The 57671-nt window shown below is 58.0% G+C and carries 48 protein-coding genes and 1 riboswitch (1 of these 49 running past the window's edge); of the genes, 18 read left to right on the top strand and 30 right to left on the bottom strand.

The window, feature by feature from the left end:
- The 7 genes from ROO76_04240 to ROO76_04210 form a co-directional block, all read right to left on the bottom strand.
- Positions 1-533: the 5' portion of a radical SAM protein gene (locus ROO76_04240; GenBank protein MDT8067356.1), read on the bottom strand. The gene continues 1054 nt to the left of window position 1, outside the view; the window shows 533 of its 1587 coding nt (coding positions 1-533); its start codon is at positions 531-533; its stop codon lies off the left edge, out of view.
- A gap of 292 nt (positions 534-825) precedes the next feature.
- On the bottom strand, positions 826-2511 hold the full coding sequence (locus ROO76_04235) for a dynamin family protein (GenBank protein ID MDT8067355.1): 1686 nt from the start codon (positions 2509-2511) through the stop codon (positions 826-828).
- Between the two features lie 82 nt (positions 2512-2593).
- Positions 2594-3298, bottom strand: a complete 705-nt coding sequence (locus ROO76_04230; protein MDT8067354.1) for an NB-ARC domain-containing protein — start codon at positions 3296-3298, stop codon at positions 2594-2596.
- A 56-nt stretch (positions 3299-3354) separates the two neighbouring features.
- Positions 3355-3702: a DUF190 domain-containing protein gene (locus ROO76_04225; protein ID MDT8067353.1), complete on the bottom strand. Its 348-nt coding sequence runs from the start codon at positions 3700-3702 to the stop codon at positions 3355-3357.
- Positions 3699-4397 (bottom strand): DUF190 domain-containing protein, encoded by a 699-nt coding sequence (locus tag ROO76_04220; GenBank protein ID MDT8067352.1) that lies wholly within the window; start codon positions 4395-4397, stop codon positions 3699-3701. The genes ROO76_04225 and ROO76_04220 overlap by 4 nt, the downstream gene beginning before the upstream one ends.
- A 145-nt stretch (positions 4398-4542) precedes the next feature.
- Positions 4543-4920, bottom strand: a complete 378-nt coding sequence (gene crcB / locus ROO76_04215) for a fluoride efflux transporter CrcB (protein MDT8067351.1) — start codon at positions 4918-4920, stop codon at positions 4543-4545.
- A 265-nt stretch (positions 4921-5185) separates the two neighbouring features.
- A riboswitch (Fluoride riboswitch) is annotated at positions 5186-5267 on the bottom strand.
- A gap of 150 nt (positions 5268-5417) precedes the next feature.
- Positions 5418-7613 carry a winged helix-turn-helix domain-containing protein gene (locus tag ROO76_04210; protein ID MDT8067350.1) on the bottom strand — a complete coding sequence of 732 codons (2196 nt, stop codon included), beginning with the start codon at positions 7611-7613 and terminating at the stop codon, positions 5418-5420.
- Positions 7614-8045: 432 nt separating this feature from the next.
- Here ROO76_04210 and ROO76_04205 point away from each other — a divergent pair, with 432 nt between their 5' ends.
- The 3 genes from ROO76_04205 (at position 8046) to ROO76_04195 (ending at position 14671) form a co-directional block, all read left to right on the top strand.
- Entirely contained in the window at positions 8046-11627 is a 3582-nt protein-coding gene (locus tag ROO76_04205) for a carboxypeptidase regulatory-like domain-containing protein (GenBank protein MDT8067349.1), read from the top strand.
- A 295-nt stretch (positions 11628-11922) separates the two neighbouring features.
- Complete coding sequence (locus tag ROO76_04200; GenBank protein MDT8067348.1) at positions 11923-13164, top strand: glycoside hydrolase family 30 beta sandwich domain-containing protein; 1242 nt, start codon at positions 11923-11925, stop codon at positions 13162-13164.
- Between the two features lie 4 nt (positions 13165-13168).
- Positions 13169-14671, top strand: coding sequence for a glycoside hydrolase family 30 beta sandwich domain-containing protein (locus ROO76_04195; protein MDT8067347.1), 1503 nt, complete (start codon positions 13169-13171; stop codon positions 14669-14671).
- Positions 14672-14700: 29 nt separating this feature from the next.
- Here ROO76_04195 and ROO76_04190 read toward each other — a convergent pair whose 3' ends face one another.
- Positions 14701-15306 (bottom strand): TetR/AcrR family transcriptional regulator, encoded by a 606-nt coding sequence (locus ROO76_04190; protein MDT8067346.1) that lies wholly within the window; start codon positions 15304-15306, stop codon positions 14701-14703.
- A gap of 110 nt (positions 15307-15416) precedes the next feature.
- On the opposite strand from ROO76_04190, the gene ROO76_04185 reads away from it, so the two are divergent.
- The 3 genes from ROO76_04185 to ROO76_04175 are packed head-to-tail and all read left to right on the top strand — an operon-like array spanning position 15417 to position 21300.
- Positions 15417-18572: an efflux RND transporter permease subunit gene (locus tag ROO76_04185; protein ID MDT8067345.1), complete on the top strand. Its 3156-nt coding sequence runs from the start codon at positions 15417-15419 to the stop codon at positions 18570-18572.
- 2 nt (positions 18573-18574) lie between these two features.
- Positions 18575-19825 (top strand): efflux RND transporter periplasmic adaptor subunit, encoded by a 1251-nt coding sequence (locus ROO76_04180; GenBank protein MDT8067344.1) that lies wholly within the window; start codon positions 18575-18577, stop codon positions 19823-19825.
- The gene (locus ROO76_04175) at positions 19822-21300 is read left to right on the top strand and encodes an efflux transporter outer membrane subunit (GenBank protein ID MDT8067343.1); all 1479 of its coding nucleotides are present in this window, start codon (positions 19822-19824) and stop codon (positions 21298-21300) included. The genes ROO76_04180 and ROO76_04175 overlap by 4 nt, the downstream gene beginning before the upstream one ends.
- A gap of 12 nt (positions 21301-21312) precedes the next feature.
- Here ROO76_04175 and ROO76_04170 read toward each other — a convergent pair whose 3' ends face one another.
- On the bottom strand, positions 21313-21702 hold the full coding sequence (locus ROO76_04170) for a YciI family protein (GenBank protein MDT8067342.1): 390 nt from the start codon (positions 21700-21702) through the stop codon (positions 21313-21315).
- A gap of 122 nt (positions 21703-21824) precedes the next feature.
- Between ROO76_04170 and ROO76_04165 the strand changes: the two genes are divergently transcribed.
- Both ROO76_04165 and ROO76_04160 read left to right on the top strand, forming a co-directional pair.
- Positions 21825-22046: a hypothetical protein gene (locus ROO76_04165; protein ID MDT8067341.1), complete on the top strand. Its 222-nt coding sequence runs from the start codon at positions 21825-21827 to the stop codon at positions 22044-22046.
- A 95-nt stretch (positions 22047-22141) separates the two neighbouring features.
- Positions 22142-22846: an SOS response-associated peptidase gene (locus ROO76_04160; GenBank protein ID MDT8067340.1), complete on the top strand. Its 705-nt coding sequence runs from the start codon at positions 22142-22144 to the stop codon at positions 22844-22846.
- A 125-nt stretch (positions 22847-22971) separates the two neighbouring features.
- Here the strand turns inward: ROO76_04160 and ROO76_04155 are convergent, their stop codons facing one another.
- Positions 22972-24402, bottom strand: a complete 1431-nt coding sequence (locus ROO76_04155) for a glutamine synthetase family protein (GenBank protein ID MDT8067339.1) — start codon at positions 24400-24402, stop codon at positions 22972-22974.
- 205 nt (positions 24403-24607) lie between these two features.
- On the opposite strand from ROO76_04155, the gene ROO76_04150 reads away from it, so the two are divergent.
- Entirely contained in the window at positions 24608-25084 is a 477-nt protein-coding gene (locus ROO76_04150) for a protein kinase (protein ID MDT8067338.1), read from the top strand.
- A 448-nt stretch (positions 25085-25532) separates the two neighbouring features.
- Here the strand turns inward: ROO76_04150 and ROO76_04145 are convergent, their stop codons facing one another.
- The 5 genes from ROO76_04145 to ROO76_04125 all read right to left on the bottom strand — a co-directional run bounded on the left by ROO76_04145 (position 25533) and on the right by ROO76_04125 (position 28760).
- The gene (locus ROO76_04145; protein MDT8067337.1) at positions 25533-26030 is read right to left on the bottom strand and encodes a DUF2062 domain-containing protein; all 498 of its coding nucleotides are present in this window, start codon (positions 26028-26030) and stop codon (positions 25533-25535) included.
- Positions 26027-26353, bottom strand: a complete 327-nt coding sequence (locus ROO76_04140) for a contact-dependent growth inhibition system immunity protein (protein ID MDT8067336.1) — start codon at positions 26351-26353, stop codon at positions 26027-26029. The genes ROO76_04145 and ROO76_04140 overlap by 4 nt, the downstream gene beginning before the upstream one ends.
- Positions 26350-26730: an RNase A-like domain-containing protein gene (locus ROO76_04135; GenBank protein MDT8067335.1), complete on the bottom strand. Its 381-nt coding sequence runs from the start codon at positions 26728-26730 to the stop codon at positions 26350-26352. The genes ROO76_04140 and ROO76_04135 overlap by 4 nt, the downstream gene beginning before the upstream one ends.
- Before the next feature lie 208 nt (positions 26731-26938).
- Positions 26939-27358, bottom strand: a complete 420-nt coding sequence (locus tag ROO76_04130) for a helix-hairpin-helix domain-containing protein (protein ID MDT8067334.1) — start codon at positions 27356-27358, stop codon at positions 26939-26941.
- Between the two features lie 121 nt (positions 27359-27479).
- On the bottom strand, positions 27480-28760 hold the full coding sequence (locus tag ROO76_04125) for an LssY C-terminal domain-containing protein (GenBank protein ID MDT8067333.1): 1281 nt from the start codon (positions 28758-28760) through the stop codon (positions 27480-27482).
- A gap of 78 nt (positions 28761-28838) precedes the next feature.
- On the opposite strand from ROO76_04125, the gene ROO76_04120 reads away from it, so the two are divergent.
- Positions 28839-30239, top strand: a complete 1401-nt coding sequence (locus tag ROO76_04120) for an amidase (GenBank protein MDT8067332.1) — start codon at positions 28839-28841, stop codon at positions 30237-30239.
- 41 nt (positions 30240-30280) lie between these two features.
- Here ROO76_04120 and ROO76_04115 read toward each other — a convergent pair whose 3' ends face one another.
- From ROO76_04115 to ROO76_04100, 4 genes are all read right to left on the bottom strand, one after another.
- A complete protein-coding gene (locus ROO76_04115; protein ID MDT8067331.1) occupies positions 30281-33727 on the bottom strand; it encodes a carboxypeptidase regulatory-like domain-containing protein in 3447 nt (1148 codons plus the stop codon).
- Positions 33728-33880: 153 nt separating this feature from the next.
- Entirely contained in the window at positions 33881-36646 is a 2766-nt protein-coding gene (gene ppc / locus ROO76_04110) for a phosphoenolpyruvate carboxylase (GenBank protein ID MDT8067330.1), read from the bottom strand.
- Between the two features lie 53 nt (positions 36647-36699).
- The gene (locus tag ROO76_04105) at positions 36700-36888 is read right to left on the bottom strand and encodes a hypothetical protein (protein ID MDT8067329.1); all 189 of its coding nucleotides are present in this window, start codon (positions 36886-36888) and stop codon (positions 36700-36702) included.
- Positions 36889-37022: 134 nt separating this feature from the next.
- Complete coding sequence (locus ROO76_04100; GenBank protein ID MDT8067328.1) at positions 37023-38684, bottom strand: ChaN family lipoprotein; 1662 nt, start codon at positions 38682-38684, stop codon at positions 37023-37025.
- A 124-nt stretch (positions 38685-38808) separates the two neighbouring features.
- On the opposite strand from ROO76_04100, the gene ROO76_04095 reads away from it, so the two are divergent.
- Complete coding sequence (locus ROO76_04095; GenBank protein ID MDT8067327.1) at positions 38809-39420, top strand: UbiX family flavin prenyltransferase; 612 nt, start codon at positions 38809-38811, stop codon at positions 39418-39420.
- Between the two features lie 82 nt (positions 39421-39502).
- On the opposite strand, the gene ROO76_04090 is transcribed toward ROO76_04095, so the two are convergent.
- The 3 genes from ROO76_04090 to ROO76_04080 form a co-directional block, all read right to left on the bottom strand.
- Entirely contained in the window at positions 39503-39919 is a 417-nt protein-coding gene (locus tag ROO76_04090; protein ID MDT8067326.1) for a DUF3788 family protein, read from the bottom strand.
- A gap of 559 nt (positions 39920-40478) precedes the next feature.
- Entirely contained in the window at positions 40479-41891 is a 1413-nt protein-coding gene (locus ROO76_04085; GenBank protein ID MDT8067325.1) for a DUF4147 domain-containing protein, read from the bottom strand.
- 239 nt (positions 41892-42130) lie between these two features.
- Positions 42131-42739: an alpha/beta fold hydrolase gene (locus tag ROO76_04080; GenBank protein ID MDT8067324.1), complete on the bottom strand. Its 609-nt coding sequence runs from the start codon at positions 42737-42739 to the stop codon at positions 42131-42133.
- Between the two features lie 167 nt (positions 42740-42906).
- On the opposite strand from ROO76_04080, the gene ROO76_04075 reads away from it, so the two are divergent.
- Entirely contained in the window at positions 42907-43902 is a 996-nt protein-coding gene (locus ROO76_04075; GenBank protein MDT8067323.1) for a M20/M25/M40 family metallo-hydrolase, read from the top strand.
- On the opposite strand, the gene ROO76_04070 is transcribed toward ROO76_04075, so the two are convergent.
- Positions 43895-44491, bottom strand: coding sequence for an FkbM family methyltransferase (locus ROO76_04070; protein ID MDT8067322.1), 597 nt, complete (start codon positions 44489-44491; stop codon positions 43895-43897). The two genes, ROO76_04075 and ROO76_04070, sit on opposite strands and share 8 nt — an antisense overlap.
- A 373-nt stretch (positions 44492-44864) precedes the next feature.
- Between ROO76_04070 and dps the strand changes: the two genes are divergently transcribed.
- The 4 genes from dps (at position 44865) to ROO76_04050 (ending at position 50151) form a co-directional block, all read left to right on the top strand.
- Positions 44865-45365 carry a DNA starvation/stationary phase protection protein Dps gene (dps, locus tag ROO76_04065; protein ID MDT8067321.1) on the top strand — a complete coding sequence of 167 codons (501 nt, stop codon included), beginning with the start codon at positions 44865-44867 and terminating at the stop codon, positions 45363-45365.
- Positions 45366-45526: 161 nt separating this feature from the next.
- Positions 45527-47695, top strand: a complete 2169-nt coding sequence (locus ROO76_04060) for a thioredoxin domain-containing protein (GenBank protein MDT8067320.1) — start codon at positions 45527-45529, stop codon at positions 47693-47695.
- A gap of 159 nt (positions 47696-47854) precedes the next feature.
- Positions 47855-49477: an alpha/beta fold hydrolase gene (locus ROO76_04055; GenBank protein ID MDT8067319.1), complete on the top strand. Its 1623-nt coding sequence runs from the start codon at positions 47855-47857 to the stop codon at positions 49475-49477.
- 179 nt (positions 49478-49656) lie between these two features.
- Positions 49657-50151: a hypothetical protein gene (locus tag ROO76_04050; GenBank protein MDT8067318.1), complete on the top strand. Its 495-nt coding sequence runs from the start codon at positions 49657-49659 to the stop codon at positions 50149-50151.
- 82 nt (positions 50152-50233) lie between these two features.
- On the opposite strand, the gene ROO76_04045 is transcribed toward ROO76_04050, so the two are convergent.
- The 4 genes from ROO76_04045 to ROO76_04030 all read right to left on the bottom strand — a co-directional run bounded on the left by ROO76_04045 (position 50234) and on the right by ROO76_04030 (position 53686).
- Complete coding sequence (locus ROO76_04045; protein ID MDT8067317.1) at positions 50234-50665, bottom strand: CBS domain-containing protein; 432 nt, start codon at positions 50663-50665, stop codon at positions 50234-50236.
- 233 nt (positions 50666-50898) lie between these two features.
- Complete coding sequence (locus ROO76_04040) at positions 50899-51903, bottom strand: YpdA family putative bacillithiol disulfide reductase (GenBank protein MDT8067316.1); 1005 nt, start codon at positions 51901-51903, stop codon at positions 50899-50901.
- A gap of 39 nt (positions 51904-51942) precedes the next feature.
- Entirely contained in the window at positions 51943-53061 is a 1119-nt protein-coding gene (locus tag ROO76_04035; GenBank protein ID MDT8067315.1) for a hypothetical protein, read from the bottom strand.
- A gap of 37 nt (positions 53062-53098) precedes the next feature.
- On the bottom strand, positions 53099-53686 hold the full coding sequence (locus ROO76_04030; GenBank protein ID MDT8067314.1) for a cysteine dioxygenase family protein: 588 nt from the start codon (positions 53684-53686) through the stop codon (positions 53099-53101).
- Between the two features lie 288 nt (positions 53687-53974).
- Here ROO76_04030 and fumC point away from each other — a divergent pair, with 288 nt between their 5' ends.
- Together fumC and ROO76_04020 are read left to right on the top strand one after the other, a co-directional pair.
- Complete coding sequence (gene fumC / locus ROO76_04025; protein ID MDT8067313.1) at positions 53975-55387, top strand: class II fumarate hydratase; 1413 nt, start codon at positions 53975-53977, stop codon at positions 55385-55387.
- 103 nt (positions 55388-55490) lie between these two features.
- A complete protein-coding gene (locus ROO76_04020; protein MDT8067312.1) occupies positions 55491-56039 on the top strand; it encodes a dihydrofolate reductase family protein in 549 nt (182 codons plus the stop codon).
- Positions 56040-56130: 91 nt separating this feature from the next.
- On the opposite strand, the gene ROO76_04015 is transcribed toward ROO76_04020, so the two are convergent.
- The 3 genes from ROO76_04015 to ROO76_04005 all read right to left on the bottom strand — a co-directional run.
- Complete coding sequence (locus ROO76_04015) at positions 56131-56523, bottom strand: hypothetical protein (protein MDT8067311.1); 393 nt, start codon at positions 56521-56523, stop codon at positions 56131-56133.
- Between the two features lie 185 nt (positions 56524-56708).
- Positions 56709-57344 carry a response regulator gene (locus tag ROO76_04010; protein ID MDT8067310.1) on the bottom strand — a complete coding sequence of 212 codons (636 nt, stop codon included), beginning with the start codon at positions 57342-57344 and terminating at the stop codon, positions 56709-56711.
- 48 nt (positions 57345-57392) lie between these two features.
- Positions 57393-57671 (bottom strand): hypothetical protein (locus ROO76_04005; protein ID MDT8067309.1); only part of this gene is annotated, 279 nt, incomplete at its 5' end.

The raw sequence follows: 57671 nt of genomic DNA, 5'->3' as shown, positions 1-57671 counted from the left end.
GTGCGCCATACGGAACAGAAGGAACAATGTTTAGGGCAACCCCGAATCGTCTGCACCGATGCCCACATGTACTTCTCGGGAGATAAGAGATCCCAGCGTGCGGCGACGAACTGATCACCCTCGATCTTGCCGCCATCATAAAACCGTTCGGGAGTTCCGGCAGCGCAATCTCTCACGGCGCCAGCCCAGGCTATATCGCCATCTCCAGTTACAACACTGTGGGCACCGCCGAGTTCAAACGGCTCCTCGGGAAAAAGAGTTGCGTGAATCCCACCGTAAATTACCCATGCTCCCCGAGCCCTCGCCATATTCCCTACTGCATAACCGCGCAGGGCATTGCCGGTGTGGACGCTCACCCCGACTATGTCTCCGGCATGAATCGTGGAAGGATCTAGCGGCTCCAGAGTTTCGTCCACCAGCTTCGGATCTCCATATTCTCGGGGGGTAGCCGCGGCCAAAACGAAGAGCCAGCGCGGTGTAATCACCGCGGTGCCAAAAGAATTATCGCTAGGATTAATCAGATGTACGGTCACCGAGTGTACCTTTCAAATACGAGATGTTCTGCGCGCAAGTCATGCTTCGATCGGCCGCCGGGGACCAAAGCATCGGAGGCTCGGATCGAGTCGCCGCAACGCCCAGGAAGGTTGGCTAATTATACATACCCGCCACTCTGTGGTTGAGCATTAAGATGCTCCACGATGTGCATGACGTTGCACTCGTCGACCAGATGATCCGGAGACCATCGTCAACCTGGGCGCAGACAGCCGAAGACATGAAGATGTGCTTTCAATACAAAGCGCCTCGGTGTGACCCGACAACAAGGGACTAATTCCTGAAGTTTGAAGATTGCATAACTGCTTCCAGTTGAAGCCGCAGTTCATTCAACCGCTCCAGTTCAGCTTCCACAGCTGACGATCCGGTTGCAAGAATATTTCTGGCATTCGTAAGTGCACGTTCCGCAACCCCACTCACGTCTTGCAGGGTCTTTCTGATCCGTGATTCGAGCCTTCTTCGGCCCTCTGCTACACGCTCGTCGACATCGCTCTGCACGCGTGAACTGTTGGTCACGAGGAGCTTATCAAGGAATTCGTGTGCATTCTCCACAATCGGCTTATAGAACCTGACCAGGCCAATAACGACGTCTCCGAGATAAAGAACCGGCGAAGCCGATCGTGCCACGGTAACAAATTCATGGAATACGAACGACGTTTTCGTTTCGAATCCGCGAACATCTTCGATGCGCTCCGGCAATCCGGCCATCTCTGCCGTTCCAGATTCTGCGAGTTTCTCCAAAAAATCATTTGCGAGTTCGACGAACCGTGCAGTCGCCCGCCTGTAGGCTCCTTCCGCGTGGCGCTGTTGCTCTTCGAGCCATGGCAAGACATTTCGACGGGCGACAGCCTGAGCCGCCGTCATCGCCGAGATTCTGAATGAAGGACCATACCCATGTCGAAGTGCCGAAAACTCCCGTTCCAGTTCCGCATGGGCATGACGTTTCACATCTCCCAGAAACTTCTCGCGGTTTTCTTCAAACTTTCGTGCCAGACGATTCTGTTCTGCGGAGAATAGGTGCCCGAGATCCAGCAGTGAGCGTTCCGCTTGCGAAACGGTCTCCCTTAGAAATGCGATCCTCGTCTCAGAAACCTCGAGAGGCTGAATAAGTGCCTGACGTTGCTCTTCGATCACCCGAAACAGTGCCTCCGAGAGACGCCTGGTTCCGCGCTCTTGCGCAGATTTCGCCAGCATATCGCCCGATTGCGAGGACAGGCGTTCGAGCGAGCCCACGAACTCGCTCCAGTCACGATGCGCGCCCGAGCGCTCCAGGCGTTCCAGCGCGCTCACTTCGTAAATGCGATCAACCGGGCGGGCCAGTCGAGACTCGATCATCCGTTTCGTAAATTCAGCAGCATCAATTCTCTCTTTTTCGGTAACGCGATCCGCCTTGTTCAAGACGACCAGCAGGTCTCTCACTTGTGACCCCAGCGCGTCAATCAGACTCAGTTCGTCGGCGGTGATCGGCGGATCTGCGCCGACCACAATGATGACGGCATCAATGTGGGGAATAAATGCGCGAGTCGCTTCTGTGTTGCCGAGAAATACAGAACCGATTCCCGGGGTATCGACAAGGCACATCCCGCCGGAAAGAAGTTCCGAATGCAGAAATACCTCTACGCCTTCTACCGACTTCCGGTTCTCAGGGTTTTGTTCTTCGGAAACGTATTCAGCCAGTTCATACGGGGCAATAGCTCGCCACTCGCCCTCGATTCGAACCCGGGCAGTCTTACTCTTTCCATAACGGATTACGGTCGGGACAGACGTGACGGGGGTCACCCCCGTCGGGAGAATCGAATCACCAACTAATGCACTCAACAGTGTCGATTTCCCACGTTTGAACTGGCCAACGCAGGCAACGTAAAACCGGCCTTCTGAAATACGCTCCGCCAGGACGGCGGCTTCCGATGCCGCCCTATCTTCGCCCAAAGCCGCCGCGATCTCACCGATCTGAAGCATCGCATTGAAACCGCTGGGCTCCCGTTCACTCTCCTCCGAGTTTGTTATTGCCAAAGGACCTGAATCACTCATGGTTCGATTGCTAGTTGGCGTTCGCCGTAGCCCACTCCATCCTGAAATCGATATAAAGCGGCGACCACTTGATGTGGTCTTTGCTCCGATACTTCGTCTGGCCAGCCATCTCGATCATGTGCACAATAGCTCCGGGATTGCCGTCACTGCATTCAACGATGTTGTCAACAACCGCCTTGAGATTTGTCGCAACCAGATGTTTCTGCGAAACGACACGCTCGGCAAAGCCTGCTGCGCTCTCCGCACCAAAGTTCCTGATCGCAAGTCTTTCGCTCCGGTCAGAAAGCAGCGGGGCCACAAATCCTGCGTCCTCCATGTGCGCGGATCGTGCCACCGCTATCACAGGGGTCGAGCACAGCCAAACGACTTCTCTCACCATGGTCGCAAACGATTGTGAAGGCTGGTTGAGGTGATCGAGTACCAGCACGTACTTCCCCGCCCGAAGAGCGTCCGTGACTATCCCTTTTAGGGAAATGGACGACTTTGAAAGTAGAGTGTCTGTCCGACCTCTGCAGATCTTCGCGACGGTAGGATCTTTCCTGGCGGCGAGCAGTTCCGCCAATCGTTTGAACACAACCTGCGAACTTGGCGTGGACGGGCAATAGAGGGCTTGCGGGAATTCCGGCAGCACATAAACCAGGAGAAGGGTTTTCCCTACTCCCGATGGTCCGTGTACGAGCACGGACTTACGCGCCGCCAGTCTTGCGCGGAGCAAACCAATCTCTTCTGTTCTATCGAAAATCTCCATCATCACCCGGTCGCCTCTGCCAACTACATTGAACGCTTGCCCTCCTCGTGAACGTAACGGATTACTTCAACATCCGACATCGCGATCAGTCCCTCGGAAACCATCCCATCCAGTAAGGGCAGAAGCTTGTTGATGTTCTCCTCGGTGTCTATCACCTGCACCATGATGGGAGCATCCTTGGAGAAGAACGCCTGCGACCGATGAATCAACGTGCTCGCGCCGTATCCCTGGATCCCGCGATACACGGTGGCGCCAGCGATGTCGAGTTCCCTGCACTTCTCCACGATCGCGCGATAAAGCGGCTGATTCTGCCACTTGTCATCCTCGCCGAAATGAATGCGAAGCATTTTCGCCCGACCCTCCAGTTTCATTTGCGTTCCTCCTTCCGGCGCTCAACCTGGGTGTAATCGTGGGTGTACTTGATGATCTCGACGTCAGACAGCGCAACAAGTCCCTGTTGGATCATCTGATCGAGAACGGGAATGAACGCCCGGAGCTTTTCCTCGGTGTCAACGACCGACAGCAGGATAGGCGCATCGTGCGAAAGATTCAGCGCCGAGTCCTTATGTATCCGACGGTTTGCACCATACCCGAGAATGCCTCGAAACACGGTGACGCCGGCAATGTCATTTGCCCGCAAGCTGTGAACAACCGCTTCATGAAGCGGCTTTCCATTCCATTTATCGTTCTCCCCGACAAGGATGCGCATCATCTTGGCTTTGCCCTCGCGCTTCAGAGGAGGTGGCGCAGGCTCTTGCTGATTGATGCCGGGCGGCCGAACGACATTCGTGTCGTGAATCTCGAAGAAGCCGTTGCCAACAATATCGGAAAGCTTCGGAAGAATTTCCGCAACCTTCTCCGCGCTCTCGATGAATTCGATCTTTATCGGCATCTTGTCCGCAAGGTCTACCAGGCGGGACGTATGGAGTTTATGGTCCGTGCCGAAGCCTGCGATGCCCCGTGTGACAGTGGCACCGGAAATTCCCCGGTAGAAGAGAAAATCGAGGATCGCCGAATACACCGGCGCCCCGTGATAGCTCTCTCCTTCCATGACGTACACAGCCACTTTTTTTGCTGGCCCACTCGTTAACAAGTTTCCTCCTATCGGGTAAGGCCCCCGCTGCGCCATGAGAGATTCAGCAGCACGTCCCAGGATGCCACTGCTACTGTGCTCGCCAGAGAGGCTTCCAAACTCACTGCTGCCGAATCTCTCACGAGAATGTCCGCCCGACTACAACTCCGGCCCAAACCGCGCCAAATCCGGCGATCACACTCAGCGCCACATTCGCAAAGCCCATCAGCATTTGGCCGTCCTGGACCGTTCGGAGCGTTTCATACTCAAACGTTGAAAACGTTGTATACGCGCCGATGAACCCGATCGGCACGAGATAATGCCAGTTCGGACTCGCATCCGTCTTCTGTACCAACACGGTCATGACAATTCCAAGCAGGAATGTCCCCGTAATGTTGATCACAAAAGTTCCGTATGGGAAGCGCGTTCCGAATCGATTTCCTATATAGCTGCCTAGAACAAACCGGGCAATCGCACCGATAAACCCGCCGATTCCCACCATCACATACTTAAGCAAGCCTGGTCTTCCTCCGATCCTTGACATCTCCGAAATTCACTGCCGACTGCCCACTTCCATCCCACAACCAAGCACAGCCGAATCGCTGGTCCCATTGCGCGGTCAGTGCTCCACCGTGTCAGGACTGCAAAATCCAAAGTCAATTCCCTTTTTACATGCGTCTTCCGGCGCATGCTGCAAGCACACCGACCAACATACCCAAACAGTTCAAACCCTCTTGTTCTCGGGATTCCAGCAGCAGACAGACATGGCTCCGCAACAAGAACCCTTGTTAGGAGTCATCATCTGTCCCGCTCTAACAGTAGGTGGGACAGCGGTTAGGGGTGAACTCCTTCACCCGTAGCTGACTAATATCTCATGATGCTGGGCAAAGTCAACCACAAGATAGTGCATCCTGAGGCATCAAACTCCACCGCACCCCTACCCTCGGTGGTTCACCCGAAAGTGACCCAAACCCGAAATGTGGGATTTGAAATTCCCGTTCTCACCCCAAGTATTTAACGGAAGTTTTCGACCAGCGTCAGGTGGCTTCCGGCCTCGGTTAGGTCGGTATAGAGCAACGATTGGCCATCCGGCGAGACCGTGATTCCGGCAAACGGTGGTGGGGTACCTTGCAGCTTTCGCACATGCAGAACCCTGCCGTCGGGAGTGGCGAGATCGATGCTGTCGGGCTTTGTAGTCGAATCCAGGTAATAGAGCCCTTGTTTCGCTACTGTCCAATAACCCCAGTAGCCGATGCGCGGCTGCGGTGCGACTTGAACGTCCGCTCCGCCATTGACCGGAATGCGCCAAATCCCCGCCGCGTCGGCTCGCGCAAAGTAAACGTACTTACCATCCAGCGAAGGAATCGCAACGAACCCGCCATCGCGGGTCACCTGCTGCGCCTGCCCGCCGCCCGATGGCACCTTCCATATCTGCCAAGCACCACTGCGATTCGAGCCGAAGTAGATCCAACGCCCATCCGGCGACCACGATGGCACAATGTCATTCGATTCCCCATCCGTGATCTGTTTCGGAATGCCACCGTCGGCGGCGATCACGAACACGTGCGAGTGTCCCTGCGGCCGCGAATCGAACGCGATCTGCTTTCCATCCGGCGACCATGCAGGGCTCCCGGTCAACGATCGCTCGAACGATGTGAGCTTCGCCAGTTCGGAGCCGTTGCTGGATGCGACCCAAATTTCCTGCGTTCCACTCCGCCACGATTGAAAGGCTATATGTGTACCGTCGGGAGAAATCTGCGGTGCCGAGTCCTGCTGCGTCGAGGAAAGCACTGGCGCGGGAGGTTCCTTCGCGCCGCCCGGGGTCAACTTCATCCGCATGATGCTCCACTTCGACGAGCTTTGGGCGTAAACCATCCGGTCGCCACGCGGCGCAATGTTCGGGCTGAAGGCGTCTTCACCACCAACGGGCAGGCGCACGGGCTTGCCACCGGAAACAGCGATGCGCCACAACGAGAATTTGCCACCTCGATCGGACGAGAACACCAGGGATTGTCCATCGCGGCTCCATGCGATGGCGTTCACAAACCGATTGTCGTGGGTAATGCGCTGGGGTTCCCCGCCATTTGCGCCCATGATGTAGATGTCGCGCACTGCGGCATCAACCGCACGCAAGAAGGCGATCCTGGTGCCATCCGGAGAGAACGCGGGTCCTACGTCTCCGTCCCAGTACTTTGGTGGCGTCGTAATTGGAACGGCCTGCAGCGAATCCAGCGAGAGCGAATAAATAGATGACGGTGTGCTTGCAGACTTGCCGTCCGGGAACAAAAGTCGCTTGCCATCCGGAGACCACGAAAGGGTTCCGCGATCCCATTCGATGGTCCCTTTCGGCGTATACACCTTCCGCGCGGGACCACCAATTGCGGGAATGATGTAAATACCGCGGTCGGCTGCGGAGTCTCGCATAAACGCAATCGAGCGGCCGTCCGGCGACCATACCGGACTATAGTTGTCCGACCCGTCCGAGGTCAGGCGTAACGGGTTCTCGCTGTCCAGCAATTTCAAGTAGATATCGCGTTTACTGCCCCTCAATCCGCTCCACGCGTACGCGACCTGGTTGCCGTCTGGAGAGAATGCAGGCTGGACTTGTGCACCTTCGTCTGAGGTGAATGGAACTGTTCTATAACCGCCTTCAGGGACAACAATCAGCTTTCGTTGTCGTTCCCACCGGTAAGCCACAAAGGACGCAATCGAAAGTAGAGTAACCGCACCCAAAACCGTAATCCAACGAAGCCTTGATGCTTTTATCGCGGCTACTGAAGTACTCTCCTCTGGTTCTACCGCGGGCTCAAGAACGGCGACACCGCTGCGGGACGACCCAGGGCTTCGTCCCGCCTCCGCTGGCCAGGGCGTCCGCGTCGCTGACGTTGGCGGGTCCGGAGGAATAACCTGAGCTATCAATCGGTATCCAGTTTTTGGAATCGTCTGAATGAACCGCGGCGCCCGGGCGTCATCTTCGAATACTCGGCGCAATTCCGATATGCAGCGGGTAAGGACGTCCTCGCCCACGAAGGTATCCGGCCAGACCGCGTGCATCAACTGGTCCTTGGAGAGCACCTCGTTGGAGTGCGAAGCCAGTTGAATGAGCACCTGCATGATCTTCGGTTCTATATGAACCGCACGATCCTGCTTTCTGAGACAGTTGATCTCCGGCTCGACTTCCCAATCGGCGATGCGAAAATGACCCTTCAAGAACTATCCCCGCGGTGATGCGCACCTCAAATTATAGTCGCATAATCCCAGTAGAATGAAACGGTTGGAATCCCTCAGAATTCCCTCAGGAAAGAATCTGAATTAACTCACTTTTATTCCTCTTGCAAAGCTACTACGTTCACAGGCGTTTGTAGCGCGTTTTCACGACTTGAGTACTCGTGGGGTGGGAGTAGGTCTTTCCCTCGGTACCCAAAAGTCCACGAATACCCGAGGATGTTCTGAGTAGAACCTGGATAGGGGTGAGCCCCGATCCACTCCAGCGCGTTTGCCGACCGGACCCATTCCCGGCATCCCAGACCGCCCACTTGGGAGAGAAAGATCATGATTTGCTGCAGTTCGCCGAGAACTTCGCATCCCCCACGAAACAACTCATTCACACTCCAGGCGAGCAGGCTGTCGTCCCAGGTAATATTGCTGATCCTCCTGGGTACATTGGCGTGCGTTGCCGCTTTCGGCCAGGCAACGTCGGGAACCATGTTTGGAACGGTTCAGGATCCGACGGGCGCTGTTGTCGCCGATGCAACCGTCACTGCTACCGCACCCAACATCGGTCTGACGCGAACCACGACGTCCAATCAATCTGGTGATTTCGCTTTTCCCAACCTGCCACCGGCAACCTACAACGTCGAGGTTACTGCGAAGGGTTTCAAAACACATGTGACCACCGGGGTGGTGGTGGGAGCCACGGATCGTGTCAGTGCCGGCGCACAGGTGCTTGAGGTGGGCGGCACCGGAACCTCGGTCACGGTCACGGCCGAAGGCGCTCAGATCCAGTTGCAAAGCAATTCCGGGGAGCGCTCTGACACCATTACCAGCAAGCAACTCAACAATGTTGCCTTAAACGGACGGATGGTGCTGGATTATATGAAGCTCGTTCCGGGAGTCATCAGTAGCTTTGACGGCCACCAATCCGGTACGGGTGGGATCGACGCATTCAACATCAACGGGACCCGTGCCAATGAACACGAGTTCACCATCGATGGCGCTTCGAATGTCGATACCGGGAACAACGGTGGCACTCACGTCACCATCAACACCGATGCCATCCAGGAAGTCAAGATCTTAACTTCCAATTACCAAGCGGAATACGGCAAGGCCGCAGGGGGCCAGGTTATCGTCACAACCAAGAGCGGAACCAGCCAGTTCCACGGTGATGCCCGGATCTTTCACCGCCACGAAGGGTTGAACGCAAACGAATGGTTCAACAAGCGGGACCAGATTCAGAACAACCAGCCGAATCAACCTGGCAAGTATCGATATAACTATTTCGGTTACCAGATCGGTGGCCCAGTGATTGTCCCCGGCACGGATTTCAACAAGAACAAGGACAAGGTGTTCTTCTTCTGGGGCCAGGAATACTATCGCCAGTTGCTGCCCGTGAACGGCGACCGCGTCACGTTCTATACTCCGACCGCTTTGGAACGCGTCGGCGATTTTTCTCAGTCAGTGGACGGAAATGGTCTACCCGTTCAGATCTCCGGACCAGGAATCGTCCCGGGCACGAACAAGATCGATCGTTCCCTGCTGAATCCTGCCCAGCAGGCCGTGTTTGATCAGGTCTCGAAGATACTCTCCCTTTATCCCCTGCCCAACGTTGCCTCCGCTTATGGCAATGGCACCAACAATTACAATTACCTGACCACCTTCTCGCCCGCGAATCCGCGACGGGAAGACATATTCCGCCTCGATTATCAGATCAACGCAGCCAATCGGTTTTTTGGTCGTTATATCGGCAACTCCGATACGACCAGCGGCCCTGTGCTTCCCTGGCCTGGCTACGGAACATTTGCCTGCACTGGCGGTATCGTATTCAGTGGTGGCTGCACTTCCAAGCATCCTGGCTGGAACTTATCCATCAATCTCATCAGCACCATCACTCCCAACCTTCTCAATGAGTTCTCGTTCGGACCCAGTGTGAGTTCTACTTATTCATCGGGAAAAGGTGGGAACCTCTCCGTCGGAGCAAATGGCATCGACATGCCGCTGCTCTACCCGGTTTCGCCGGACCAGTCGATCCCCGATCTCGGATTTGGCGGCCTTAATAACACAAACTTCGGATGGACCTACCTTGGCGCTACGCCGTGGCATCAGGCCAATACCACCATCAACCTGAACGATAACGTCAGCTGGGTGAAGAGCGGCCATACCTTCAAGTTCGGCGTCTTTTATCAGCGGAACCGTAAGGACCAGATCGCCTGGGGCAATGTCAACGGTCAGTTCAGCTTCGGTGTGGGACCCACTTCGCCGTCGGGATGTGACAGCAACGTAAGCGCATGCGGCGATCCGCTAGCCAGTGCGTTGCTCGGCTCTTTCGATTCGTTCAGTCAATCCGCCTCGCGTCCAGTCGGGTACTTCCGGTACAACCAACTTGAGTTCTACGCGCAAGATACCTGGAAGGTCACGCCGCGCTTCACACTCGACTACGGAATGCGCTTTGCTTGGGTTCCACCGCAGACCGATGCGAGAAACCAGGTCGCAATCTTCGATCCCGCCGCGTATGACCCGGCAAAAGCGGTTGCAATTGATCCGAACAGTGGAAACATCATTCTCAATGACCAACCCGGTGGGAATCCAAACGGCGATCCTCTCAACGGGATGGTGTTCACAGCCAACCACCAGATTCCAGCTGGTGGCTGGAATGACCGTGGCGTAATGCCGGAGCCGCGTATTGGCTTCGCCTATGACTTGTCGGACGACCACAAGACGGTCCTTCGCGGTGGCTTCGGTATGATGCACGACCGCACACAAGGCAACCTCATCTTCAACGAAGTCTTCAACAACCCAGTCCTCGACGCAAAACCAGCGATCTACAACAACAACATTGCCAACCTCGGTTCCGTGTCAGTTGCGGCTAACACTTCACCGCTGGGGGCCATTTATGGAGCATCGCGAGACGGCAAGGTGCCGACGGTGTACAGCTTCAGTCTCGGCATCCAGCACGAACTCACCAATTCAACCACGTTGGATTTGGCCTATGTTGGAACGCTGTCGCGTCACCTAACCACGGCACGGGATATCAACGCAATCCCGTACGGAACGGAGTTCACCGCGGCGGCACAGAACCCGAACGCGACTTTCGCCTGGTGGAGCCCGAATTCCGGTCAGACCTGCTTCCCTGGCGGCGTGGTCGGTCCTGAGCCGGGATTGCCGACGCAGTACTCCGACGCAGGTTACAGCTACAGTTCCGCCTGTGCGTACCCCACATCGTATCTCGTGCCCTATAAAGGTTACGGACAGATGGAGTACCTGGAGTTCAATGGCAACGGCAACTACAACTCGCTGCAGGCTTCATTGCAGCGACGGTTTGCCCAGGGCCTCACCTTTGGTGTGGTGTATACCTGGTCAAAAGCGATGACCACCGCGAACTCGGATGAGGACTTCCTGGATCCGTTCATCAACAGCATCATGTATCGCCGCGCATCGTTCGACCGAACCCATGTTTTTGCGGCAAACTACGTCTACAACCTGCCCAATGTGACAAAACACTTTGGCGGACCCAAATGGTTGTCTTTTATCACGGACGACTTCCAACTCAGCGGAATCACCCAGTTCATGTCAGGCAACCCGCTGTATCCAACCTCTTACTGGTGGAACACAACCGAGAACCAGGTTACGGGCAGCAACGACTGGGGCAAGATGCCGATCTTTATGTACGTTAATAATGACGGCACTTTCCAGACCCCGAAGCTTGGAGCGCCAACAAAACCCAACTGGGATTTGTATCGGAGCGGCGGGATGCAGGACTGGGATATGTCGCTCTTCAAGAACATCAAGTTCACTGAAGCTCGCTATATACAACTCCGCCTGGAGGCCTTCAACGTCTTCAACCATCCGAACTTCTACGGGAAGGAACTCGGATATGGCCTGAATTCCGCCAGCGGATCTACTCCGATGTCCTACAGTACGGCCGGAAATTTTGGCCAGTACACCTCAACCTATTCCGGAACTGGCGGACCACGCGTGGTCCAACTCGGCGCGAAGTTCTACTTCTAACCTCCCAACCAGCGGGGAGGACTTGCGGATCTCTTCGATCGCAGGCCTCCCCGCTGGCATTCCCACGCGTACTGTAAACGACGTCTCGCGCACCGTGAAAAGAGGGACCAATTTGAAATCCATCAGCCGTCGTGATTTCGTTCGTCTGTCCGCCGTCGGAGCGGCAGCCGCTGCCGCACCCCTTCCCTTAAACGCACTTATAGAAAATTCTCCAAACGGAAATATTTCCGTTTGGACGACCGCCGGTGATCGACGTCATGCTGCATCCGATCCGTTACGCTGGAGACCCGCCTCAGTGGCGTCGAACAGCAATATCACCCTCTACCCGTCGAAGCAGTTTCAGGAGATACTCGGCTTCGGCGCGGCATTCACCGATGCCGCCTGTTTCACGCTTACCCGCTTGAGCAGCGATGCTCGCCGCCAACTCTTTCATACTCTCTTTGGTGGTTCGCAGATGGGCCTCTCGGTCAGCCGCATTTGTGTAGGCGCCAGCGATTATTCGCAAAACCTCTACAGCTACGACGACGGCCCTGGGCCCGATCCTGACCTGAAGCGTTTTTCGATCGATCACGATCGCGCCTACATCCTTCCCATTATTCGGGAAGCCCGCGCCGTGAATCCCGACTTGTGGCTGCTCGCCTCCCCCTGGAGCCCGCCGGGCTGGATGAAAGCCAATGATTCCATGCTCGGCGGTTCCATGCGCAAGACCTGGTACGCGGCTTACGCGGAATACCTGGAACGCTTCCTCGATGCCTACGCAGCCGCAGGCGTACCCATCAACTCGCTGACCACGCAAAACGAGGTGGACACCGACCAGGATGGCAGAATGCCTGCCTGTCTCTGGGGGCAGGAATACGAAATCGAATTCGTGCGCGACCATCTAGGTCCACGGCTGGCAAAGTCCGGAAACAAAACAGACATCTGGATCCTCGACCACAATTACAACCTCTGGGGCCGAGTTCTTTGTGAACTCGAAGACGAGCAGGCGCGAAAGTTCATCAAAGGCGTGGCCTGGCATGGTTACGCTGGCACTCCAGATGCCATGACGCGCGTTCAAAAAGCGTACCCGCAGGTACCGCAGTTCTGGACCGAGGGCGGCCCTGATTTCGTGAAGCCGGGTTACGCTACCGAGTGGTCCAAGTGGAGCACAGAGTTCACCGGCATCCTGCGCAATTATGCGCGCTGCATCATCGCATGGAACTACGCCCTCGATGAGCACGGAAAGCCCAACATCGGCCCGTTTGACTGCGCGGGACTGATCACGGTTGATTCGAAATCTGCGGCGATTTCCTACAGCGGTCAGTACTGGGCAATGGCGCACTTTTCAAGCCACATGCATCGCGGTGCAAAGATCATCGAGAGTTCCTGCGATCTCAGCGATGTGGCCCACGTTGCGGCGCTGAATCCGTCCGGCCAGCATGTACTCGTCCTGACGAATAGCGGCACGGAGAAGCGCACCGTCAGCATCCGATCTGGCAACTCTCTCGCCGAAGCGCTTCTCCCTGCGGATTCAGTGTCGACCTTGGTCTGGAGCTAGTACCATGAAGCTCTGGATAGGCTCTGCACTCGCAGGGTACGGTTCAGGAAACACTCTCATGGGTTCATTCGTAATTTCATTGCAGGTCGCGCTCCTTGCTTTCTCGTTGCACGGCTGTGGTGGAAACTCCTCCACCCCACCATCGCCGCCGGTCACCGGGGCCAGCGTCACGGTCTATGTAACGACCGGCGATCAATCAAAGCTTTTACACCACGAGGCCGACGTTCAGTTCTCTGCGACTCCAGCCAGCGGCAGCATCATCATTTTCGACGGTACCAGGCGCTACCAGACCATGGACGGCTTTGGTGCCTCGCTCACCGATTCCTCGGCCACGGTAATCACCCAGGACCTCACCACTGCACAACGTACACAATTAATGTCCGACTTGTTCGATCCCTCCTCGGGAATCGGACTCAGTTTCCTGCGCCAGCCCATGGGCGCCTCCGATTTCTCGGCATCTGGCAATTACTCTTACGATGAAATGCCAGCCGGCCAGAGCGATCCCACGCTGGCGAATTTCTCCATCGCGCATGATTCGGTTGCGATCATTCCGCTGCTCAAACAGGCAATCTCGCTCAACCCGAACCTGAAGGTCGTAGCCGTGCCGTGGAGTCCACCGGCGTGGATGAAAACATCATCCACCATGAATGGCGGGAGCGTGGACCCCGCGCAATTCGCGCCGCTTGCCCAATACTTTGTGAAGTTTGTTCAGGCGTACCAGGCACAGAACATTCCCATCTACGCGATCCTGCCGCAGAACGAACCGCTCTACAGCACCTCCTCCTACCCCAGTACGGAAATGTCCGCAACTGACGAGGCGAACTTCATTGGCAATTTTCTCGGTCCATCCATGACTGCGGCTGGCCTCAACCAGGTCAAAATCATTGCCTACGACCACAATTGGGACCATCCGGAGTACCCGCAAGCGGTGCTCGCGGACGCGACGGCATCCGCTTACGTTGCAGGCACCGCATTCCACTGCTATGCGGGAGATCCCAGTGGACAAGTCACGGTCCACAGCGCCTACCCCACGAAGGACATCTGGTTCACCGAGTGCTCCGGAACCGTCGGGAGCAGTTTCGCAGGAGATCTCAAGTGGAACGCCGATAAGCTCCTGATCGGTGCCGTCCGCAACTACGCGCGCAGCGTGAGTCTTTGGAACCTCGTGCTCGACCAGGACTCAGGGCCCAAGAACGGTGGATGCTCAAACTGTCGTGCACTCGTCACCGTGGATAACACTGCCAGCCCGTCCCGGGTGACTTACAACGTCGAGTACTACGTTCTGGGACATCTGGCAAAGTTCGTCAAGCCAGGTGCCTGCCGTGTCGACACGACAAGCAATCCGGGGGGAATCGAAACTGTCGGTTTTGTGAACCCCGACGGTTCGAAAGTACTGCTCGCACTCAACCAGGGCGCCAGTGCTGACTCTTTCACCGCCCAACAGGGAACCCTGCGCTTCAGTTACACGCTTCCTGCAGGCGCTCTAGCTACCTTCTCCTGGAAGTAGACGACATACCCCTTGTGACCGAATTCGCATCACGCGCCGAGTCCGCGTTCCGACATATCGAAGATAGCGTCCACGAGTTGGCAATCGATGCGCGTATGACCAACCAGCAGGCGGAAATACAGGGGTCCATAAAGGATATCGAGAATCGTGTCCGCGGCGATGTCCGAGCGGATCTCACCATCTTTCTGCGCCCTGCAGACGAGTTCGCGCGCCTCTCTGCGCCGCGGCTCAATCCAGTACCGCCGTATGGCCTCCACCATCTCCGGCTGTGATTGCCCGGCGCCGATGATCACCGCCAGTATGTCGCCGAATTCACCACGCATCAACCGGGTCACTCGGCGCATCTGCTGGTGAATCGCTTCGCGAACAGGTGCATCTTTAGGAAAGTGCAATTCGGGACCAAGGCTTTCCACGAAGGCGTCGATCACCAGCGCGGCCTTGTTCGGCCACCACCGATAAACTGTGGCCTTTCCGACTCCGGCGTGCGTGGCGATGCCTTCGATCGAAAGCGCGTTGAATCCCTGATCCTTCAGGAGGGTCAGCGTACTGGCAAGAATTGCCTGGCGCGCTTCATCGCTGCGGGGACGTCCAGGGCCACGCCTTTCTGGGGGCGCGGAAGTGGGCTTGCTCACCATCGTGAGCCCAGTCTACCATGATTTGAATCCGATACGGCTCGTATTGAATCTGAATCACTTTATATCCAGCGCCCTTCCTTGCTGAAGTCGCTGTCGGTGAAGGCCCTCTAATGTGGATTGTCCAACTGGCGTTGCGCAGGCCGTACACATTCATCGTCCTCGCGCTCATCATCATCCTGCTGACGCCTCTCGTCATCCTCCGCACCCCGGTCGATATTTTTCCCGATATCGATATTCCCGTCATCAGCGTTATCTGGAACTACAACGGGCTGTCGCCACAAGAAATGGCCGACCGCATCGTCAGCAACTCTGAGCGCGGCGTTACCATTACCGTAAATGACATCGAGCATATCGAGTCGACTTCTCTCAGCGGCGTCGCTGTAATAAAGATCTTCTTCCGCCCTGGCGCCAACATTCAGACTGCCCTCTCCCAGGTGACCGCGATCAACCAGACCGTCGTTCGTGGCCTGCCTCCCGGAACCACGCCGCCGTTGGTCGTCACTTACACCGCCTCGTCCATTCCTGTTATTCAGCTCGGCCTTTCCAGCAAAACCCTCCCCGAGCAGCGTCTCTACGATTTGGGCAACAACTTCCTTCGAACCCAGTTAGCTACCGTGCAGGGCGCTTCTTTGCCGTTTCCCTACGGCGGCAAGCAACGCCAGATCATGGTGGATCTTGACGAGCAGAAGTTGCAGGAATTCGGTCTCACTCCAACCGACATCGTCAATGCCGTAAATGCAGAGAACCTCGTCACGCCTTCGGGCTCCGCAAAGATCGGTTCGCTCGAGTATGCCGTGGAGATGAACGGCACCCCGAAGACAATCCAGGCTTTGAACGATCTTCCGGTCCGGACCCTCAACGGTTCAACGCTCTACTTGCGCGACGTTGCACATGTGCGCGACGGGTTCTCGCCGCAAACCAACATCGTTCGGCAGGATGGCGTCCGTGGCGCGCTCATGTCGGTCTTCAAAATAGGCCGCGCCTCGACCCTCGACATTGTCAAAGCCGTAAAATCGGTCGTCCCTGTTGCCGCCCAGACGCTGCCGCCGGCATTGAAGATTACTTCATTTTTCGACCAGTCTCTGTTCGTGCGCGCGGCGATCTCCGGCGTCATCCGCGAAGCGATCATCGCGGCTGCGCTGACGGCTTTGATGATCCTCATCTTCATCGGCGACTGGCGCCCGACGCTGATCATCTCCATTTCCATTCCGCTCTCGATCTTTGTCTCCGTCATTTTGCTTGGAGCCATCGGCGAGACGATCAACATCATGACCCTCGGCGGCTTGGCGCTCGCAGTCGGCATTCTCGTCGACGACGCGACCGTCACAATCGAGAACATCGAGCGCAATATCTCGATGGGCAAGGACATGCAACAAGCCATCCTCGACGGTGCCCAGCAGATTGCCGTTCCGGCCTTCGTCTCGACTCTGTGCATCTGCATCGTCTTCGTACCGATGTTCTTCCTGACCGGAGTCGCTCGCTTCCTCTTTGTACCCATGGCCGAAGCCGTCGTCTTCGCGATGCTCGCTTCGTACCTGCTCTCGCGAACCTTGATTCCCACGCTGGTCATGTACATCATGCGCGGGCACGAGCATAAAGCCGCCGAACCCAAGACCTTCCTCGGACGCTGGCAACGAGGTTTCGAGCGGTGGTTCGAGAACTTCCGCTGCTCCTACGAAAGTCTGCTGGAAGCGGCCCTGAATTACAGGAAGGTTTTCGCCATCGGATTCGCCCTGTTTTGCTTTGCATCGCTCGGACTCGTCTTCTTTCTCGGCGAGGACTTCTTCCCCCAAGTCGATGCCGGGCTCATCCGCTTACATATGCGCGCCCGCCCAGGCCTGCGCGTGGAGGAGACCGCACGGCTCACCGACCAGGTCGAGCAGGTCATCCGCCAGCGCATTCCGAAACAGGAACTCACCACCATCATCGACAACATCGGCGTCCCCTATTCAGGATTGAACCTGTCCTACAGCACGTCCGGAGTGATCGGGTCCAGCGATGCGGACATCCAGGTTGCACTTAACAGCAACCATCATCCAACCGAGGAATACATTCGCGAGCTTCGCGCCGAGCTTCCCGCGAAGTTCCCGGGAGTCGAATTCTTCTTCCAGCCCGCCGACATCGTTTCGCAGATTTTGAATTTCGGACTTCCTTCCCCCATCGACGTCCAACTGGTTGGGCCCGACATGAACGCCAACTACGCACTCGCGCAGAAGATTGCGAACCGCATGCGCCTCATCCCCGGCGCGGCAGATGTACACGTTCAACAAATGATGGGCCTGCCAACGCTGTACATGGATATCGACCGCTCGCGCGTGAACCAGGTGGGAATGAGCGCTCGCGACGTCGCGCAGAGCGTCCTGGTTTCCCTGAGTGGAAGCTTCCAGACCGCGCCCAACTTCTGGTTGAATCCACGCAACGGTGTCACCTACCAAATCGCCGTCCAATCGCCTCAATACCGCATCACTTCCCTGCAAGACCTGATGAATATCCCGGTGAACCGATCTCAAGGCCAGGGACAACAGCAGGTCCTCGGAAATCTCGTGCAAGTACATCCCACCGCCCGCGCCGCCGTTGTAAACCATTACAACGTCATGCCCGTCATCGACGTCTTCGCGAGCACGGACGGGCGTGACCTCGGCGCGGTCTCAGGCGACATCAATAACGTGCTGAAGGATTTCCAGCACCAACTCCCACGCGGATCGCGCATCGTTGTTCGTGGTCAGGTGGAGACGATGCGCTCTTCGTTCTTCGGCCTTGGCGTCGGACTCCTCATGGCGATCGTTCTTATTTACCTGCTGATCGTGATCAACTTCCAGTCATGGCTGGACCCATTCATCATCATCACTGCCCTCCCTGGAGCTCTCGCAGGAATCTGCTGGTTCCTGCTGCTCACGCATACGCGCCTGAGCGTTCCCGCGCTGACCGGAGCCGTGATGTGTATGGGCGTAGCCACCGCCAACTCGATTCTTCTGGTTTCATTCGCGCGTGAGCAACTCGACGCCGGCTTGCCGGCCTTCAAGGCGGCTGTCTCTGCCGGATATACGCGTATTCGCCCAGTGCTGATGACCGCCCTCGCCATGATCATCGGCATGCTCCCCATGGCGCTTGGCCTCGGCGAAGGCGGCGAGCAGAATGCTCCCCTGGGCCGTGCCGTTATTGGCGGATTAATCTTTGCCACAATTGCAACCCTGTTCTTTGTCCCGGCCGTGTTTACGATCGTCCACGGACGTAGCGAACACGCCGGGCAACGGAGTGATTCATAAGTATGGAACGCAATACATACGAACATGCATCCCAACCCGAGTCTCCGGTTCAGCAACACGGGACGCACAGACCGGAAATCGAGAAGTGTCCTGATGTTCCTGCGGCGCCTCCACGTCGAGCCCTGGCCGTCATCGGCATTTTTCTCAGCGTGCTCATCCTGGGGGGCGTCGTGACTTTCATTTTGCGCGCCCACGATGAACGCGTTCTCGCGAACACCACGGATCGTGAAGCCATTCCGTATGTTGCGGTCGTCTCTCCAACTCCGGAGGAGGCAGACCAGGACCTCGCCCTCCCATCCACGCTCCAGGCTTTCAAGGAGTCTCCGATCTACGCCCGTACCAGTGGATACCTGATCAACTGGACGAAGGACATCGGCAGCAAGGTCCGCGCTGGACAACTGCTTGCCCGCATCGACACTCCGGAGGTTGATCAGGAACTCATGCAGGCCCGAGCCGCGCGCCAGCAGGTCACCGCCCAGTTGCAGCTCGCCAAGACGTCTGCCGAGCGCTGGCAGAACCTGCGCCAGAGCGATGCTGTCTCGCAACAGGAAGCCGACACGCAGGTGAGCGGCTACAAGCAGGCACAGGCAAACGTCGCCGCTGCCGACGCCAATGTCCGCCGCCTCGAGCAACTCGAGTCCTTCAAAAACGTCTATGCACCGTTCAGCGGAGTCATCACCCGTCGCAACGTCGACCCCGGAGCGCTGATCAACGCAGGCTCATCCGCAGGTCACGAGCTCTTCGACATCGCGCAGGTCGATCCCATTCGCGTATTCGTGAACGTTCCCCAGGCCTACGCCGAACTCATGAAGGTCGGCACTCCCGCCGACGTCGAATTGCAGGAAATACCCGGTCAGAAATTCAAGGGCAAGATCGCCCGAACTTCGGACGCAATCGATCCCAACACGCGCACCCTTCTAACCGAGGTAGATGTTCCCAACAAAGACGGCCGCCTTCTTCCCGGCTCTTACGCCCAGGTGCACTTCCAGATCGACAACCATGTCCAGCGATTTACGGTTCCCGTGAACTCGATGCTCTTTCGCGCAGAAGGCGCGCAAGTGGCGGTCGTCGACAAGAACGGTACCGTGCAGCTGCGCAAGATCACAATCGGCCGCGACTACGGAACCAGTCTCGAAGTCATAGAAGGTATCGCGCCCACAGACAAGATCGTCATCAATCCTTCTGACTCGCTTGAAAGCGGTGAGAAAGTCAACATCGCGCCGAACTCGAATCAGACGGGACAGCAGCCGTGAAGCCCCATTATTATGTGATCGTAGCGCTCCTCGTCGCTGCTTTAACTGCCAGAGCCTCTGAGAAGCACGAATCGAAGCAGAAGAAGCCCGACGTGTCTGTCCCCGTTTCCTGGCAGACGCAAGCTCCCTTCCACATCGCCGATCCGAAGGACGCCTTTCCAAAGGGGACGTGGTGGACCATTTTCGGCGACGCGGAGCTGGATCAGTACGAACAACGGGCCCTGGCCGCGAATCAGACGCTCAAGGCAGCCACTGCCCGACTGGATGAAGCTCGCGCGGCGGCAAGGATCACGCAAGCCGGACTCTTCCCGGAACTCGACGCTGGCCCATCCATCGCTCGCCAGCGCGTCAGTGGAAACCGCCCCAACCTTCCTGCGTCGTCATTGGGTGTTCCCATCACGCAGAGCGTCTACACGATTCCCTTCAACCTCAATTACGAACTCGATCTTTTCGGAGAAGTGCGTAATAACGTCCGCTCGGCGGAAGCCGCGTTGCAGGCCACGGCGGCCGACACGCAAAACGCTCAGCTCATCGTGACCAGCGAACTCGCAGCGGATTACTTCCAGATGCGATCACTTGATGCTGAACTCGCGGACGTTCAGGAGGCGATTAACTACGAAGAGAAGGGCATGCGGTTGGTCGATCAGCGCCACGAGCAGGGCATCGCCTCTGGCCTCGACGTCGCGCAGCAGGCGGCCGTGCTCGATGCCGCCAGAACACAACTCTCCTTGCTGGAGCAGCAACGCGCCCAATTCCAGCACGCGATCGCTACGTTACAGGGTATTCCGGCGTCCCAATTCACGGCTCCAATTCGTGCTCTTAACACTCCTCTTCCCGAGGTCCCCGTTGCCTTGCCTTCGCTGCTCCTCGAACGCAGGCCCGATATCGCGTCAGCCGAACGTCAGGTCGCCGCCGCCAATGCTCAGATCGGCGTCGCCCGTGCTGCCTTCTTTCCAAGAATCATCCTCGGCCTAACCGGCGGTCTCCAGAGCACCAGCGTCTCCAGCCTCTTTTCACTTCCAAGTGCTCTCTGGTCTCTTGGCGCGTCTGCCTTCGAACCCATCATCGCCGGAGGACGCGTACATGCCCGCTACCAGCAGTCAAAAAGTGTCTATGATGAGTCCGTCGCCAACTATCGCGAGACCGTTCTAGTCAGCTTTCAGCAGGTTGAAGATGCGCTTTCATCTCTGAACGCGCTTGCCGCCGCGGCACAGTCCCAGGATCGTGCCGTCGCCGACTCCCGCCGCGCTCTAGACCTCGCCACCGTCCGATACACCGGTGGCCTGGTAAATTATCTTGATGTGATTACGGCGCAGGAACAATTGCTCTCAAATCAACGTCTCGCAACGCAACTGATGGGACAGCGCATGGTCACCGAGGTCCTGCTGGTCAAGGCGCTGGGCGGAGGCTGGGATGCCTCCACTCTGCAGACTTTGCCCACAAAACCGACGCTGAAGCAGGCTGTTCAGCAGTAGCACAAAACTGCCTCAACCCGTTACACCTTTTGACGTTTCTGCCAGCGCTTCTTCCGGGAGCCCCTCCAACTCCAGCACGGGCCGAACTTCAACGGCTCCCTTGCGCGCTCCCGGAATTTTCCCTGCAATTTCAATCGCTTCGTTTACATCCTTCGCCTCGATAAGAAAGAAGCCGCCAAGGTGTTCGCGAGTTTCGGCGAATGGCCCGTCGGTGACGGTTCGCTTGCCCGAACGCACTCGTACACTCGCGGCGGTCGCCGCCGGCTGTAATGGTGACGCCAGCAGATAATGGCCGCTCGCCTTCAGTTCGTGAGCCAGTTTAGTCGAGTCAACGTAGCACTGTTCGCGCTCCGATTCTGTCCAGGCGTCTTCCGCCGCATAAATCAGCAACATGAATTTCATGCGATTCACCCCAACCCAGTATAAAACGGGTCCAAAGCTCACTTACCGACTGCGCCACCGATTCTGTAAAACACCGCAACCTTTCTCCGCCAAACTCATCACAGCTAACCAGGGGGAATGCGATGAAGGTACGTGAAGGCGGTTTCGCCTACGACATCGAACCCGTGAAAGATCCCTCAACCATGTTATTCAAGCACTTCAAAGTAACTATCGAACGTCTACATATGCAGGGCGACGAGAAAGTCTTTGAAGGCACTGCTAAGACCATCGAGGACGCCAAGGCGCTGGCCGAACGAGAATTACATAAGCTGCAACCCGAGAAACAGTTTCGACAGGCGGGTTGAAAGCGAATTCTCGGTTACCGATTGGCTCCCAGTATTACCGATTGGCTCCCAGTAAAAGAACCGAGAGATCGGCTCCGCGGTACACTATTGGCAGCATGTGTGGGCGATACCGGCTGTCCAGCACCGAACGTTTCCTCGAGCGCTTCGAGATCGAGAATGAGATTGAGTTGGCGCCGCGTTACAACATCGCGCCATGCCAGCAGGTCCCCGTCGTCCGCCAGCATCGCGAGCGCCCCGTCCGAACCGCTTCCATGATGCGCTGGGGGCTGATTCCCCACTGGTCCAAAGATGACAAAAGCGCGGCGAAGATGATCAACGCCCGCTCCGAAACCGTCGCCGAGCGCCCCGCTTTCCGTGAGCCTATCCAGCGCCATCGCTGCCTCATCCCCGCCAATGGCTTCTACGAGTGGGCACGGAGCGGCCCCGGCAAGCAGCCGTATCACTTCGGTATGGCCGACGATTCTCTCTTCGCCTTCGCCGGAATTTGGGATCGCTGGAAATCGCCGAGCGGCGAATTAGTCGAATCCTGCTCCATCCTGACCACCTCCGCCAACGCGCTCCTCGCTGACATTCACGATCGCATGCCCGTCATCCTGCGGGACGAAGATTATGACTTGTGGCTGGATCCCGGTTATCAGCATGGCGAAGGAATATTGGAGATGCTGCGCCCATATGATGCTTCGGCCATGAAGCGCTACCCGGTCAGCAAGCGCGTGAATTCGGTCAATAATGAAGACGCCGAGTGCGCCGCCGAGGTGAATCTGCAAGGCGCACCCGCCACAACCCTGTTTCCCATGTGATCGCCCGAAAGCAGAAACCCCACCAGGCGGAAGAAGCCGGGTGGGGTATCTAAGCAATTTGTCATCCTGAGCGCGGCGAGGAATCTGCTTTTTGCCCGCTGCGCCACAGCACCTATGGAATTACTCTAAAACCTGTTCCACAGGAACTGGTTGTAGACGTCGTGATGGTACTGCACCTCTGACGTCTTCACGAAGGTTCCCAGCAACCGTGGGCAACGGTCCGCCGAAGCCTGCTTGAGTTCGGCATAGCGTTCCTTGACGTCGGCTCCCAACAATTTTGTCGTCCACTCCGATTTTCGGAAGTTCTCCAGCGCCGTGTAGATATTGTCCGGCAGGTAGCGTTCCGCCTGCCGCAAATTCTTCAGTTTCGATGTTTCGCCTTCCAGCCCCGTCTTGAACACCGAGTACATAACCATGTACGGGCTCGCATCCGGACTGACCGAGCGCACTTCCACTCGCATGCTGCGGTTATTCCCAATTGGAACTCTGATCATTGAACCGCGATCCACTGCCGACGCCTTGATCTGGTTCGGAGCCTCAAAGTGCGGATCGAGTCTCCGATATGCATTCACACTGGCATTCAACAGCAGGCAGATGTCGTTTCCGTGCGTGAGCACGCGATCCACGAACGCCCACCCGAACTTGCTCAGCTTCTCTTCGCCCTTCGGATCCCAGAACAGGTTCGTGCCGTTCTCGCTGATTGAAACGTTCGTATGCATGCCGCTGCCATTTACGCCGACAACGGGCTTCGGCAGGAACGAGGCCGTCAATCCCAACCGATTCGCAATCTGCCTGCAAACCAGCTTGTATAGCTGTATTTGATCGGCCGCAGTGACAACGTCCGAGTAGCTGTAGTTGATTTCGAACTGCGACGGTGCGACTTCAGGATGGTCCTTTTCGTTCTGGAAGCCCATCGCGCGCTGCACTTCAGCCGTCGTGTCGATGAACGTGCGCAAAGGATCGCCCGGAAGCGAGTGATAGTACCCGCCCGTATTCACGTATTCGAAGTGACGCGTTTCGTGATAAGTGCGCTCCGCGTTCTCGCCCTTGAACAGGAAGCCTTCGATTTCATTGGCGGCGTTCAGCGTGTACTTGTTCTTTTTATACTGTTCAACCGCATAGCGCTTCAGCACCGAACGAATATCGGCGTTGTAGGGCCCACCGTCCTTGTCGATGACTTCGCCGAAAACCAGGACCTTCCCGGGGCCAAAAATATCCGCGGGCGCCCAATAAAATGCTGGCCAGTCAATCCCGAGCCGAAGGTCGCTCTCACGCTGCGCGGTAAAACCGCGAATCGACGAGCCATCGAACGTCAGGTTGTCATAACTTTTCAAAAGGAATTTCTTGTCATAGTCGAGCATCTGCAGTCGGCCTTCGAGGTCGCTGAAGAGCACTGTCACAGCCTTAATGCGTTTTTCGTCGGTCAGATACTTGAGCCGATCTTCCTGCACCTTGTCGAACGCAACGCGCTTCGCACGCTGCTCTTTAGCTTTCAAATTCATTTCTTCAAGTTCGTCATATGGAATGGCGAGGAAGTTGCGAAGTTCTGTGGACATGAATCTCCTCAAGAATGGGCTGAACCAGTCCAGATTTTGTTGACTGGATACGTTAGCGTAACAGCCGCATTCCCGAGCGGCTAATAGAATCTCCTGATAAGGCCTATATAGAAGATTTATGACCTCGCCGGCGCTATTCGCACACACCAAGGTGCAGCTCTCGCGAATCTTGTAAGATAGGGCGCAACTCCGTGGGGATCTCCTGATGTCAAAATGTCGCTCCTGCGGTACCGTCACCGAGCAATCGACCCCTTTCTGCGCCAATTGCGGCCAGCCTATGACGGCGCTGGCAGCAAGTATGACTGCCGACATCGGTGCCGACATCGGTGCCACCATCGACTCGCCTTCGCCGCTCCCATCCCCACGTCCATCCTCTTCTTCGCGCCCACCCTCGTCCATCAGTTCGCATACCACCTGGTCCCAGGGACGCTTCCTCCCCGGCACCCTCGTCGCTGGCCGCTATCGCATCATCGCCATCCTCGGCAAAGGCGGCATGGGAGAGGTCTACCGCGCCGACGACCTCTCGCTTGAACAGCAGGTAGCACTAAAGTTCCTGCCCGAAACCGCCACCGACGAAGCCACCCTCGAGCGTTTCCGCAACGAAGTCCGCATTGCGCGCCGCATCTCTCACCCCAACGTCTGCCGCGTCTACGACATCGGCGAAGCCGAGCACCAGAGATAGGTCCGGAAGGCGATGTCCGGGTCAACGATCTCCCCAACGACGAAGTGATCGAGAGAGTAGCCCCGGACGTGAGTCCGGGGAAGCTGCGCGCATTGTCACCCCCAAGTCGCGCGAATGCGCGACGCCAGAAGCAACTCCCGATAGGTTACGGCTGGGGATTAATGAGAGGGTCCGCCGCCGAGTACGATTCTACGGCTCGGCAGTTTTCAACGGGAGGATCATCGCATGCATGTCGCATCCATCGGCATCGATCTGGGCAAGACTGTATTTCACATGAGCAGTTTACGCCCGATTTCAGCTACTCCCGATAGATTACGGGCAGCAGGCGATCCCATGATCTATTCCCGCTACTCTGAATTGATTATCGTAAGGCAATGTACTCCACAAATATGTTCCGCGATCACGATCCACAATCCACGTCTCAGCAGATGTGGGTTCATCTCCCCAGTTAGACCGACTCCATCTCTGTACGTCTCCTGTGCAGACGCATGGCCGAGTGCCTCAGTATCGGCGCAAGGATCGCATACACGATCAAAACTGCGACCGGTGCGACAAACAGCCAAACCGTAAGCGCGTGCCAAATGGCAGTCCACAGTATCCGTAGCGCCAGTCCAATGCTGGTATGAAACAGTTGTTCGATCTGTGCCGCAGAGATGCGCAGATGCCGGGCATGAAACAACAATTCCCCCGCCCGTATAAACGGAATCAGCAAAAGTATTTGCACCGGATACATCAAGTAGTTTGTGAGCTGCATCGCGACCGGGTTCAACTCCGTCACGTAGCAAATGCCGAAGGCCAGGATCGTCGTGACTCCCAGTATCGGCGCGCATCCCAGCGCCATCCCTATCGCCAGGCTTAGCGCCAGTTTCTCGGGAGTTACTCCCTGCCGCAGCAGCTCGAGAACGGGAACGATGACGCGCCGGCGGAACCAGTGATGCCGAATCAAGAAGCCCTCGACGCGCCGCTGCGTTCGACGGCTTCCGTGAATCGCGCAATCTCGCGAACGCTGGCGACGTGCCAGCTCCCGCCAAGATCCACGGAGAGAATGCGGTCGATTTCCCCTGCCCCGACTTCCCGCGTCTCGTCGAGAAAGCCGTTCCACTCGGCGGCAAAGCGTCCGAACTCCTCCGCCCCGGCATCTTCACGGTACTGCCGCAGCGCTCCCGCAACCGAACCATACTCTTCCGGGAAGTCCTCGTGCAGGTATCCGCGGAAGAACTGGTGCAGCAGAGGATAGCGGCTTCGCCACGGGTTGCTTTCTTTCGTCATCGGCAGTCGGGATACGACGTCAAAACGTAATATTGGTGTGGTGGCTTCCACTTCAGCACAACCGTCGCCTGCGAGCACGGCTCTACTTCTGTCTGGCCGCGCCGCAGCGTTCTTCCAATCGGCCACGCAGGATCGCCAACACAGTCCAGCACCAGGTTAGGATGCCGCTCTCGCGCCATCCATTGCCCAATTCGCCCCTCATTATCGGACAGGCAGTCGCCGATGAACTCCTCGGCCGTATGCCGATCCGTGTAGCTCGACGCCGCCGAGATACCGCGCTCTCGCCGCAGCCGCTCTCGCAGGTCACGGTCCGTCCGTCCGACATGCTTCTTTAGAGTATGCCCCCCTTGCTCTTCATCCATCGCAAGATTCCGCATCCCCGCATGTCTGCTGGGTCGATCGTTTGCCTCCGCCTTGCCCCTGGAGTTTCCGGGTGGCCTGGAACATCCCGCAACCAGACAGAGCAGGAGCACCGCTACGAATAGATGAAGTGAAGGGAGTCGCAAGTGATTCTCTGATAGTTATAAACGAAAAAAGGCGGGGAGCGAATCCCCGCCTTCTTCTCTAAGACTCGCTGAAACCACCTCAGCTCTTGGTGCTCTTCTTTTTCGTTGTCGTCGCCGGCTCTTTCTTTTCTTTCGCCGCACCCTTCGTCTGTTTTGCAATCACCATGCCTTCGAATTTCTTGTATGTCGCCTCAGGCACGATTCCTTTCGAAACCAACTGATGCTTGTTCGAATACGGACGTCCGTCGATGATTTTCTGCGAGTAAGCTTCACCAACCCCGGGCAGATTCATCAACTCTTCTTTCGACGCCGTATTCAAATCGACTTTCTCCTTGGATTCAGCCTTCTTGGTCTCATTCTGCGCTGCGGCCGTGTGGGTCTTGGTCTTTCCGGTTTCCGTTTTTTCGGTCGAAGTTGTCGCCTGCGCGAACGCTATGGAAGCCGCGAGTACCGAAGCGCACACTAAGACCACCAGACGACGAAACTTGAGTCCAGACATGTCTTCCTCCATTGTTTTCCCGGTGAGGGGGATATCCATAGGGCCCATACTTTGCGGTCGATAACGCTATTGCTCGTGCGAAGTACAGTCAAGGAGCCAAACGGGCCATCCGCGACCGGCACTATTGCGTTACGAGCCGGAGGACTAAGATGCGACCATCGCTACGGAAGGTGCCACCCGTCGCTGTGCGGGCCTCGGTGATCGGGTTCGGCGGGGTGACATACTCGGAATGCGCGACCAGCCCTGAAGCATTGAGCGTTCCGGCCAGGAAGTCGCGCTCCTTGTCGATATCGGGATCGATCTTGTGAGTCACGCCGTTGTTGCGCTGGTCGCGCTCAAAACCAATGTCGTGCGTGCAGGCGCCAACCCACAGCGGCTGCCCATCCACCTCGTACGGCGATTTCCAGATCCGCAGATGATTCCGGGACGCCACGACCTGAATCGTCTCCGCGCGCACGTACCCGTAATCCTGCGGCCGGCTGAACATGTAGAGTTCGCTCATCGGCATCTCGAGGTAAACCTGCTTCGAGGTGCTCTTCATCGTCGCATTCAGCACCGCGTCCTTGATGCTCTTGTCTGCGATCACCCACCCAGCATCCTTGAAAGCTGCCTCGAGTTGCTCTTTTGGCCCGATGATGAGGAAGTTCACCGCATCGCCCTGGTTCCCCTGGAGATCGATCACACGCCGCGGAATCTTCTCGAAGATCGACGTATCGAAGTTCATCGGCGCGGCCGGCGCCGCCGCGCCCGTTGCGCTTTTCGCCGTCGTCGAAGGTACGATGTTGATCGCGACCTGATACTGTCCGTCGCTCGTCTCGCTCGCCGTCTGGTTCACTCCCAGATATAGCCTTCCCGCACGGCGAACCTCAACTTCCTTCTTCGCCCCGATCGCGAACGGAACCGCATGATCGGCGTCCCCAATGCGTCCGATCAGCGCGCACTTCCCCACCCCGTTTACCGGCAGCGAACTGATCAAATCGACCCAGCCGCGCGCCATTCCGTCCGGCGAACAATCGTGTCCAACCAGAGAAAGCTGCCCACTTCCCGCAAACTCAACCTTGTCTCCCGGCAAAAGATCGATCTTCGTATCCGTCCACTGCTGGCGCCCAAGCACCGCCACCCGGTAGTTCAACAACCGGGTTCCATTCGCGCTGGTCGAGATGGGAACCGAGGTTTCGCTCGAAGTCGGCTCCTGTGTTACCGGTTTTGACGTGGGCTTCAGCGACTCCAACCCAAGCCGAATCTGGGGAGCGTTCTTTTGCTGGACGTCGCTTGCCGCCGGAGTACTCTGATGCTGCTCCTGGGCGGACGAGCCAGAGATGATGAATAGCGGGAGAATCCCAACGAGCAAAATTTCGCGGATAGATCTCATCGCAAGTTGCGGAGAAACGCCTTGGTTCATCACTTTAGTCCCACCGAAATTCCGATGCAACTCTGCCCTCTTCCCTTTTGCTGCTCACTTGTGTTCGGATAACCTCCAATGAGCTACGACGAACTCATCCAACTCTCCGTCGGCGAAGCCGCCGCCAAACTGCGCGCCAGAGAGGTGACCTCGCTCGATCTCACCCGAGCTTGCCTTGACCGAATTGAGCGCTGGAATCCCGTCCTCAACGCGTTCATCACCGTCACCGCTGAAAGCGCGTTGCAGGAAGCTGCGCGCGCCGACGCCGAAATCGCTCGCGCCCAGTACCGAGGCGCTCTGCACGGAATCCCCATCGCCCTCAAAGATCTCATCGACACCGCCGGAATCCGCACGACCGCCGCAAGCGCCGTCTACGGGGATCGTATTCCCGATCGTGATGCCACTGTAGTTCGCCGCCTCCGCGAAGCCGGCGCCGTCTTCCTCGGCAAACTGAACCTTCACGAATTCGCGTACGGCGGCAGCGGCGTCATCAGCCACTACGGCCCCGTGCGCAATCCCTGGGACACCTCCCGCATCACCGGCGGGTCCTCATCAGGTTCCGCCGCTGCCGTAGCCGCCGGGCTCTGCTACGCCGCCATCGGTACCGATACAGCCGGATCCATCCGCCTTCCCGCCTCTATCTGCGGAATCACCGGACTTAAGCCGACCTACGGCCTTGTCAGCGCCGCCGGAGTCATCCCGCTCTGCTGGTCCTACGATCACGTCGGCCCCATGACCCGCACCGCCCTCGACGCCGCCACCGTCCTCGACGCCATCGCCGGTTACGATCCCGAAGATCCCACCAGCGTACGATTCGAGTTCTCACCCGTGACAAACTCGATCGAACGCCTGCCTGCCGGTCTGCGCCTCGCCACACCGTCCAACATCTTCGAAGAAGATCTCGACCCCGCAGTCGAGCGCGTCTACCGCGAAGCCCTCGTCCAACTCTCGAAAATGCTCGGCAGCAATCCGACTCCAAGCGAAATCCCCGTCGAAGGATCCCAAGTAGTTCGCGTCGCGGAACCCTACGCCTACCACGAGCACATGCTGGAGAAGAACGCGGCGCTGTATCAACCCGCAACCCTGCAACGCATCCGCGCCGGAGAAGGCATCGGTGCCACGAAGTACCTCGAGGTCCGCCGCGAACTAGAACTCCTCCGCCGCCGTTCCCTTTCACTTTTCGAGAACGTCGATGTAATCGCGACCCCAACGGTCCCCTGTCTGCCTGCCCGCATCGACAACCTTCTCGCCAACCCTGCCGAGCTTCGCCCACACGAACTGCGCATGCTTCGCAACACTCGACACTTCAACGCCCTAGGCTGGCCCGCGATCACCATACCCTGCGGTCTCGCCGAGGGCCTACCAGTCGGACTGCAACTTGCTGCCGCGCCCGGCAAAGACGGCCTGCTCCTGCAAATCGCGCACGCCTTCGAAAAAGAGACCGGCTGGCCCAGTCGCCTGCCGATCATCCCACAATAAAAAGGGCGCGCCGAAGCGCGCCCCAAATAACATCCATCCGTTTAGAACGAGAAGCGAGCGCCCAACTGCAAGATGCGCGGATCGTACGTATCCGTGATCTGGCCGAAGGTGTTGCTGTACAGGTTCGTATCCGGGTTCTTGAACTGAGCACGGTTGAAGATGTTGAAAGCATCGACGCGCAACTGCATGGTCACACGCTCGGTGATCTTCGTCGTCTTCGCCAGCGTCATATCAAGGTTAGTCTTGTGCGGTCCGCGGAAGTGGTTACGCGGCAGGTTGCCGTACGGTGAGCCGTAACCGTTCGGACACCCGTTCGCCGGGTCCACATACTCGCAGCTGTTCGAGAAGCTGTTCGGGTCGAACCAGTAAGCTCCCGTGCTGCCCCACCCGAGGTCTTGCGGTTTCCGCGGGTTGTAGATATTCGTCGGCCCAACAACATTGGCATATCCGAGAATCGGGTCGCCAATGCCGGAAGGTCCCGGCGCGCTTGGATCGTAGGCATCGTTGAAGTTGGCACTGATGTCGTACGGGAAACCCGTGCGCCACGTGAAGATCGGGAAGATGCTCCAACCTTGCGTCAAACGCTTCGGACCCGATCCCCACCACCGGTCCACGGCCATATCCCAGCCGCCTGAGAAGGTGATCCGGTGCCGTAAGTCCTGGTCGGAACTGGCTCGAAAAGCCTTCGGATTCCCCGCAGGCACCTGGTAGCTGCGCTCGCGGAACCCGGAGACATTATCGATCGAATGCGACCAGGTATACCCGAAGGTGAAGTAGGTTCTGCCCAGTCCTGCAGTATCGGTAAGCTGCCGCGTCAGGCGAGTGTCCAGCGCGTTGTACGACTGCGTACCAACGTTCCTGAATTCCGGAAGGTTGGCGTAGCAGCCGCCGAGCCAGTTGTTCGGATCGTTGTTGCAGGCATCCAGCGCCGGATTCTCATTGAGGGTCCGGGCGCCGCTCCCGTCCATCGGGTTGATGTCCTGCAGCGATGTCAGCTTGTGCGAACTGCTGCCAACATACGCGATCTCAAGCAGCGTACCCCTGGCCAGTTCGTGCTCGACGCTCAAGTTGTACTGGTACGTGTAAGGCGTGCGAATGTGTGGATCGACGAGGTAAACCGCGCCCCCGCCGTTGATGGGAAGGAAGCCCGCCGCTCCAAAGTCGATGTTCTGCGCGGGAGGAGTCGAGGGGAATGGGTTCACAGAGCCCGAGGAACCAAATGGGTCGCACAGGAAACCGCTTCCGCTCGTTCCCGCTCCGTTCGGGCACGCATATGCTGAACTCTGCGGGGAGTCGAAAAACAGTCCCACGGAGGAGAAGAACGGCGGCTGTCCGTTGAACTGCAGGTTGTCCTCGCCTTTCAGAATGTCATAGAACACACCGATGCCACCGCGGATGCTCCACTTACCGTCTCCCAGCGGATCAAAGGCAAAGCCGAAACGTGGTGCGAAATCGTTTTTGTCCGGAAAATTCGCGCCGTTTGGTGCGCCCTTGTCGCCCGGAAACACGGTTCCCTCCGGTGCATTCGTGAAACGTGTCGACTGCAGACCTGGAATAATCGAGAAGCTACGGCCCTTGGTGTCGAGTTTCGGCGTGCTGTACTCGTACCTCAACCCGTAGGTCAGCACCAGGCGACGGCCGACCCGCCATTCGTCCTGTCCGAAGATGAAGGTGTTCTTGCTCCGGATGTTCGAAGGTGCATCCGGGTATTGGAAGTAGTCGCCCGGAATACCCATCAGGAAATCGGCAAAGCCGCTACCGGAACCGTTGGTACCGGCACCGCTGTAAAAGTCGAACCAGCCGTCCCCAATGAAGTCGTAAAGCGTGTTGTTCTGGTATGGCGTGAAGCCGCCACCGAACTTGAACGTGTGGCGTCCCTTCACCCAACTCAAGGTGTCTGAATAAGAGAAGGTGTTGTTAACCAGCGTCGTCGGTCCCTGGTAGCTGAAACCGATGTTCATCCCGGAGTCGAAGCTGAGAAGCGGCGGACCAGCCGAAAAGTCGGGCGTAATGCCGACGCCCAAATCGGCAGCCTTGGGCAGGTTCTTGCCCGGAAGTGCCTGCTGGTGATTGTTCCGCTGACCTGTAAAGCGGAATTCGTTCAGCAGCGTACTCGAAAAAGTCTTCACGTAAGCGATATTCGAGAAATAATCGTTAGTCTTATAGATATTCGGGAATCCATTCACGTTCGCAAAACGGAATGGGTCAAGCTGATCGACGCGGCTTTCGCCAAGTGTCACTGACAACTTGTCATTCGGGGTAATCGCGTAGTCGAGCTTCACCGTCAGCTCGTTACGGTTGTCCGTAGAACTTCCACGTGCCGCCAATTCGCCGTTCGCGGCGGTCGGAATCAGTCCCGCCGCAATATACTTCTCCGCCACCGGATCGATCTTCGTCGGATCGATGATTCCCTGAGACGCCAGGTTTGAATCGGGTTGGAAATACGGATTCGCAGCCAGGAAAGCGGCTACTGCGTTCTTGTCTGCCGATTGAGAGAAATCCCCGCCCAACTCAGCCGGCGTGAACACCGTTGTTGTGCCGCCGCTGCTGGGGGTTTCAACCCTCGACTGCCGTTGCCCCTGGTAGCCGACGAAGAAGAAGAACTTGTCCTTCACGATCGGGCCGCCGAGCGTGGCGCCGAATTGATTCCGTTTCAGAACATCGCGCGGCAGACCATTAACCTTATTAAAGTAGCTGTTCGCATCCATCGCATCGTTGCGTAGATAATCGAACACGCTGCCGTGGAACTGGTTCGTTCCCGACTTGGTTACCACGCTGACGATGCCGCCGCCGTTGCGTCCGTACTCGGCCGTGTAGTTGTTCTGGAGAACGCGGAACTCCGCGACGGTATCGGGATTGGGATTGTAGACAACACTGTTGTCCAGCAGGTTGTTGTTAACCCCGCCATCCAGCAGGAACGTAACCGAATCGCTTCGTCCACCGGCGATACTGAATTGTCCGGCCGCGCCAGTGTCATCGTTGGTTTCCGTTACACCAGGCTGCGAAAGTGCAAGTGAAAGCGTATCGCGTCCGTTCAGCGGCAGATCCTGTATCGAGCGCCCACTGACCGACTCGCCCACCGTCGAGTTTACCGTCTCAACCGCTACTGCGCCGGTCGTGACCTCAACTGTCTGTTCCGTGCTTCCGACCTTCATGTGAAGGTCGATCCTCAGGTTCTGGTTAATCTGCAGCTTCTGTGGACTGGTAACCAGTTTCTGGAACCCTGCTCCCTCGGCGGCAACCGTGTACTCGCCAATCGGGAGATTGAGAACGCGAAACGAACCATCTGGGCCGGATTTCGTAACGCTTTTCTGTGCTGTCGCTGTATTAGTCACGGTCACCTGAACATTTGGAATGACCGAACCTTGGGGGTCAACGACGGTACCGAGAACGGTGCCGGTGGCATCCTGCGCCAGAGATGTGCCAACCAACATCCCGAAAACGGTAAAAAGAAGCACGCATACTGCAACGCTTGATCGGCGTAGCATCTTATCCTCACCTTTTCTGTGAAAACTGTGGGTACGAATGGGGTGGTTAAGAATAGTAATTTCGTGAGTGCCGCGTCAAGATTTCGGCCCTCTTTTTTTTAGGAGGATGGCACCACCTGCTAATGGCAGTCTGAAGGCGCACCCGGCCCACACTCACCCCGTATTGTGCAGTCCCGCGGCAATCCCGTTCATCGTTGAGGCCAGCGCGTAATTCAACTCTTCGCTCTCCTCCCCGTTCCGCTTGCGTCGCATTAGCTCTACTTGGATCAGGCTTAGTGGATCGACGTATGGATTACGAAGCTGTATCGACCGCGACAGCACCGGGTTGCGCTCCAGCAGCACCTTCTGACCCGTGATCTCCAGCAGCACCCGCCGCGTTCTCTCGAACTCCTCAATAAGCATCCCGTACACGCGATCGCGCACGCCCGCATCCGTCACCAGCGAAGAATAAAGATGGGCAATCGCCATGTCGGCCTTTGCCATTCCAATCTCAACGTTGGCAATCATGTGCTCGAACAGCAGGAACTCCTTGCGCATGCGTTCTAATAGAGCCTTAGCATCGCCTCCGCGCTCCGTAAACCGCTCCAGCGCATACCCCACGCCGAACCACGCCGGCAGCGCGTGACGGCTCTGCATCCACCCGAACACCCAAGGAATCGCCCGCAGTTCAGCCAATGTTCTCGCGCCGCTTCGCCGCGCCGGCCGCGATCCGATCCGCGCATGTTCCAATTCGTTCACCGGGGTAGCCTCTTCGAAGTACTGCAGCACCTCGGGATCCTCCGCGATGTGCCTTCGATAGAACGCGAACGCATCCGCGGAAATCGTCTCCATGCACTCCCTTATCGCCGCTCGCGCCCCTTCATCGATTCTTGGCCGCCGCAAAAACGATTCCAGCGACGCCGCCACCATGATCTCCAGGTTCCACTCCGCGAGCACCGTGTCGGCATATTTCCAGTTGAGAACCTCTCCCTGCTCGGTCAGCCGAAACCATCCCGAGAACGCCCCGGCCGGTTGCGCCAGGATCGCCGAGTGCGTCGGCCCGCCACCCCGTCCAACCGTGCCTCCACGACCATGAAACAGCCGCAGCTTCACCCCAAACTGGCGAGCAACCTCATGCAGCGACTGGTGCGCCTTGTGCAGTTCCCACGTGCTCGTGAGCATCCCACCGTCTTTGTTCGAATCCGAATAGCCGAGCATGATCTCCTGCCATCCGCCCCAACTCTCCACCAGCGCCCGATATTCTTTATCGCTCCACATCCGCCGCATGATCTCCGGCGACCGCCGCAGCGAATCAATCGACTCGAACAGCGGCACCGGCATTAGCCCAAGGTCGTCCTCGCTGCCCTCAACTCGCACACCCGCAAGCGCCGCCAGCTGGAGCACGGCAAAAATGTCCTGCTCACATTCAACGCCGCTGATGATGTAGCTTCGGATCACATCACCGCCCCGCAACGCCTTCTCTCGCGCGATGGTTCGCATAGTCTCCAGCAGCTCGGCTGACCGTTCCGTCAACGGCTTCGCGATCTCGCTCGAACTCAGCGTCGCCTTCTCCGAAACCTCCTTCAACGCCGCAGCATGCACACGCGCATGCTGCCGGATGTCCAGCGTATGCAGCTTGAACCCAAACGTCCTCGCCCGCAGCAGTACTGGGTCAAGAATCTTCAGCGCAAGCCGTGACCCGTCGTGGGCTCCCAAACTCTCGCGCACCAGTTTCAAATCACTCTCAAACTCCGCTGCCGACCTGTACGCCTTCGGATTTCCGCTCTCATCGCGCGCATACCGCAGACGCGCCGCCACGATCAGGAACAACCGCCTATAGAACTCGTGCCCCGAAGTTCTGTTCAACTCGTCTGCAGGCTCGCCGATCGTGCGCTCATATTGTTCGAGCCGTGCCTTCACCTCTGCCGAAATCGCTACCTGGTGATCCGACACACTGATTCTTCGAGCCAGCAATCGCACCGCCGAAATGTAGTCGTCTAGCACCGTCTGCCGTGCCAGCTTCAGCGCCTCGCTCGTGCATGCCGGCGACACATACGGGTTCCCATCCCGATCGCCGCCGATCCACGACCCAAAGCGTAGGCAGATCGGCAATTCCGCCGGCTCCATCTCGATCCCGTAGACGCGTCGAAACGAATCGCTGATTTCGTCGTAAATTTTGGGAAGCGTCTCGAAAAGCGACAGCGGGAAATAGCTCAACCCGAAACGAATCTCATCTGCCACCGTGGGCCGGCTCATTCGAATCTCGTCCGTCTGCCAAAGCCCGGAAATCTCCGCCAGCATCACGTCTTCGCACTCTTGTGCAAGCGCCTCCGGAAGCGGTAACTCATCCAGCAGTTCCAGTTGCCGTGCCACCCGTCCGCGTTTCAGCAAAATCGTGCGTCGTGCAATCTCCGTCGGATGCGCCGTGAACACCGGTTCTACCAGCACATTCCCCAATGCCGCGAGGGCCTGCTCCCCCGTTACCCCGGCCTCCTTCAGGCGAACGAGCGTCCCACGAAACGTCCCCGCCACCGGCGCCTGCGAGCCATATAGCTCTCTCGCCCGCCGCCGGCGCTTGCGGTGATTCGTTTCTGCCAGGTTGGTCAGTTCGAAGTAAGCGGAAAATGCCTTCGTCACCCGGTATGCGGCCGTTGCGTCGAGCGACGCAACAATGTCTTTTGCCTGTTGCAATAGGGGGTCAGCCGCAGCAGACCCCGCCGTCTTCTGATCCCGATGCGCAATGAACTTCCGGCGCAGGTCCTCGACAACGTCAAACAGTTCTTGTCCCGCCTGCTCTACCAGTACGCGTCCCAGCAGGATTCCCAGCGAACGCACATCGCGCCGCAGCGGCAGCTCTTTGCGCGCATCGTCGGTGCTCGCGGTCAGCTCAGCCAGGCGTTCCTGCTGATCGTCAGCCGCCCACAACGGCTTACCATCCATTTACCCATTGTATGAGTGTGCACAGACATTTCGAAAGCCACCGCAACATCGACTCACGCCGCCTTGTTGGTTGCTGCAAACCTGGTCAACAATTCCTCGAAGACCTGTCGCGACGCGACCGTGAGAGCGTCTTCCGCGCCCTGCGCCGAAGCATCGGAATTCGCCAGGTACAAACGGCGACGTTCAACTTCCTGCTGAATTGTTTTCGACGACACCAAGCCAATATCCTGTTTCGATTCCATGGCTTTTCCATTCTCCCGGGCATGCACCACCTCTGTGGAATGCGATAGCACAAACGGGTAATTCGACTTTTGGGAGAGTAGGAGGCAATTTTTCACGGAATGGTTGGAGGCCGATCATCTCTCTAAGGTAAGAATTACGCGAACCGGCGATGCCGCCCGCATAGCCGCGCCAGGTGGAAGTACGCCGCCTTAGGCTTTTCCGCGCGACGCCGAAACAACCGGCTCACGCTACGCTTCGCTACTGAGCCACGCAGATAAGCCTCGTACAACTCCCGTCCCAGCAGCTTCCCAAGCCACTGTGTCGCGAATGCGAACTTTTCCGCCGAGTATCCGCGTCCCTCGCGTATCAGTTCCGGAACGACTCGGTATTCCCGTGCATTGCGCTCGAAATCGCGGTGCAGAACGACGAAGTCGATGAGCCGGATAAATTCGCAGTAGCTCAGTCCCAAATGGCTTTCCATCTGCTCACGATTCTTGCCGTAAAGGGCATAAACGTCGTAATCGCGTACCGATTCCCGCCCCGGGCACAGCACCCGCGACCCGTATTCGACCAGGGCGTGTTGCAGGCACGCGCGATAGAACGCCCGTTCGCCTGACGAATCGCCGCCCGGCAGCCCGATCTCTCCCCATCCCGCGCAACAAACAAACCGCGCTGCCTCTTCCGCTGCCCTGCTCATCTCGAGTTTCTGCACAAGTACGGTGTTCAACTCAGGCAGATAGCAGCACCCTGCCAGGCGGAGCCGCTCGCGAGTCGCCCGTACATAGGCCTTACTCATCCTTTGCCGTGTCGCCGGCCCCGCCGTCAATACAGCACGCTGCGGTCGCTCCAGCACCCCCGAGAGATCGTCCCCATCCTCGACCGAAATCACGCTCGGCAGTAGTTCTGATTCAAACCGCGCCTTACCAAACGCTGCGTCCTCATCGAGGTTCAGAAACTGCAACAGCGCGTGCACCAGGTTGTAGAAAGTCGGGCCCACATCCGGCGTCCCCGGCCTCTCCTGACGCCAGCGCTCGATGCACAACCGGTAGCGTTCGTACTTCTCCAGAGGAGTCGCGTTGAAAACGCAAACCGTATCCTCATCCACGCGCACCGCGCGAGCCGCATCGCCGGGCTCCCCGGAAGCCTGCCAGTAGAGTGCATCGACATTTTGCAGAACAGTCAGTACGCGCGCACTCGGGAGTGCCGTCCGAACCAGCTTCGGCAGATGCTGCGGCGCAAGATGAGACTCGCCGAATAGCACCACGATCTTGGCATCAGGATGATCGAAGCGAATATCTTTGATTTCGAGCGCGGCATGTCGGTCGCGCCGCGAAATACGCCGAAGGTCGCCGCGCGGCAAACAATCCAGCCCGCGCAATATCGCTCCGGCCGCTCTCGCCCTCAGCAGCAACTCGCGTGTAGGCTCCCAATCGTATCCCCACTCCTGGTCGTGCCGGATCTTCTGCCGCAACTCTTCGTCGCTCAGCCGCCCCTGCTGCCATTCGTCAAGAATCTTCTGATCCCGCGCGAAGATCATCTCCAGCCCAAGCACCACCCGATTGCCACTCGCACACAACTTCTCCACCAACTCCGCCGCGAACTGCTGGCAATTAGGCAATGCGTGATAATCGCCGACCAGCAGGATGTCGGTGGCATCGAACTCTGCCGCAAGCTGCTCCGGTTGCAGGACTTTGGAATATTCCGTGAAGGCTTCGCTGAAATCGCGCAGATACTTGCGCCTTGAATGGTGGTCGGTCGCGCGAATCTCTCTTTCGACTTTCGCCAGTGCGTGGAGCTGTGCTGCGCTGCGCCGCATCCGGATTCGCGAGGGTACTGACATCTTACTCACGGGCCCCGAGGTCGTAGCGTCGGGCTCTGCCCGGCAGTAACCTCTCGATCAGAGTTGCCGTTAAGCCACTCGACCGACTACCCTACCTTTGATGCAGGACCGACTGCACACAGAACCGGTCACTCTGACCCTCGCCACGACGGGAGCCTCCGGCGCGGTATTCGCGCGTGAGATGCTGCTTGTCCTCGAATCGGATGCCCGCATTCAGACCGTCAATTTCGTGCCGTCCGACAGCGCCCTGCGCGTGATGGCCGAAGAACTCGGCCTGCGCGGCCGCGATCGCCTGCTGCTGCAACTGCTCGGGCGCGAACCGCGGAAAACCAAGCTCCAGTCCAATGACGATATCGGCGCCAACATCGCCAGCGGCTCCTACCCCACCGATGGCATGATCGTGCTACCGTGCTCCATGGGAACCCTCGCCCGTATCGCCAACGGAATCGCCGAGCACCTCGTCGACCGCGCCGCCGATGTCTGCCTCAAAGAGAAGAAGCCCCTAGTTCTCTGCGTCCGCGAGACCCCGCTCAACAAGATCCACATTCGCAACATGGGCCTGGCCGCCGACGCCGGCGCCACTATCTACCCCCTCATCCCAACCTTCTACAATCTCCCCGACTCCATCGACAAAATCGCCCGCGAGTTCTGCAATCGCGTCCTGAAACACATCGGCCTCCCGCAGAACGACGCCTACGTATGGAAGGGATAGATCTGCCAGGTCGCGCAGCGGTGCGAAACACGATCGCAGAACGGCCCGGGATTAAACGAAGCAATCCGTCAGGCCAGTGCTCTTAATTGGCAAGTTTGATCGTGGCGAGTTTTGCAACCGTAGCGACGTCGGAGCGGCTTCCGACCGCGACCCGCACCGCAGTGCCCTCTGGGTACTTTGTACCTTTCGAAACGAGCTTCAGTATCTTCGGAGGAAGCTTACTTGCCTTTGCTGCCGCAACGGCTCTATCGCCGAGAGCAAAGCTGGCGCGAAAGCCTCCGTGCATTGGGCTCAGGTACACAATGACGCGCTTCTTGCGGATCACCTTCAGCGACCAACCCGACTTGAGCGAATACGACGTCCATTCCAGGTCACTCACGCCGAGCCGCTCGAGTTCCGCGAGCACTTCATCCCACAACAGCTTCTTCTTGCCCAGTTTCGTCGCCAGCTCCGATTCACTGGGCTGCTTGGGATGTCCGATGAACGCGTTGGTTGCCACGGTCCGCCTCCCGGACGAGCGACAGCAACTTCGGAGTTAATAATGCAGCCGACCTTATTCCCCGGTCCGAGCCTCGTCAACTTTTGGATTCGCTAATCGCGCTAAAAATAAAAATGCCCGCCACTGTAGCCTGGCGGGCATTCGGTTAGCTGTTGGGATTGGCCTGAGGCGGGTTATCGCTCCAGTGAACCACGCGTAACCCAATGTACGCTCCGGTCCACCGTTGCTCGGCCCCGCGACTTGCGCTGGGCACCGTACCCTGCGACAGATCCCAGAACTACCGGAATCCGGCGAGTTTAGAGCGAATCCGCCCTAAGCCTCAGCCACCTCACTGTTTAGTCTTTTATGGCTACAGTCTGAACTTTTCGCCATCGGACCACCTCCTTTCCAGTGTTAACCCGATACTACGCCGCACCAAATCTGGCTGTCAAAATCAGGAACAAAGGCGCTGGATATGAGGCCACGCCGTGCCCCACATCTGCGCGCATTTCGCAGATGTGGCTCTGTCAACTATGTCCAGACTTGTTCTTGTAATGCCACGCAACCCAGACTTCCACTCTCACCACGCCAGCAGAATCCTCAAGTCTCTCAGGTTGTTCCCCGTAGGCCCGGTCACCACCAGGTCCCCCAGCGCGTTGAAGAAAGGCGTGGTATTGAACTTTTTCAGTGCGGCATCCGCATCCAGTCCTGCCGCACTCGCGCGAGCCATGGTGGTTCCGTCCACGATTGCCCCAGCCGCCGTGCTGTTTCCATCGACGCCGTCGGTTCCCACGCTGAGCACCGTAATCGTCTCTCCGGCGATTTTCTTCGCGCACTCCAGCGCGAACTGCTGGTTGCGTCCGCCGACCCCCGGAGTTCCCTTCACCTTCACCGTGACTTCCCCGCCCGAAATCAGGCACACCCGTGAAACGCCCTCCCGCAATGCCCGCAGACGCTTCAACAGATGCTCCGCCGCCTTCGCGTAGTCCCAGTCGTCGCACGAGTTCTCGACTTCCACGGCATAACCTGTCAGCGCCGCCCGTTCCACCGCGGCCTTTTGCACCGAAGCATTGGAAAGCACCTTCCACCAGCGCGAGTGCGCAAACGCCGCCTCGTTTGCCTTTGGAGTCTCCTGCAACTCCCCGCGCTCAAACATCCCTCGCACGCTGTCCGGAAACTCCGGCAACAAGCCATGCTTCTTTGCGATCGCGTGACACTGACGGATCGTGCTGCTGTCCGGCATCGTCGGTCCGCTCGAAAGCGAGTCCAGCGCATTTTCGGGAACATCGCTGACGAGGATCGAAACCTGGTGAGCAGGACTTGCCGCCAGCGCAAGTCTGCCGCCCTTCACCGCCGAAAGGTGCTTCCGAATCGCATTGACCTCGGCAATCGTCGCGCCAGAGTGAACCAGCGCTCGATAAGTCGCGACAAGATCCTCAAGAGAAATTTCGGACGAGATCGGCTTCTCAACCAGCGACGATCCGCCACCCGAGATGAGGAAAATAATCAGCGATCCCTGGTTTCGATACTCCAGGCCTCGCAGGATCGCCTCCGCAGCCCGAACCGAATCTCCATTTGGCGTGGGATGGCCGCCCCGGTAATACCGGAAGCCGAACACTTGCGAGTTCGGCGCCGTCGGCCCGCAAACGATACCTGAGATGCCCGCGCCCGGCCCCACGCGCGACATCAACGACTCGGTCATACTGTGCGCAGCCTTGCCTACGGCAACTGCGAACACCCGGCCATACAGGTTGAAATCGTAAAGATCTTCGACAACTCGCAGCACCCCGTGCTCGTAAAACACATGCCGTTCGAATGCGCGGTCGATGCTGCACTCGGCCAACGCCTGCGAGAAGATCTCCCGCGCCGCGTGCCTCTGCTCTAGCGCCAGAGCCTCGTCTAACCGCCGGGTTTCACCACCGCTGACTTCGTGCATGGAATCGATTACCTGCACGGCATAACCCGTTGCAAGTGCATTGTTTTGAAGAGGCACGGCTTCAGCCGTGCCATCCGAAAACCTCCAACGCTCCGACAACTTTCGTCGTTCTGAAAACTTTCATCGTTCCGAGAACTTTCGTCGTTCCGAAAGCTTTGGTCGTTTCGAGAACTTTCGTCGCTGCGAAAACTTTGGTCGTTTCGAGAACGTAGCCCCGCACGTGAGTGCGGGGGAAAATCTCTCGTCTCAGTTCCGAGTCGCGCGAATGCGCGACGCTAGATTCTCTCGCGATGTTCTCAGCCGAGCACTGTCTCCCGAACCCACCCCTCGATCGCCTGCCGATACTCCTCTAGATGCCCCGCGAAAAAATGATCGCCACCCTCAATCAACACCAATCGCTTCGGTTCGGACACCGTCCTCACCAATTCGGCCAACTCGTCCGCACTCGCAAACTGGTCATGGTCCCCGCTGATGAACAACTTCGGCTTCCCGCACTGCCGCAGGAAATTGTACTGGTAGATGCGATTCTCTGCTTGCACCGGAGTGCCAATGGAAATGATCGCCTCAACCTCCGGATCGGGACAGGCAGCCTGTAACCCGACCGCCGCTCCGAATGAAAATCCTGCGAAAACCAGCGGCAACTTGAATTCCGACTTCATGTACTCCAGCGCCGCACGAACATCCTCGACCTCGCCGACGCCATTGTCGTGTTCGCCCTCGCTCGCTCCTACGCCTCGAAAATTGAAACGCAGCACCGTAAACCCGAAGCTGTTGAGCGCCTTCATCGCATGGAACACAACCTTGTTATGCATCGTGCCGCCAAAAAGCGGGTGCGGATGCGTCACCACCGCGGCGTATTCAGCGCCCGCCACCCCAACATTGAGCACAGCTTCGAGCCGGCCCACAGGCCCGGCCAGATCGATGGATTGTATTCGCGAATGCGGAGCGTGCGTCATCAGGAAAGAATAAATGACGAATGTCGCAACGACGAAATGACGAATAAAAGTACTGAACGTTCATTCGTCATCCCGACATTCGTCATTTAGTCATTTCCCTTGCTATGCTCTTTGCCATGGACGCCATCGCCCTCGCGCGGCAACTCATCGACATCGAAAGCATCACCGGACACGAAGGCGCGGCCTCCGAATTCCTCGCCCAGCATCTCGACAAACTCGGGTATGCCGTCGAGCGCATGCCGGTTGCCGAAGGCCGCTTCAACGTCGTCGCCACTCCGCCCCGCAACCCATCCCCGCCGCTCTTCTTCTCCACCCACATCGACACCGTCCCGCCCTTTCTGCCATCACGCGAGGACGACGCCAACATCTACGGTCGCGGCTCCTGCGACGCCAAGGGCATCATCGCCGCCCAGGTCGCAGCCGCCGAACAGCTTCGCGCCGCCGGAACCGAATGCGGACTCCTCTTCGTCGTCGGCGAAGAACGCGACTCCCTCGGAGCGACCGTCGCCAACCAGCACGCGCGTGGATCCAAATTCCTCGTCAATGGCGAACCCACCGACAACCGCCTCGCTATCGCATCGAAAGGCGCGCTCCGCGTTGAAGTCACAGCGCACGGTAAGATGGCGCATTCCGCCTATCCCGAACTCGGCGACTCCGCAATCGACAAACTTCTCGATGCCCTCCAGGCCCTTCGCTCGATGGACTTCCCGCACAATCCCGACATAGGGCCCAGCACCATGAACATCGGCATCATCGAGGGAGGCCGCGCCACCAACGTCATCCCCGATTTCGCCAAAGCGCAATTGCTTTTCCGCCAGGTTGGCCCGTCAAGCGTCCTGCGCGACAAAATCCTCGCTGCCGTCGGAGATCGCGTTCAGGTCGACTTCGTCCTCGATATCCCGTACATGCGCTTCCGCACTCTCCCCGGTTTCCAGACCATGACCGCATCCTTCACCACCGACATCCCAAAGCTCACCAACTGGGGCGAACCACTCCTCCTCGGCCCCGGCTCCATCCACGTCGCCCACACCGAACGCGAATTCCTGAGCAAGAAGGAACTAACGGAAACAATAAAACTCTACGTGAGGATCGCAACAGAACTACTCAATTGATCGGCGTGCAAACGCAATGGCTAAGCTCTGGTATCTGAGAACTACTCTCGATGCCAGTCATGCCGGGGAGGAGCTGGACACGATAGTTGGCCCGGCGAAGTTCTTCCCATGCTTCCTCAATTGCTGTTGTCCCGTGCATTTCGACCAGAAGTGTCGGTTTCAACTTCGACAACGTCTCTCGCATCCCTTTTAGAACTCGCCCCTCGGCATGCTCAACATCCATCATGATGAATGCAGGCTTCAGACCAGTCCGCACGACGTAACTGTCAATCGTGCAACACGGAACCGTCACCACTCGCGCATTGGACGGAAGATATGGAAGATCTGCGAACCTTCCCTGTGTGTCGCTCAAGGCATTCGAAAACTGCGCCTCACCGTCATAGTCGGAAACGGCACACCCTTCAACGCTAACTTCTCCGGCATTGTTCAGTTCAATGTTGCGCCGAAGACGTGTGAGTGAGGGACCGTTTGGCTCAAATGCGACCACCCTGCCTTCGTTGCCGACCAACTTCCATAACCCCAGCGCAAAGTATCCGATATTTGCGCCAATATCTAAAACGGTCATACCGGGACGTACGAGTCTGGGCAAGGCCTCCTGTACCTCCGGTTCATGGGTCCCAAAAATGTACGAGCGTTCCTGGCGAGGCGACACTTCCAATTTCATCGCCGCAAGGAGCCCCATCTGAATTGTTGTCGGCCGAGGCGTTTGCGGAAGAATGGCGCCCGCAACGGAGACTCGCAACTTCTGCGGTAACACATGATACGCACCTCGCCCTACTGATAGCAGGGCGGATTTAAGTTGGGTCAGCACGAAATCTCCCCAAAAAAATTCATCGTACACGAAAACGAACAACGTCTGGCGACCGAGCTAATACCTGTCGTTGCTGAACCACATCCCGGACTTTAATAATAATTATCATCTTCTCCCCACCCTCAACCATCCATTGAGTGAGGACGAAACAATGGCTACAAAAACCGCTACTCGCACCTTTACTACCGGAGTCAACCTCTCTGAATCTGCTCGCAACCAGAGCATCGACATCCTCAACGCCCGCCTCGCCGACACCATTGACCTGAAGACTCAGGCCAAGCAGGCCCACTGGAACGTGAAGGGGCCCGAATTTTTCCAACTCCACGAACTCTTCGATACACTTGCCGGCCACTTCGACGATCAAGCCGATCTCATCGCAGAGCGCGTCACCGCCCTTGGCGGAAGCGCTCTCGGCACCGCTCGCCTTGTGGCTTCAACCTCGTCCATTCCTGAATACGATCTCGACGCCGTCGGCGGAATCGAACACGTCGTTGCTCTTTCCGAACGCCTGGCCCGCGCCGCAAACCAGTTCCGTGCAGACATCAAAAACACCGACAAACTCGGCGACCAGGGAACTTCAGACCTCTTCACCCAACTAACCCGCGAAGCCGACAAGGACCTCTGGTTCCTCGAAGCGCACTTGCAAAAATAGAAACGTCTCACCACGGAGGCGCAGAGACACAGACTTCCATTAAGTAAAGCGCTGGCTGCTCGAGTTCTTTTGCCGCTGCTTTTTTGCCAGGACTTCTCTGTGCCTCTTGTGTCTCTGTGGTGAATCGGTTCTAAGACTCTTTTCTGCCGTAAACTATTCCAATGAGTACCGCAGCGACCAACCAGCTTGCGCAGGCTTCGTCAGCTTACCTTCGTTCCGCCATGCACCAGCCCATCCGCTGGAACGAGTGGGGTGACGAAGCCTTCGCGCTCGCCAAGTCGGAGAACAAGCCCGTTCTCCTCGACATCGGCGCCGTCTGGTGTCACTGGTGCCACGTCATGGATCGCGAATCCTACGACGACCCCAAAGTCGCGGAAATCATCAACCAGAATTTCATTCCCATTAAAGTCGATCGCGACGAGCGACCCGACGTCGACTCTCGCTACCAGACCGCTGTCGCCGCCATCAGCGGCCAGGGCGGCTGGCCTCTCACCTGCTTCTTGACTCCCGAGGGCAAACCCTTCTACGGCGGAACCTATTTCCCGCCGCAGGATTCATTAGGCCGCCCGGGCTTCACCAAGATCTTAATGGCCATCGCCGAAGCCTTTCGCGAGCGCCGCAACGATGTCGAATCCGAAGCCGGCAAACTCATGGACGCTCTCGGCCACGCCGAAGGCATGCTCGGCCGCTCCGCCGACTTCTCTCCGCGCATCGTTGAGCAGATGGTTCAGTCCGCGCTCGGCCTTTTCGACCGCGACAACGGCGGCTTCGGCGCCGCCCCCAAGTTCCCTCACCCGGCCTCGCTCGATCTCCTTACCGACTGGTACGCGCGCACCGCCGAGGAACAGGTCGGCACCGTCGTCACGACGACCCTGTCGAAGATGGCCCGCGGCGGCGTTTACGACCAGCTCGCAGGAGGCTTCCACCGCTACTCCGTCGACGAGCGCTGGTGCGTCCCGCACTTCGAGAAAATGTCCTACGACAACTCGGAGTTGCTAAAGAACTACGTCCACGCCTACCAGGCCACCGGCAACAACTTCTTCGCTCACGTCGCCCGCGACATCATCCGCTGGATCGATGAATGGCTCAGCGATCGCGAGCGCGGCGGCTTCTATTCCTCGCAGGACGCCGACATCAACCTCGACGACGACGGCGATTACTTCACTTGGACGCGCGAAGAAGCCCGCGTTGTTCTCGATGATGAAGAATTCGAAATCGCCTCGCTTCACTTCGACATCAACGAGGTCGGCGAGATGCACCACAACCACGCGAAGAACGTGCTCTGGGTGCGAACCTCCGTCGAAGAAATCGCCTCCCGAAACGGCAAGCCGCGCGAAGAAATTGAAGCCATCCTCGACTCCGCGAAGCACAAGCTCTATGCCGCCCGCCTCAACCGGCCTACGCCCTACATCGATAAAACTGTTTACGTGAACTGGAACGCGCTCTGTATTTCTGCCTACCTGAAGGCCGCGACGGTTTTGGGCACTGCGGAATCCGGCATCGCCGATTCCACCATGGAGCACGCCAAGCAGTTCGCCCTGCGCTCCCTCGATCGTCTTCTCAGCGAGGGCTGGGACCGCAACAGCGGCCTGCGCCACGTAATCGCCTATTCCGACCCATCCGCCACGCCCCGCGCCGTTCCAGGCCTCTTGGACGACTACGCGTTCACCGTTTGCGCGTGCCTCGATGCCTACGAAGCCTCGTCCGACATGACGTATTTCCGCTTCGCAAAGCAGGTCGCCGACGCCATGATCGACCGCTTCCATGACCCCATCTCGGGCGGGTTCTTCGATACCGAGTCCACGCGCACAGAAGCCGTCGCGCTCGGCGCTCTTGCTGCCCGACGCAAGCCTTTCCAGGACTCCCCCACCCCAGCCGGAGATCCAGCCGCAGCTCTGTCACTCTTGCGACTTCACGCTCTCACTAATGACTCGCGCTACCACGAACTTGCCGAAGAGACGCTCGAGGTCTTCGCCGGTATCGCGGAGCAATTCGGAATCTATGCCGGAACGTATGGTCTCGCGTCCGTCTGGATGTCGCGGCCACACATCCAGGTTGTCGTCTGCGGCTCCGGCGAACTGGCTCACGATCTCTATCGCGCCGCCGTGCAGCCCTTCGCCCTGAACAAGACCGTGCTTCGCATCACCGACAACGAAGCTGCCGCCGCCTATCTTCCCCCCGCCCTCGCCGAAACCGTTCCCAATCTTCCCGGCATAAAGGAAGGCAAATCCCTCGCCGTCGTCTGCACCAATTTCACCTGCCTGCCTCCAATTGAGGACCCGGAAGAGCTGGAGCGAGTTGTGAGGGACGCAATTCGCAAGAAAATCTAAATAGAATAGTGGCACCAAAGTATTCCTTCAGCGTCTTGTGGCTTTCGCCGTTTCGTCGTTGCATTCCAGGGGCACGATGGCACGTTCGCGATGGCACGATTAGACATTTCTTGCGTTCTTCCTGCGCTCCACCCCGTATTATTAACTGCGGAGGTCTGGATGCGACGGTTCGCACTACTCTCGGTTCTAATTATCTCCATGACGGCGTTGGCACAGGACACGCCGCAAAAATTCCATTTCACAATCAAGAATGCGAACGTCACCGGCACAGACGAGTTCACCATCACGAAGACCGCAAACGGTTTCCACGTCGCCGGAACCGCGACTGTGAACTCCCCCGGTCGTCAAAGCGTCTTGACGCACTCGCAGGACCTCGACTCCTCGTGGACGCTGCAGGAATACCGGTTGACCGCGAAATTGGGCAACGATCCCCAGCACCCCAACGTCCAGGACCTCGACGTCCTCCACAAGGGGAACGCCGTCACACTGACCCTTGACTCAAACGGCCAGCTCGTTCCCAAGGAGCTCGCCTGGAAACCCAACACTATCGTTCTCGACAACTTCATTACAGCGCACTACCAGGTCCTGCTGAACGCAATTGCCGCCGCTGGTCCAACCCTGCCCGCGGAGTGGCACGTATTGGTTCCGCAGCGCATGACCGCCGTCACCGCCAAGCTTGAGGCCAAGCCTGATCCCGGCAGCGGAACCCTCAACGGGCAGCCCGTCACCACCAAGATCTACTCACTCGAGATCGGCGCCAGCCTCATCGAAATCACGGCAGATCAGAATAATCAGCTCATGCGCATGCAGGTCCCCCTGCAGCAGTTCGACGCCGTGCGCGACGGATTCGTCCCCGCCCCCGAAAAACCCAGCCCCTTCCCCGCCGCATGCATTGACTCTCCCGCTGACTTCCCCAGCGGCACCTTGAAAGTCCCCGCGACTCTCTGCACCCCGAAAGATCTCAAGCCCGGAGCGAAGTTCCCCATTGTCGTCCTCGTCCACGGGTCAGGCCCGCACGACCGCGACGAAACCATCGGCCCCAACAAGCCCTTCAAGGACATCGCCGAGGGTCTCGCCGCCGCAGGCATCGGCTCGCTGCGCTATGACAAACGAACCTTCTTCGCGCCCAAGGACATCACCACTAATTCCACCGTCGAGGACGAAGTCATTACCGACGCCGTCGCCGCCATGAACGCCGCCGCCAAGGAGCCCGGCGCTGATCCGGCTCGCGTCTATCTTCTCGGCCATTCCCTTGGTGGCATGTTGGCGCCCTACATCGCCCAACGCGCACCGGATACCCACGGTGTCATCCTGATGGCCGCCGCAGCAGTGCCCCTCGACCAGACGATCGAACGCCAACTCGCGAAACAGATGAAGGCCACCGGTGCCTCCCAGGCAGACATCGACAAACGCATCGAGCAGGTCAAACAGCAGTTCGCTCAAATTCGCGAAGGCAAACTGACCGGCTCCGTGACCGTCTTCGGCGCTCCCGCCCACTACTGGGCCGACCTCCTGCACCGCGACATACCTGCCGAGATGAAGAAGATCGATGTCCCCGTCCTCGCAATCCAGGCCGGCAAGGACATTCAGATCACCAACGAAGACTTTGACCTGATCAAAACCGCTCTGGCGGGAAAGCGTGCTGAATTCAAAGTCTTCCCCAACCTCAACCATCTCATGATGCCCGTCGAGGGCGCATCCACCGGCGCCGAGTACGGCAAACCCGGACACGTCGACCCGGAGGTCGTGAAAGCTATCACAGACTGGATTGCAGGAAACTGACCACTGTGTGCCGTGAAGGGGCACGCCTTCGGGCGTGCCGACACCGGTTCCCAATCAATGGGGCTTCAGCCTCGAGGTGCGTGTCTCGCTTTTCGATGGGACGATGATCCGATCGCCCGATCTCCCTCGTTGCTGAGTGCTGCCCCTCCCACGTAGACTGATTACTGAGGAATTCCTGATTGCCCGTTAAAAAGACACGCTCTCTTAGACGCTCCAAGAAGTCCGCAGCGAAAACGAAATCCCGAAAGCCCGCGAAACTCTCTGCTGGAACCTACACAGTCCCTCGCGGACACGTTTCGCTCGCCGTTCCGCCATTCTGGACCCTCCGCCAGACCAACGAAGACCTCGAGGTCGAAGCGCCCTCCGGCGCAACCTCCGTAATCGTCACCGCCTTCCAGCGCGATGGTCGCAGCCAGTCACTCGACGCCCGCGAATACCTTAATCATTTCCTGGAGACCGCGCCCGCCAACAGCCGCCTGCAGCGCGACCACGGCACAAAAAAGCGAGCCACTGCACGCTACAAGGACCCCGACGGCGATCATTGGGAAGTCGCCTTCGTCACCAACGGCAACACCCTTCTGCTCGCAACTTGCAGCACAAGTTTTCCGAGGACGAACAAAGAGGCAAAGACTGGTTTCCAAGTCCTGGACTCAGTGACGGTCCGCAAAAAGTGAGGAGGAGTGACGGAGGAATATCCGTGCCCCATGTCTGCCGCAGTTAGCAGACGTGGGCACGATAAACTCTTGCTGACTGCTGTTATTCCGCCCCCGCGTTCATGTACGCCCGCATCATCCGTACCTCGATCTCTTTCGCGTCGAGGTCGTGCAGCAGCAGTTCTCGCATAGACAGGAACCCGGTCAGGGTTCCGTTCTCACACACGGGCAAGTGACGGAAATTGTGCTGCTTCATCAGCACCATGCAATGTTCCACGTCGTCGTCCGGAACCACCGTCAGCGGCTCCTCTGACATTACCTCGGAGACCGGAGTCTTATTCCAATCGCGGCTCTCCAGCAGAACACGCCGCACCACGTCGCGTTCGGAAAACACACCGACCAGTTCGGAATCGCGCAGCACGGGCACGGCGCCGATATTGCGCTCCGCCATGAACGTGGCTACTTCCCGAACCGTGTTGTTGAATTGAACGGTGTAAACTTCGCGATCGCGCAGAAGTTCTCGAATGGTCGCCATCGGACCTCCCCACGAGAGAGTTTTGGGGAACCCGCGCGAACTCACCCGGTCCGCGCCACCCGCGTCAGGGCCTTCCACGGGCGTGCGCGAGAGTATAAGCGGAATGCACTCCACCAAGGAAGCCCTTTTCCTGGAAATTTTCACCTTAGTAGCGCCATCCGCACGTTCCGTGCCCCACGTCTGCCGCTCGGTGCCCCACATCTGCGCGCTTTTCTCAGATGTGGGTCTTCCCCTCACCTCGTCGGTACTTCGCTCAGCTTCTTCTTCAAATCCGCCGCAATCTGCGCCCCATGGAACCGCCCGTTCTCGATGAATATCTCCCCCGTCCGCATACCCGCGACGATGACTCCCGCCAGGTAAATCCCCGGAACATTCGATTCCAGCGTAGTCCTGTCGCACTCCGGACACTGATCCGGTTCCGTCAGCCGAATCCCCAGCGAGGTGATGAAATCGAAATCCGGCCGATACCCCGTCAGCGCGAGCACAAAATCGTTCTTCAGCCTCAACTCACCTTGCGGCGTATTCAGCACAACCTCACGCGGAAAAATCTCTTTGACCGTCGAATTGAAGTGCGCGGTGATCTCACCCGCCTTAATCCGGTTCTCGATATCCGGCTTGATCCAGTACTTCACGCTGGGCGAAATCCCCGCCCCCCGATGCACCAGCGTCACCCGCGCCCCATGCCGCCAAAGCTCCAGTGCCGCGATAGCCGCCGAGTTCTTCGCCCCAATCACCAGCACATCCGAATCAAAGTACGGATGCGGCTCCTTGTAATAATGTGTCACCTTCGGCAAAGCCTCACCCGGAATGTTCATGTAATTCGGAATGTCGTAGTACCCGGTCGACAGGATCAGTTTGCGCGCGCCGTACTCCCTCGCTTCGCCCAACCGGTCCGTCGCATGAATCCGAAAATCCCCATCCGCTCCCGTAATCCGCCTCACCGTCTGGTACTGCCTTACATCCAGCCGGTAATGCTCCGTCACCGCGCGGTAATACTCCAGAGCCTCTTGCCGCGTCGGCTTGGGATTAGGACTCGGAAACGGAATGTCTCCGATTTCCAGCAGCTCCGGCGTAGTGAAAAACGTCATGTTCGTCGGGTAGTGATACAGCGAATTGCACAGGCATCCCTTATCGATGTTGCATACCGACAGCCCCGCGCGCTTCACATCAATCGCACACGCCAGCCCTGTCGGCCCCGCACCAATGACAACCACCTCAAAGTTTTCTCGCTCAGTCATACTCTAGTGATGATATAGCAGGGGGACCGCACTGGAGACCTACGATATCCAGGGTCCCATACGCAGGCCGCTCGCCCACTTCCGATATCGCTCCGCTTCTTCGCGCAGGGCTGCTGCCTCCGTTTCAAAAGCATTCTTCGCCCGTTCCTCGCAGTCTTGCGCCATCTTTTCGAGTTCAGCAATAGTCGGGTGCGAAGGGATGAAGCGAACGTCCATGCTTCTGTTTTGTACCGACAAGTCATTCACATGGTTCCCACTCGTTCTCCGCCACCCAGTCTTCACTAACCAATCCGCCGTCACATACATCGTGAAGCACTCCAGCGCAAACGGCAGGAACCCTAAAAACCCTGGTGCCGGCATCTCAAAAATCTTGATGTTCTGAAACATCGGAAACGTGTAGTGCCACTTCGCTGCCGACCAGTAGTTCCACGACTCCCAAAGCCACCCGCAAATCCACCCCGACGCCAGCAGCGAATAAAGTCGGCTTCTTCGGCCTTCCACCAGATCACCCAGCAACGACGCCAGCTCAAGCCGTCGATTGATCGGGTCCAGCAGCAGCACGAACCCGGCCCACACCAGCCCAAACAGATACGCCCCAACCCGCGCCGGGATCACCACTGGCACCACCAGGCACGCCGCCCCAATCACAACCATCCAACTCTGCGCCGTCACCGAAAACCTCACCGGCCGTGCCGGCTTGAACCATCCAAACGACTCGACCAGGTCTGCCGCCTCAAATATCCCCGGCGTGATCGTCGCAAACGACCACCCATACCCCAGTAGCGCCGCCGCCTCGTTCTTCGGCAGCCCAACATAGGTCCAGTTCTGGAGCCGCAAGTTGTACGCTTCGAAAATAAGCCACAGCGGAATCGAAAGCAGCGCCGTCAGCAGGAAACGTCCCGGCGCATCGTGCAGCCGCGACCTCCCGCTGATCGCAAGCACCGCCGCATCAACGATCAGCAGATCCGCCGTCCACGCAATCGGCGTAAAGTACACCGCCACCACCCACACGCCCCGAAACAAAAGAACGTAGGCCGCCGCCAGCAGCCCGACACCCAGCCACCCGTACAGCGGAAATTTGTGTTGTTTGTGAAGAAAGAACGCGATAACCACTGTCAGAACGGTTACCGCTGCGATTGCGATGCCCAGGGCGGTCATTTGTTCCGCGCAAAGCGCCTCTATAAACTATAACGAATTACCTCTCCACCTTCACTCCCTTCACCGACGTGTAGTGCAGTGGAATATCCCCACACGTTTTCTTTTCCAGCGAGTACACCTCGCACGAATCGAACGGATGCGAGTACAAATGCAGGCTCACCGCGCGCTCCCCGAACTCGCGCGGATTGTAGACAGCGTGCACAGGTTTCGCCGGATCCACCGCGCACGGCACATGCGGGTTGATCTCCACCAGGTCCGTCGGCTCGATCTCGCAACAGTGCGCCTTCAGATCCTTCGAGATCACACGATAATTCTGCACCATCAGTCTCCCGATCGGCGCCGCCATGTAGCAGTTCTGGTCTCGATGGTTGTGGATCGCGCTCACCTGCCCGATCTCCCAGCAGATCGCCATTAACTCAAACGCCCCGGTCTTTTCGATCAGGTTCCGCGTATAGTGTTGCCGGTCCCAGAACAAATACGGCGCGAGTGTCTCCGGATCGACCGGGTTCTCCGTCAGCAATCTGCGCACGCTCTCAATGTCTCTGAACGCACTCTCCGGCAGCCCCCGCAATCGCTCAACCAGTTCCGAAATCGGAACTCTGCGCGAAACAGCCGTCTCACTCATACGCACCCCACGGATCGGTAATCCCACACTAATCCTCGACCGAATGCAAGTGGAATTCGCCACCACGGATGTCGTCATTCCGAGCGAAGGTCGCGAATTGCTTCTCACGTGCCGAAGTTGGCGCGCTCCCGACCGCAGTCGAGGAACCTGCATTCCGACCCATCTGCTCAGGGCCCGTTGCCCCATATCTGTGCACCGTTCGCAGATGTGGGTTCTATTTCGTTTTCTGGAATCCCTTTTCCCCCACGTCTATAATTCTCTGTTCATATCCTCTTGCAGGAGCTCTTCATGTCTACCGTTTCCGCCGATCCTACCGTCCGAACCCGTACCGAATCCGATAGCATGGGAACCATCGAAGTTCCCGATCACGTTTACTGGGGCGCGCAGACGCAGCGCTCGCTGCACCATTTCGCCATCGGCCGCGACACCATGCCGCCCGAACTCATCCATGCCTTCGGCACCCTCAAAAAAGCGTGCGCGCTCGTGAACCAGGATCTCGGCAAGCTCCCCGCCGACAAGGCCAAACTCATCACCCAGGCCGCCGACGAAGTCATCTCCGGCAAACTTGACGACCAGTTCCCTCTGCGCATCTGGCAAACCGGCAGCGGCACGCAGACCAACATGAACGTGAATGAGGTCATCTCCAACCGCGCCATCGAAATCGCCGGCGGCAAGCGCGGTTCCAAGAACCCCGTTCACCCCAACGATCACGTCAACATGTCGCAGTCCTCGAACGACACCTTCCCGACGGCCATGCACATCGCCGCCGCCCAGCGCGTCAAGAACACGCTGATCCCCGCGCTGAAAGTCGTTCGAGACGCCATCGCCGCCAAATCGAAAGAGTTCGACTCCGTAGTAAAGATCGGCCGCACCCACCTTCAAGACGCCGTGCCCCTCACCGTCGGCCAGGAATTCTCCGGCTGGGCCAGCCAGATCGACCGCGACATCCGCCGCCTCGAGCAGGTACTCGAAGGCCTCTACGAACTCGCCATCGGCGGCACCGCCGTCGGCACCGGTCTCAACACGCATCCCGAATTCGCCGAGCGCGCGGCGAAGAAGATTGCCGAGCTCACCGGACTTCCCTTCCGCTCGCACCCCAACAAGTTCGCCGCCCTCGCCTCGCACGACGAACTCGTGTTCGCCCAGGGCGCCCTTGAAACCGTCGCCGCCACCATGATGAAGATCGCCAACGACATTCGCTGGCTTGCCTCCGGCCCGCGCTGCGGCCTCGGCGAACTCGTCATCCCCGAGAACGAGCCCGGCTCATCCATCATGCCCGGCAAAGTCAACCCCACCCAGTCCGAAGCCATGACCATGGTCGCCGCTCAGGTCCACGGCGCCACTGCCGCCGTCGGCTTCGCCGGCTCGCAGGGCAACTTCGAACTCAACGTCTTCAAGCCGGTCATCATCTACAACTTCCTGCACTCGGTCACGCTTCTCTCCGACGCCTGCAAGGGCTTCGTCGAATTCATGGTCAGCGGCATCGAACTCAACCGCGAGAAGATCGACTGGTACGTGAAGAACTCGCTCATGCTCGTCACCGCGCTCGCGCCCAAAATCGGCTACGACAAAGCCGCCAAGGTCGCCCACACCGCCCACGTTGAACACTCCTCGCTTCGCGAAGCCGCCCTCAAACTTGGCTTCCTCTCCGGCGAAGAGTTCGACGCCCTCGTAAAACCCGAAACCATGACACACCCGTAATTGCTCTGAACAAAACCCGGTGCCCCACATCTGCCGCAGTTAGCAGATGTGGGTCTTTCCGCCTCTGCTTTCGCATCCCACCCATCCGCGATACTCTTTCCCGATGCGACCTCTTCGCTATTCCATCAACGTCACCTTGGACGGCTGCTGCGACCATCGAGCAATCATCCCCGACGAGGACTTGCATCGTCACGCGGCCGAGATCCTTAACCAGGCCGATGCCCTACTCTTTGGCCGGGTGATTTACGAAATGATGGAGGCGGCGTGGCGACCGCCCCTGCCGGCGGGCACGCGGCCTGAGTGGATGGAACCCTTCGCCCGCACCATCGACGCCGCAAAGAAGTACGTCGTGTCGAGCACCCTCAAGCGAGTCGATTGGAACGCGGAACTCCTGCGCGGAGATCTGGCGACCGCCGTTCAGCAACTCAAGCAGCAGCCGGGTAAGGGACTGCTCGTCGGAGGCGTGAAGCTCCCGCTGGCGTTGGCGGAGCTGGGACTGATCGATGAGTACGAGTTCGTGGTGCACCCCAGGCTGGCCGGCCACGGGCCGACCTTGTTCGCCGGGCTATCGAAACCTATCGACTTGCGACTCGTAGGTCGCCTGGAGCTCGCCTCCGGCGCGGTGGCCATGCGCTATGAGCCGAGAAGGTAGCCGTTTGGCCTTGTTAGCCCGGTTCATCCACATCTCTTCCCGATTGTTGTGGCAGGAGAAACTATTGTCCGCTAATTCAGTCGTCGACTGCTCAATACCAATTCCAACTGATCTGATCTGGTGTCCGCTTTTCGCTTCGCGTCAGGGATGTCTCAACCAGGAACGCCATCCCCGCGAGCAGAAGTCCGGTGAAGGTGACCAGAAACACTCCCACAAACACCACGACGGTCAAAACCGTAGGCGCGTTGACCAGAAACAGAACTGCGGCCAATCGTGCTAAAACACCCGCAAGGAAAACCGCTGCCACTGCGAACGTAAGCTGTTTCAGGATTCTCACGCCCAAATCGTAGCGCCGCTTCTCCTGCTGCGCGAGTGAACTGATGGCTTGCAGCGTTACGAAAGACCTTGAGCAAACAGTAACGCCCTGTACTGCTGGAAGGGGGTACTCTGGATAGGGGGTGACATGGGACGTCCCGTCAACCATATCGCCAATGACGATCCGAGAAAGCAGCCCCGCACGTGAGTGCGGGGAAAACTGCGCCGGTTCTCACCAGAGTCGCGCAAATGCGCGACGCCACAAGGGACCCCATCTCGGAAGCCCTCCAGAAACTCTCGATAGGTTACGGTACTTCACAAAAACTTTGTCGAGAAGATGGGGCGAGGTGAAATTCAGCTTCCGGTTCGTTCCCTTGATGGAAGAATCTTCTTTTTCTGTTCGAGCACTTTGAGAATGCTTGCATCCACCAGATAACGAATTGTCGCACCGCAGGCGACACATTCCGTTTGCTTCAATTCTTCGGTAACAACGCTGTCGGGAATCGATGACGAACGCAGGCACTCCGGGCACGTTACCACGACGTAATCGGCGTCCATCTTGGGAATCCACAGCGGTGCTTTGTCGGCTTTCCCGAGGTTTGGCCGTATGGGAGAATCCGCAATCAATTCCTTCATTTTGGCCAGGAGCTGCTCTGGCGTATAGCCGCCCTTTTGAAAGAAATGGTCGACCAGCAAACCAAGCGGCATGTTGGCGAGAATGTATTCGCCGCTGATGGCAATCGTGGGGATGTGAGGAAACCGTCGACGAACGATTGAAAGTAGTTCAAATCCGGACATGCCCGGCATTCTCAAGTCGGCAAGGATGATGTCGGGCAAGACTTCCCTGAGGATCTGCAGGGCGACGAACCCGTCCTCCGCAGTACGAACTGAAAACCCAAAACTGCGCACGACGGCGGCAGTGGTTTCCAGCACGAGAGGGTCGTCTTCAACAATCAACGCTCGGCACTTGAAAGCCCGGCTGGGGTCCATGTTATTGCCTCCGGCGAACTGATGTTACTCCCTTTCGGGAAGGCCATGTCAGTTGTCGATAACAGACCGTGCCTGTTGAAAAAGTCCTTTTTCGTCCCAGATGTCGAAAATCAACCCCAATTTTGGTGACCAGAAATGTCTCGAAAATCGAGAAAGTCGTTTATAGGCATCCTGACGCGATGGGCTTTTGGGTCCTCCCGACCGAAATGAGTTTTTCAACAGGCACAGACCCTTCTCGAAATCTGTCCAGCAACTCTGGATTTTTTCCGATAAGGTGAGTGATTTCTCGTCAGCAATCACGAACTGGTAGTCGCTCCGAGAAAGTAG

It is taken from the genome of Terriglobia bacterium, from assembly GCA_032252755.1.
In the GTDB taxonomy this organism is placed as follows: Bacteria; Acidobacteriota; Terriglobia; order Terriglobales; family Acidobacteriaceae; genus JAVUPY01.
This window is presented reverse-complemented; position numbering and strand designations above follow the sequence as displayed.

Coding starts and splice junctions, on each gene's coding strand:
- fumC (MDT8067313.1), top strand. CDS start 53,975: ATGTCTACCGTTTCCGCCGATCCTACCGTCCGAACCCGTACCGAATCC.
- ROO76_04170 (MDT8067342.1), bottom strand. CDS start 21,702: ATGAAATTCATGTTGCTGATTTATGCGGCGGAAGACGCCTGGACAGAA.
- ROO76_04160 (MDT8067340.1), top strand. CDS start 22,142: ATGTGTGGGCGATACCGGCTGTCCAGCACCGAACGTTTCCTCGAGCGC.
- ROO76_04235 (MDT8067355.1), bottom strand. CDS start 2,511: ATGCTTCAGATCGGTGAGATCGCGGCGGCTTTGGGCGAAGATAGGGCG.
- ROO76_04130 (MDT8067334.1), bottom strand. CDS start 27,358: ATGTCTGGACTCAAGTTTCGTCGTCTGGTGGTCTTAGTGTGCGCTTCG.
- ROO76_04185 (MDT8067345.1), top strand. CDS start 15,417: ATGTGGATTGTCCAACTGGCGTTGCGCAGGCCGTACACATTCATCGTC.
- ROO76_04030 (MDT8067314.1), bottom strand. CDS start 53,686: ATGAGTGAGACGGCTGTTTCGCGCAGAGTTCCGATTTCGGAACTGGTT.
- dps (MDT8067321.1), top strand. CDS start 44,865: ATGGCTACAAAAACCGCTACTCGCACCTTTACTACCGGAGTCAACCTC.
- ROO76_04010 (MDT8067310.1), bottom strand. CDS start 57,344: ATGGACCCCAGCCGGGCTTTCAAGTGCCGAGCGTTGATTGTTGAAGAC.
- ROO76_04060 (MDT8067320.1), top strand. CDS start 45,527: ATGAGTACCGCAGCGACCAACCAGCTTGCGCAGGCTTCGTCAGCTTAC.
- ROO76_04095 (MDT8067327.1), top strand. CDS start 38,809: ATGCAGGACCGACTGCACACAGAACCGGTCACTCTGACCCTCGCCACG.
- ROO76_04035 (MDT8067315.1), bottom strand. CDS start 53,061: ATGACCGCCCTGGGCATCGCAATCGCAGCGGTAACCGTTCTGACAGTG.
- ROO76_04125 (MDT8067333.1), bottom strand. CDS start 28,760: ATGAACCAAGGCGTTTCTCCGCAACTTGCGATGAGATCTATCCGCGAA.
- ROO76_04105 (MDT8067329.1), bottom strand. CDS start 36,888: ATGGAATCGAAACAGGATATTGGCTTGGTGTCGTCGAAAACAATTCAG.
- ROO76_04100 (MDT8067328.1), bottom strand. CDS start 38,684: ATGCGGCGCAGCGCAGCACAGCTCCACGCACTGGCGAAAGTCGAAAGA.
- ROO76_04040 (MDT8067316.1), bottom strand. CDS start 51,903: ATGACTGAGCGAGAAAACTTTGAGGTGGTTGTCATTGGTGCGGGGCCG.
- ppc (MDT8067330.1), bottom strand. CDS start 36,646: ATGGATGGTAAGCCGTTGTGGGCGGCTGACGATCAGCAGGAACGCCTG.
- ROO76_04115 (MDT8067331.1), bottom strand. CDS start 33,727: ATGCTACGCCGATCAAGCGTTGCAGTATGCGTGCTTCTTTTTACCGTT.
- ROO76_04140 (MDT8067336.1), bottom strand. CDS start 26,353: ATGACGAAAGAAAGCAACCCGTGGCGAAGCCGCTATCCTCTGCTGCAC.
- ROO76_04015 (MDT8067311.1), bottom strand. CDS start 56,523: ATGGTTGACGGGACGTCCCATGTCACCCCCTATCCAGAGTACCCCCTT.
- ROO76_04055 (MDT8067319.1), top strand. CDS start 47,855: ATGCGACGGTTCGCACTACTCTCGGTTCTAATTATCTCCATGACGGCG.
- ROO76_04075 (MDT8067323.1), top strand. CDS start 42,907: ATGGACGCCATCGCCCTCGCGCGGCAACTCATCGACATCGAAAGCATC.
- ROO76_04180 (MDT8067344.1), top strand. CDS start 18,575: ATGGAACGCAATACATACGAACATGCATCCCAACCCGAGTCTCCGGTT.
- ROO76_04165 (MDT8067341.1), top strand. CDS start 21,825: ATGAAGGTACGTGAAGGCGGTTTCGCCTACGACATCGAACCCGTGAAA.
- ROO76_04020 (MDT8067312.1), top strand. CDS start 55,491: ATGCGACCTCTTCGCTATTCCATCAACGTCACCTTGGACGGCTGCTGC.
- ROO76_04155 (MDT8067339.1), bottom strand. CDS start 24,402: ATGTCCACAGAACTTCGCAACTTCCTCGCCATTCCATATGACGAACTT.
- ROO76_04195 (MDT8067347.1), top strand. CDS start 13,169: ATGAAGCTCTGGATAGGCTCTGCACTCGCAGGGTACGGTTCAGGAAAC.
- ROO76_04190 (MDT8067346.1), bottom strand. CDS start 15,306: ATGGTGAGCAAGCCCACTTCCGCGCCCCCAGAAAGGCGTGGCCCTGGA.
- ROO76_04225 (MDT8067353.1), bottom strand. CDS start 3,702: ATGAAACTGGAGGGTCGGGCGAAAATGCTTCGCATTCATTTCGGCGAG.
- ROO76_04150 (MDT8067338.1), top strand. CDS start 24,608: ATGTCAAAATGTCGCTCCTGCGGTACCGTCACCGAGCAATCGACCCCT.
- ROO76_04120 (MDT8067332.1), top strand. CDS start 28,839: ATGAGCTACGACGAACTCATCCAACTCTCCGTCGGCGAAGCCGCCGCC.
- ROO76_04135 (MDT8067335.1), bottom strand. CDS start 26,730: ATGCGGAATCTTGCGATGGATGAAGAGCAAGGGGGGCATACTCTAAAG.
- ROO76_04045 (MDT8067317.1), bottom strand. CDS start 50,665: ATGGCGACCATTCGAGAACTTCTGCGCGATCGCGAAGTTTACACCGTT.